Origin of the sequence: Flammeovirga aprica JL-4, from assembly GCF_012844305.1 — a bacterium.
In the GTDB taxonomy this organism is placed as follows: domain Bacteria; phylum Bacteroidota; class Bacteroidia; order Cytophagales; family Flammeovirgaceae; genus Flammeovirga; species Flammeovirga aprica.
Window position 1 is genome coordinate 1 of record NZ_JABANE010000058.1, and the last position, 57671, is coordinate 57671.

Genomic DNA, 57671 nt, shown 5'->3' on the forward strand with positions numbered 1-57671 from the left:
GAAAGGAGAGAGTATACTTGAGGCTTTTATAACGCTTGCTTCGTTGAAAATTCCTATTGCTGAGTAGTTACGAGCATTCTTCTTTTAATTTTTTAGAGATAAGTACTGTGACAGAAGAAAAGGGATGATTTTAGTTTAATATTTTTTATTCTAATCAAGGCAGATTTGCAGAGCATAGCCTTAGTTACGCGATAAAAATCTAACGAAGAGTAGGATAAAAAAGATAAGATAAAATGTACCTTTACTTTTGTCACAGTACTTAAGTACATGGAAAAAAGAAAAGGGATAATTTTAGGTTGTTATTTTTTATTCTAATCGAGGCAGATTTGCAAAGCATAGCCGAAGCTATGTGATAAAAATCTAACGAAGAGTAGGATAAAAAAGACAAGATAAAATAGCCGTTTACTTTATTCCAGGTACTGATAATCCACTTACTTGTTGATGAAAAGAATTATTACACAAATTGTATTACTATTGGGATGTCTACTTCCGGTAGTATGTAGTGCACAAGATGAATATTTTGAAAGAGGAATTCTAAATGCCTATGCAATGCCGCAAGGGCTCTCACATTATGGTGTAACTTCACTTTTAGAGGATCAAAATGGTCTGCTGTGGGTGGGTACATTTGATGGGTTGAACACTTATGATGGCTTTGAGTTTAAAACCTTTAGAAATGTTGAAGGGTTGAATTCCAATAGAATACGTTCCCTGTATAGAGATGAGAAAAATACGATTTGGGTAGGTACAGATCATGGTTTGAGCAGTTATGATTATACAACACAGCGCTTCCGAAACATTTATCTTTCCCAAACCAAAAAAGGGGTAAAAATAGGGCCTATTGTCCGTCAAGTGACAAAATTCAAGCAGTATATACTTTGTACTACTGAGGAAGAAGGACTCCTGTTTTTTGATCCTAATACCAACAAGCTCAAAAACTCAATCACTTTAAGCGAAAATGTGATTGCTTACAAAGCAGAAGTCTTAGATAAGAATAATCTGTTATTGGCGACTTCAAGAGGAATCTATAAAGTGAATTACCCCAACAGGACGAAGACAAGAGTTGAAGGAGCTAAAATTGATAAGTATCTTGATATTGCGAAATATGATGACCACCGTTTTTATTGCATAGCGAATAATGGTATTGTAATACTGGATTATAAAGAAGGAAAATTTAAGTTGAAACCAGTTTTATCAAATCAGAAATTCCAATCCATTCATATTGATTCCGCAAAAAATATATGGTTAGGTCACAAAGAATTGGGAATTTATAAAACCTCAAAAGAAGAACTAGATAGAATAGGGAAAAAAGGGGTATTGGAAAAAGAAGTTTATCCAATTTACAGGGTGAGCACTATGACTTCTAACCCCAATGGGAATTTTTGGGTGGGTTCCTTTCGTAAAGGATTATATCATTTGCCCACAAAAAAATACAATTTCAAATACACCAATTTAAAGACCAATAATGAACCAGGGGAATGGTCTAATCACGTGCTCCGTATTCAGAAGGTAACCGATACTAATGTTTTTATCAATGTGCATTTTAGAGGAATTCTGAATTTCAATACGGCAACAAATAGTTTGGAACCTTTACCTCCACATATTAAAAATCTAGAGGGGAATCCCAATACGTTGTTCTTGATTGATCATAAAGGAGGACAGTTTATAAAAAAGCAAGGAGCGAGAACAAAAGTGTCCTATTTCAGCAAAAAAATGAATAAATGGGTGCCATTGGTCAGTAAACTGAAGCCAGAGTTTTCGGATGTGAAAATGAAAAATTTAATACTGGATAAGTTTGGGTACCATTGGGTGGCATGTGCTGAGGGGTTATACCGACTGAAATTATCAGATACTGGAATCATTGAAGATATTCAGTTGATGGACGTCTATAAAGGCTTTTTAAGTAAGGAAATAAAAGATATCAGGTATGTGTATGAAGACCCCAAGTATAATTTTATTTGGGTGGGAACGAGAAGAGATGGCTTGATTAGGATCAATAATATGCCTAAGAGGAGCTTGAACAAAATGCGTAAAGTACAATTTGTACATAACCCTGAAAACAAGTACTCTATCTCTAGTAATTATGTTTCTACCATCCTTAGATTGGACAGTGGAGAATTGTGGCTTGGTACTGAACAGGGAGGCATTTGCTTGGTTGAAAATTCTCAATTGGCCTGTGTTTTCAAGTCTTATCAGGAGAAAGATGGACTGGACAACAATATTGTAAAAAGTATTCTACCGGATAAGCAAAATAGGCTTTGGATCACAACGAATAAGGGTTTGAATGCTTTTGATCTTACTACACATCAGTTTAGAAATTATTCCATAGGAGATGGAGTGCCTATTTCACCATTTGAGCCTTCAGCAGCTATTATGAAAGATGATCAACTGATTTTTTCAGGAGGAAATGGCTTGTTGTATTTTGATCCAAAACAAATTCATGATGAAGATGAAATGCCGAATTTGTTATTAGGGGATTTCAGGTTATTCAATACCAAAATCAATGTATTGGATACATTAGGTGATCATGTGATTTTATCAAAATCTCTAAATGAAACAGAGAAAATTGATTTGAATTACGATCAAAATGTGTTCTCTTTTGAAATCATATCTTTGCATTATTCTAATAAAAAAGGAAACCTAATTCGCTACAGGATGTTGCCTCAGGAAGAAGAGTGGGTAACTGCTGCTTCTGAAATGAAACTAGCGAGTTTTAATGGGTTACCTCCTGGGAAATACACGTTTGAAGTAGCCGTTTCTAACTCTAAAAAGGAATGGTCACCTTCAAAATTTATTGAAATCACAATCCATCCACCCGTATGGAAAACCCCTTTGGCTTACCTGATTTATATTCTATTAGTCGCATTGATTTTATTTGTTGTGATCCGTTTTCTATTAAGAATGAACAGAATAGAACATGATCTTCAAATAGAACAAATGGATAAAGAACGTATTGATGAACTGAATAAGACAAGGACCAGAATGTTCATGAATATTGCCCATGAGTTTAGAACGCCATTGACATTAATTTCAGGTCCTTTACAAGTACTGATTAAAATATTTGAGTCTAATAATGATGCCTATAAGCATTTAAGCCTTATTGAGAGTCAATCGAAGAAGATGTTTCAACTAGTGAATCAGGTGCAGGATTTCCAGAAGGCCGAACAGAGTTTATTGAAGCTGAAGATCACTTCTTTTGATTTTACAGCATTAGTTTCTGAAGTCAAGAAAGGGTTTGATCAAATGGCAGAACACACTGAAAGGAAGTTTGAAGTGAAGGGAGATGCAAATCAATTATTTGTATTGGCTGACCGTCAGAAACTGGAAATTGTATTGAATAACCTTCTGAATAATGCATTTAAATTTACCAAAACAGGCGACAAAATTACTTTAAGCTATGGAGTAGAGAATGATCAACTGTTCTTTACTGTTCATGACACCGGTGCAGGAATTAAATCCAAAGATTTACCTTATGTATTTGAGCGATATTATCAATCTGAAGATGTAAATACAGCCACTGTAGGGTCAGGAATTGGTTTGGCTTTTTCTAAGAGAATTGTGGAGTTGCATTATGGAACAATCAACGTGGAGAGTAAAGCTAAAGAAGCGACTACATTTAAGGTAGTTTTACCTGTTGAAATTAGCTTGAAAGATACTTTCAATGAAGAACGCTTGCAGGAAATTCTAACGTTGGAAACCGATGATGAGAAGCAGAGAACTTTACCGAAGGGAATTGAATTACCGGAAAGTCTGAAGGATGAAACGTTGAAAGAGTTAAATGTGTATTACGTTGAAGATAATAAAGACTTGAGAGATTTTGTGCATTCCTCTTTATCAGAATACTTCAACGTCACTTCATTTACCAACGGACTCCAATGCAAAGAAGCAGTAGAGAATGAGTGGCCTGATTTAATTATCAGTGATATTCTAATGCCGGAATTAAACGGCTTGGAACTTTGCAAAGGCATAAAAGCCGATATCAGAACAAGTCATATTCCTGTAATTTTATTGACTTCAAGATCTTCCGTTGATGATCAAGTGTCTGGCTTTGAAAGTGGTGCAGATGCTTATATCAGTAAGCCTTTTGACTTAAAACACCTAATTGCGACAGCACAAATGTTATTGAAAAACCGTCGTCAGTTGAGGGAACGTTTCAGAATTGATTTTCCTGTGGAGGTAGAAAAGAAAAATAATAATAAGAGCGAAAGGGTGTTTATGGAAAAGCTGTATGCTTTGATGGAAAAACACTTGGACGATGAGGAATTGGACATTAATATTTTCATTAAGGAATTGCATTTAAACCGTACGCATTTCTATCAGAAAGTAAAGTCCATCACGAATTATACACCTTATGAATTGCTGAAACTTTACCGCCTGAAAAAAGCTGCTGAGATGCTGGTGAATGAAAAGCTCACTGTTTCTGAAGTTTATCTTAGAACAGGTTTCAAAAGTAGAACGCATTTTAGTAGAATGTTCAAAGAACACTATGGCATCACGCCAGGAAAATACGGAAAGGAACATCATACTGAAGGGGAGAAAGCGGTTGTGAATTAAGAAAGTAGCATCAAAAAAGAGGTGGTCTTTGTTGTAAGAGGTAGAACTTACAAAATGGACCACCTCAACTTTTTCCTTAAATTATACCCCTTAATTTTACTTATTATTCGTAATCGATACCTGTTGAAAATCAGTAATTTGTATGCTTTGATACACTCAATTTACTACCACAGACTGTTGTTTTTATAGTTTATATCACATTTGTAATGTGAAAGAATTATTACCGGCTTCAACACTCTTCAATCTTTAGGAGTAAAGTGTTGCAGTCAATTAAATTATGGAGACTACTATAAAACAAAACAGGTTTTAATAATGAAGAAATTAATAGTGATTCTTGCTCTTCTTGTTTCTGTGTATGGATTCAGCGTGAACTCAGGACAGACAATCAAGGTGGGCAATACAAAGGATATAACGGAAGATGCCACACCTTATGTATTAAAGCAACTAAAGGAAAATAAGGGTGCTAAAACCATAGAGTTTGAAAAGGGAACGTATCATTTTTACCCTGATAAGGGACTGAATAAATTTGTATACCTTTCGAATCATAAAGATGTATTTGTAAGCTTGGCTTTTCCGGTGGAGAATTACAAAGATTTTACGATTGACGGTCAGGGATCTACTTTCATATTTCATGGTAAAATGATACCTTTTTTAGTGGATGATTCTGAGAATATTACAATTAAGAATGTGAAAATCGACTGGGCTATGTCCTTCCATAGTGAAGGTGAGATTATCGCTCATCATAAAGAAGAACATGCTTTTGATGTCCGTTTTGGAGAGGAGTACCCTTATGATATTAGAAATGAGCAAATCTATTTTATCAAAGAATACTACGAGCACGATTTAGGTCAGACGATTTTATACGATAAAGAAAGACGTGCGATCTCTTATAATAACAAGAAAACAAGCCCGATTTCTACGTATCAGAAATCTACTACACAGTACGGTACGGACCAAATAAAATACAAATACAAAGTGGATAAAGCCGATTTGACTTTACGTAAAGTTGGGACAGAAAGCCGTTTGAAAGTGAATGAAGTTGAACCGGGTGTTGTGAGGTTTTTCAATCATAAAAAAGGGTTGCCACCGATCGGGAATATTTTATCTACAAAAGGACAGCAAGGAGAAAACCGTGTGGCTCCTGGAATAAGAGTGAGCAATTCCAAGTCATTCTTTTTAGAGAATGTAACCATACATCATGCCGGAGGAATGGGTTTATTGGTTGAAAACTCTGAAGATATTTTTATTGATAAATTGACGATTTCACCGTCAGGAGATAGAATGGTGTCTACTACTGCCGATGCGACCCACTTTGTAGGATGTAGAGGACAAATCAAAATGACGAATTCCCTTTTGGAAAATCAATTGGATGACTGTATTAATATTCATGGGGCTTATCAGGAAGTGGTAGAGCAATTGGCTGACAATAAGTTAGGAATAAGAATGGGGCATCATCAACAAGAAGGTTTTGTGATTGGCAGAAAAGGTGATACGATTGGTTTTGTGAAAATTGATGAATCTTTTACTCCTTTTCACCAACTGACTATAGCTTCAATAGAAGTCATTAATCAGCGTTATCAGGTCATTACTTTTGAGGAGAAAATTCCTGCAGCAGTAGTTCAAGGTGACTATATCGAAAACCTTTCTGCTTACCCGGAAGTGATATTAACGAACAACAAATTCCAAGGAAATAGAGCCAGAGGCGTATTGTTATCGACACCTAAAAAAGCATTGGTGAAAGACAATTATTTCCACTCAGAGATGGATGCTATTTTCTTACCGGTAGAAAGTTCTAAATGGTATGAATCAGGTGCTCAATCCAATTTGATTATTGAAGGAAACACCTTTGATAATTGCAATTTTGGGGGGACAAGCCGTGGTATCATTCGTTTGGTGACAGATGAGGACAATGAGAGCATTGCTTTCCACAATATTACAATCAGAAATAACACCTTTAAGTTATTTGATAATCTCGTACTTGAAGTGAGCAATACGGATGGATTAGTATTTGAAAACAACAAGATTTTATCTACAAATACCTTCCCGCAATTATACCCTGAAAATCCTGCCTATATCATAAAATCATCGAAGAATGTGGTATTTAAGAACAATGATTTTCAAGGCAAAGCAACAAAAATGATGGAGTGTGACGAAAGTGCTGTTAACGTAGACTTTCAATAAAAATGAAGAAGTTAATAGTTCAGCTATTGGGTATGTGTTGTCTCATATCCAATAGCATCCTAGCACAAGACCGCCCTAATATTCTATTGGTCATGGCGGAAGATATCAGCAACGATTTGGCTTGCTATGGTATGCCGGCGGTAAAAACACCTACTTTTGATCAATTGGCAAAAGAAGGAATCCGCTATACCAACTGCATAGGCAGTAATTCTATTTGTTCACCAAGCAGATCAGCCTTGATGTTGGGTGTGCATCAAAATATTACCAATACGCATAACCACAGAAGTAATAGAAAAGTAGCGTTGGAAGGAGAGTATACGCCAATTACCAAACTCCTTTCAGAAGCCGGTTACACAACAATTGTGGGCAGTAGATTGGTCATGAAAAAAGGAGAAAAGATTGACTGTAATTTCAAACATCAATCTACTGGGAACTATAATGGTACAACTGATTTTGGCCTTTTTGATGCGAAGTCCACAGCTTTAAAAAGTGATGGAAAACCTTTCTTTGCTCAAGTACAATTGAAAGTAACGCACAGAGGAAATTGGTGGAATGACATCAGAGCAAAATCAGCTCATCCTGTCGACCCCGAAAAGGTAGTTTTACCGCCATTTTTAGCAGATACTCCAGAGGTCCGATTAGATTGGGCGACTTATCTTGATCAGATTGAATATGCTGATATGGAAATGAAACTCTTGATGGATCAATTAAAGGAGAATGGAGCAGCTGAAAATACGGTCATCATTTTTATGGGTGATAACGGCAGGGCCAACATCCGAGGAAAAGGATATGTGTATGATTCAGGTTTGAGAATTCCATTAATCATTCATTACCCCAAAGGTTTTAAGAAACCAAAAGTAGACGATCAGTTGTGTACGTTCACTGATATTTCAGCCACTATTCTGGATCTAGCCCATATCACTTTACCGGATTATTGTACTGGTTCGTCGCTTTTTGATAAAGAAGAAAGAGCATATGTGTATTCAGCCAGAGATATTTGGGATGAGGTGAAAGACCGCTCAAGAGCCATCACCACCAAACGTTTCAAATACATAAAAAACTATATGGCAGAGGTACCTTATGATGCCCATCAAGCCTATTTGGAATACAACCGGCCAGCTGTTCATGTGATGCGACGTTTAAATGCTGAAGGAAGATTGAATGACGCACAAGCTTATTTTTTCAATACTCAGAAAGAAGAAGAGGAGTTGTATGATTTGAAAAATGATCCTGATGAATTAGTGAATTTAGCTCAAAATCCAAAGTATAAGAAAGAATTAGAAAAGTTGAGGGGTTATCTGAAAGAGTGGCAGTCAACACATAAAGACAGAGGTTTTGATGAGGTAGAAGCGGAGGTGGCGAAAAGTGTGCCTTTCGTAAAATATTTACAAGAACATCAACCTGCTCGTTGGGCGCAGCTTGAAGAAGGAAAGCTTTTGGATTTGTCAGCAGAGCAAGATGATTTTACAAAAAAATACTATAAAAAGAAGGTGAAATAGAGTGTGTTTTTATGGTGGATTTACATTAAATTTTTCTGAAAAAAACACTTTTAATTCCATCCTAAAAAAATAATGAACAGAGATTCAAATAACGTAGACTTAGGTAAAATAATAAGTAATAATAAGATTTTTCACCCTTGAATTAATAAAGGCATTTCATGATTTGGAATGCCTTTTTTTATATGTACTGTTCACTGAACTACAACAAGAATCATTTTATATCGCGAGTGACGCCTGCAGCCTAACACTACACAAAGGGGGGAAATATTCTAGACAACTCTGAATTGCTGTTACCTTTCAAAAATATATAAATCACCATTAAAGTCAATTTGGTAAAGATGATCATTTGTGATAATAGGGGCATTTGTTCCTAAGCCATAATCCTTAAATACATGTGTCCATTCAATTGTTTTTGTATTCCTATTTATTAATACATTTGCACCATATAAAACTTTTGGGTCTTCTTTTAACTTTGCATATGCCAAAACGGCTAAATGTTGATCATTAAAAGACAAGTTTGAAAAGGATTTAAAAGAAATCACATTGGTTCCTTCTAATTGATCTCGTAAATTATATACATTAATTGTTTTTGTATTTAACTCAATTTCAACGTAAAAAGTATGAAAAATACCTACCAATAACCCTTTATTTTGATCTAATTTTAGGTTTGTAAAATCTAATGAGAAACCATCTTTATTTGTTCCTTCTGGTAAATTAGAAATTTCTTCAAAATTATAATTTATACTTCCAGTTTCAATATCAATCTCTACTAAATTTTTTTTAGATTCTAGCACATAAAGACTACCTTCATAATAACCATATAGAATATTAAAATCTCCCTCTATGTTCCACAACAATTTATAAGACTTATTGCAATAACACTTAATTTGATTTTTAAAATTAATAACAATGTAGTCATCAAGTCTTATAACATTTTGTATTCCAGCATAATGTCTTCCAAAACTATAAATCACACTTAAATCTTCAAGGTTTATTAATTCAAATTCTGATGTGAGATCCCCTACATTAAAATCAAAATAAAAAATTCCTGTTTGAGCATAAAGTGAATCCTGAACAACAGTCTTATTTAAAAATTGATCATCTATATAGGTACCTTCATTGAATCGATATATAACTTTGCTTTTGTACTTTATAAAGTAATCATTATCGCAATTATCAAATACATCATCATTTATTCTTAAGCCTATGTCATCTAAATACAATAAAGTCTCATTACTTACAGTATACATTTTAACATTATGCTTTATTTCTTTTAAAATCATTTTCTAGACAATATTTATCCACCCTTAAACATTTACATGACCACTGATGCAAGAGTTAAGCCGAAGATGTCCGTAGTGTCTCATAATTGTAAGAAGTCTCCTGAGTTCTAAACACAAAAGCATTTGATTTTTCAGAGTAACAGCAAATAGACATTTTTATTTAAAGGATGAAGGTGATTCACAATGGAAAAGATTAAGATCGTTTTATCCCCTTTTTCTTAACCATTTCAACCACCTTTACAAGAATAAGTGTTTGATTGATAAGTTATTGTAATGTGTTTTTAGCGATTGTGATAAGTTTTTGTAAAGCTTCAAAGATTGGAATAGGATAATATTAAGATAAAATTGTGAGCCGTAATTTCATCAAAAGAAATGAAGGGAAATTCCCTGAGTTTCGGTAATACTAATATCCAACAAAAATGACTAGACTTTTTATTATGGTCGCAATGTTATTCATTGCAACACAGACTTTCTCTGCAACAGGGTACGGTTATAATAACAACCGAATTGCCGTAAGTGCAGATGGAAACAATCAAGCGGACCCTAACACATGGGGAGGCACCGTAACCGCTACAGCACCTTCTGCAGACGCAGGAAAAACTTTCACCTATAACTCCAACTGGCAAAGAGGAGATGAAGACGATTGGAGTGCTACTCCCGCTGCTTTGGCAATGTTGGCCAATGCTGGACTAGAAGGCAAACTGGTCCATTACTCTTACAACAACTTCATTGGTTCACCAGCACATACTTCTGCAGTGAATGTGATGAAAGACGGTGTGAATGGAGCATTACAGCGTTTTAAAAATTTCAATGCTTCTGTATTTTATGATGTTTCCGCCAACAATACAGCGGCAATTAATCACTTGGCGGAACAAATCAAGATCTCTACGGCCAGCGACCCTTTGTATTTTGTATCTATGGGACCGACGGAATTTCTTTATCAAGCATTAGCAAAAGTAAAAGCGGACGGTAAAGAAGCATCGATCAATCACCTGTATATTGTTTCTCATAGTAACTATAATGATAATAATATCCGCAGAGCCAATCACAGAAGAATTGAGCATGTTTTACAAGATTTTCCTGTGAAAGAAGGCACTAATTTCCTGCGTATCAAAGATCAAAATCAGTCTTCTAACCTTACGCAGGGATGGAGTACTAATAATATCAATGGCTCTAATGATTATTCTCAATGGACATGGATGAGAGATCATGCTGACGCTAATGTGAATTTCCTTTGGGATAGAATGAATGTGAACAGTCATAGCAAAGCAGATATTTCTGATGCTGGTATGATTTGGTTTTTATTGTATGGTGATCAAAATGGAAATCCAAGTAAATTAAAAACGCAATTTGTAAACGGAATTGTAGAAGGGGAAGCACCTGACAGTGATTACTGCCCAGCTATTGAATCTTTTGAAAAAGATGGACTAATGGTTTTTGAAGCAGAAAGAATTCCATTGAAAGGGGCTTGGAAATTGGGTACAGATGATCAATATGCTTCAGGAGGAAAATACATTTACTATGATGGACCGAACAGTTACAACACACAAAATGCTGTGAATACACTGACGTATAGTTTTAAAATAAACAATCCTGGCACATATACTTTTAAGTGGTTTGTCCGTCAGAATGAGGAAGAAAGAGGAAAAGTAGATGGGCAACAAGGAACGGATTTAAGTAATGATGCATGGGTAAGATTCTTAGGAGATGTTGCCCACGTAGGAGGCACTCAAACATCAGAGTTCTTTAAGTTTTATGGGCGAAGTGATCCCGGTTTTTGGCTTCACGGTGTAGCAGAATTTGATCATAATCATAACTGGGTCAATGTGAAATTCCCATCAGCAGGAACCTATACGATGGAGATCTGTGGACGTTCGCATGGTTATCAGATTGATAAAATAGTGATGGCACAAAGTTCAGCGGCGGCTTTAGGTAACTACACTGAAAAGACAGAAGCTCAATCTCAGAAATATTGGTCAGAAACAGGAACACCTGATCCAAACTGTGGAAGCGGTACAACTCCAACGAATTCAGTAGCTTTTGCCAATTCACCAACTTCTATTATCACTGGAGAAAGTTTTGATGTGACGGTGGCTTATAGCTCCGCATCTCAAAATGATGTGATGGCCATTGTCAACGGACCTGATGGCACATGGCTGGCGAATGCAATACAGACAGTACAAGCAGGATCTGGAAATGTAACCTTGACGGTCAATCAGCCAACAGCATGGGAAGTTGGAGCAAACTATAATTTAAAAATTGCTATCCGTCCTGTAGGTGGTGCTTGGGATACTAATCTTGATGAAAAAGATGTGAAGTTTGAAGTCAAGTCAGCGCTTGAAAATGCTATAAGTTTAGTGAACTGTCCAGCTCCAATTACCACTGGAAATAGCCTTCCGGTAGCGATCAACTATTCATCAGCTACTCAAAATGATGTTTTAGCCATTGTAAGTGACCCAAGTGGTGTTTGGTTAGCGAACGCTATTCAAACAGTGCCTGCTGGAACAGGAACATTAAACTTAACGGTTAATCCTGAAACGGAATGGCCTGCAGGAACAGCTTATCAATTAAAAGTAGCGATCCGTCCCGTAGGTGGAGCTTGGGATTCCAATATCAAAGAAGACAACTGTACTTTTGATGTCCTTCCATCACGCCTTGTGGTGAGTATTCAAAACCAAGGAAGCCTAAGTTATATCAGTGCTTCAAATGAAGAGAAGTTGAATGTGGTTCCATCCGTTGGTGCCAATGAGCAATTTGAAATGATAGAAAATAATGACGGTACAGTCTCTTTCAAAGGCAGTAACGATTTGTATGTCAGCTCTGAAAATGGAAATAAAGAAATGACTTGTACAAGAACGGCAATAGGAGCATGGGAAAAATTCACTTTAGTAGATTTTGGTAATGATGTCTATGGCATCAAAGCTAATAATGACATGTACTTAAGAAACAGCATGTTGTGCACAAGTGAAACAGCATCATTATGGCAACAATTCAAGATCCAATCTGCTACTAGTTCCGCTAGAAAAGTGAGTACTGCTGCTCCACTTTCTACCGAAATAAATGCGAAGTTCTATCCAAACCCTAGTGATGGTTTAGTTCACATCGATTGGGGCAATGCTTCAGAAGCTGGAAGTGTAGAAGTATTCAACCTTCAAGGACAATTGATTTATCAATCTTCAACAAGTTCTATGGTTGATTTAAGCCAAGAAAGAGCGGGTATTTATATTATTCGTTTAGTGGTGGATGGTGTTTCTACAACTGGAAAATTGGTGATTCGATAGCCATAAGATGACCTAGTGACTGGAATGAAGAGTTAGTTAAGAGTTAAGAATTAAGAGTTAAGAAAATGGATCGTGTTATGGTTCGTAAAGTGATCTTTATGATGGATAAGTTGTAGGGATGTTGCACTGCAACGTCCACTGAACCACAACAAGAACCATTTTTTCTTCATTCTTAACTCTTAACTCTTAACTCATCATTCTTCATTAAAAAGTCAGTTTACTTTTGGCCTTGTACTTATCCAAGCATTGTATTTCTACAACGTTTCAATTTGAAAACAAAGCGTTGTGGGGATACGATGCTTTTCTATTTATAACACTACGAACTATTCATTTTTAATTCATAACCCTTCATTATATTATTTTTCTTACCCAAAATGTTAAAAAACGTATGTAGTACGTATATAATTCTTAAATTAGCTGATATTAAGCAACTAAGTACATGAAAAAAAGATAGTCTAAAATAGACTTTTACTTTCTTCCAGATACTTATCTTATTACTGAATACATATTGTGCATTTACTGGACTCAATCTTAAAACTATGAATTATTCAATGACTTAAAAGACAGGTTAATAACGTATTATACACCCTGGAATCTCTGGAAACAGCAAATGTTTTCATGCCTTTTTAAACGTAAACTATGATTATGATAAAACAATCCTATTTCGCAATAAGGAGTCTTTACCTTACTGCTCTCTTTTTCGTGCCTTTTATCTCTTTTGGGCAATACAATTTTATTGAAATTATTGGTGAAGCCTCCCCTAATGGAGATTGGAATAATGGTGTCTTGATGACACAAGATTCTACCAATCAAGACCTATGGATGCTTACAGGTGTTATGCTTTCTGAAGGAGGTATAAAATTTAGAGCCGATAGCACTTGGGACAATAATTGGGGAGGAAATCTTTTTCCTAATGGAACCGCTGTAGCAGGTGGAGATAACATTAATGTCACTGTGAGTGGCACGTATGATATTACTTTAGATTTATCTACGAATACTTACTCTTTTAACAATCTAGCGAGTGAGAAAAATGGTGTTTCTATTGCAGAATATGGAGCACTTGTAGATATCTATAATAAGTTGGGAGGAGACTTCTGGAAAAATACCAACAATTGGATGACAGATGCGGATGTATCAGAATGGTATGGCGTATCGGTGATAGATAGAAAAGTGGTGGCTATCAATTTGAGTAATAATGGACTTTGGGGAACAATTCCTCCTTCCATAGCTCATTTGCAGTACATTACGTCACTTGATTTAAGTGTAAATGGTATTTCAGGGATGGATGCCCCGGAAATGGAGATGCCACTTTTGGAAGAACTGTCTTTACACAGAAATTACATTCAAGCATTACCGGATAGTTTGAACCGTATGTCAGCGTTGTCAACTTTGAGACTTACTAATAATACATTGTTACCTGATGTAGAATACGTGCTGAACAGAATGAGTTCACTGACGGCTTTGTATATCGATAACAATGATTTAGGTGATACTGTGGCTTATAATAAACTCATGGATTCTCAGTTGTTATCCATTAAAAATACGCTGACAAATCTTACTACTTTTGAATACACCAACCAAAAATATTCTTACTGTTGTGGTGATTATACAGAAGACGGAGATTCTACCACTTTATTTGTTCCTTATTTTGATGATCCAAAATACTCCTCTTTTCAGTGGTATTTAGATGGTCAGGAAATTACTGGAGCCAATGCATACTCCCTGAAAATTAAAATTTCCGAAAATTTGGGCAGTGCATATACTGTCACCGCTGTGAATGAGAATCTTCCGGGCCTTAGTTTAATGTCAAGCCTAATAACGCAGGTTGGTGCAGTGAGGAGAATGGAAATCAACACCACTCCTGCAGGTACAGAGCTGGATGATATTTATATTCATCTGACATCAGAAGTAAATAGTTTTTCGGATAAATATAAATTGACTTATGATGCTGATAAGGATGTCTATTATGCGGAGATAGAACAGAATAAAGGAGCATTAGGCTATTATTTCAGTTTAAAAGGGAGTGATCGTTTTAGAGAAACAGAAGTTGGTCAGGATGTGGTGAGACAATATGATCCATCAGGTCTTACGGCTTCAGATACTTTGCAGATCATAATTTCAAATTGGGCTGAAGTTCCAGTTCCTAATAACACCTGCAATAACGCTGAGGCAGTGACTTTGGGAAATCATGAATCAGATGGAAGCCCTAATTGGTATAAGTATACGGCTACAGAAAACATCAATATCTTCATTTCATCAGACCATGATGCTATGGGCTTAGAGGTTTACAATGCAGACTGTAATGATCTTACTTTACTTTCAACCAATCATTCCATCAGCCTAAATTCTGGAGAAGAAATATTGATAAGTTGGAAGCATAATGAAGATAAAGATGTTCCTTTCCAGTGGAGTATTTCTGAGAGTGAGTTTATCATAATTTCTCAGTTTGAAAACTGGAATATGGACTATGCAGTATTAATGCAAGAGGTATCTCCTAAAGTGTATGAGGCGACCACAAGGTTGAATCATAGCGATAATTTTTATCTGGATTGGGATGGTACTAATCTTTATAAAACGTATAATACTTCGGGGAAATCAGGAGATTTCAAAATACATTATAACTCAATGACTGATTCTTTGGCTTATGAACTTGTAAAAGAAAAAATCATTGCACCGCACCTTATTTACAGCACTGATCCTAATAACCCAGATAGTTCGTATTGGACTGCAGATGAGGAAATAATGATGGTCTTAGATTTAGAGGACACTTATTTTGAAAGCGATAATCAAGACAATGCCTACCTCTTTTTCTGGCAGAAGGATATAGGGCTTGCAGGAGGAGACAGCCTGAACGGCCCTTGGTTTGAATCAGCTGAAAGAAATAAACTTACGCATATAGAAGGGAGTAAATATTCATTTACATTCAATCCGTCAGCACACTTGAACCTGACTGCGGAAGAGATAGAAACAACAGGATTGAACTTCTTAGTAAAAACGAAAGATGGAGGGTTGAAAACAGTAGACTCTAAGGAAGCCTTTTTCCCTACTCGCTTGATGAATGAAAAGCATTTGACGCTAAAAGTAAATATGAATCTAGCCATTGAAAAAGGGCTTTTTGATCCATCCATTGATACTTTAGACGTGGCAGGTTCATTTAATAATTGGGGTACAAATAATCCTCCTACTTTGCTTTGGGACGAAGATCAAGATGGTATTTATACCGTTGATGTCAAGGTGTTTGATCTCTTTGATTTTGGTGGGAAAGAAATGATTCTATTCAAAACTAGAATCAACCAATCATGGAGTCTTGGAAGACATGAATATCGCAATCGTTTTATGGATAGAAGACATGAACTTCCTGATTTTAAAAATACGATTGAATATTGGTTTGATGATGAAAATGGTGATTATCCAGCTTCTAATTTTTCTATTGATTTAAAGAAACAAATTCATTTAAAAGAGTTTGATCTAGCGTCTGGTACTGTATGGTTGAACATCTATAAAGATTCGGTATTCTTGACTAAATATGAACTTGTAGCTTTAGATACGCAAAGTGTTTTCACTTTCAATTCACATTTGATGAATGAAGGAGAAATGTACGATTATAACTTCTCCTTTAAATCAGATGCAGATACATTGGAAGTTGTAGAAAAGGACATCAGAAAATACACTGTAAAAGCATCTGACAATAACCTGATGCACGTCTTTAATGATATTCCTAATGCTACAGTAGAGTTGAAAGTGAACATGAATTTAGCCATAAGCAAAGGAATATTTGACCCTTCAATGGACACTTTAGATGTAGCAGGTTCTTTTAATAACTGGGGAAATAGTGGTTATACAACTTATCTATGGGATGAAGATCAAGATGGTATTTACACCGTGAAAATTCATTATCTTGAACTGGGAGATTCTATAGAATTAAAAACAAGAATCAATCAATCGTGGCAACTGGGAGAGCATGAATTAAGGCATCGACCAAACAGAAAGTATTTTGTCAATGATCTCATGACTATGATTGAGTTTTGGTATGATAACGAGAATGGCGATTATCCAACCACGACTTTTGCTGTAAATCTTGAAAGAGAAATTCACCTGAAGCAGTTTGATCCATCATCGGGTACAGTTTGGCTGAACCTCTACAAAGGACTGGAACTGTATAATAAATATGAAGTGAAGGGTATTGATTCATTAAGCGTATATGCTTTCCATTCAAATCAAATGGATGAAGGGCAGAATTACGATTATAATTTCTCATACCAGTCGATGGGTGATTCCGTACCAACCGTTGAAAATATCTTTAGAACGTACACTGTCAAAGCGGACAGCAATAGCAGAACTCATGCTTTCAATGATAAGCCGATTGCCACTGTAACTGTAAATGTCAATATGAATTGGGCTATTGAACAAGAATTATTTGACCCACTGACAGATACGCTTGACTTGGTAGGGAATTTCAATAATTGGGGTACTGATGGTGTTGAAATTCTGGAAGATGCGGATGAAGATGGTATTTATTCTACAGTGTTATATGAATTAGATACGCTGGAATGTAAAGTTAGAATCAATCAATCGTGGGAATATGGGAGTCATGAATTGGCTAATAATGCGAACAGAAAATACCCGATTCTTCAGAACCAAGAAACGATTAATTTCTGGTACGATAATGAAGTAGGAACTCACCCTACAACAACTGTTGCGATTAATATGGCCAAGGAATTAAATGATGGCAATTTCACAACAGAGGTGCTCTATATAGATGTAATGAAAAGTGATTCTACTTTAATGAAACGTTATAGAGCGGAAACTTCAGAAGGAAACAATCTGTACACTATCTCTTCAAAATTACTGAATGATGGATTCCCGTTCTTATACAAAGCGGTCTATTATGAAACGGTTGAAGTAGACAGTACGGTCAGTGTAAATGAGATCTCTGAAAATGAATTCTCAAGTTTTACAGTAGGAGAGGAGAACAGAACTATTGAAAGATGGTTTAATGATGAGGTGCTGGTAACCACAATCACGCTTCAAGTGGATATGTCTGCAAAAATTGCTCAAGGCTTCTTTGACCCAACTAAAGATTCTGTAGACGTGGCAGGTACTTTTAATAGTTGGTCAAATGACAATGGAGAGTATAATCTATCTACTGAAGATAATAAGATTTACAGCATTACATTTGAAGTAGATAGCATACAAGAATACAACTTTAAGTTTAGAATCAATGGCAGCTGGAACGACCTCTTGCATGAGTTCCCTGGAAACGGTGCTTTAAACAGAGCGATAACACCAGAACTAGGGATAGAAAATATTTTCGTGTATTATTTCAATGATGAAAATATTGAAAACCCAGAAGTGCTTTTGAAAGTAAATATGGAACATCAAGTCGCATTAGAAAACTTTGATCCGACAGTAGAAGGTGTTGAAGTCCGAATCAAATTCTATGAGGGTGACGGTTTTTCTACTTACCCATTGATTTTGAATGAAGACGGTTTATATGGATTGCCTTTCAATAAATTAGGAACAGGAGAAACGTATACCTATAAATTTATGTACCAATACCCGAACGGTGAAGGTGGGTGGACTGTTTTTGAAGAAGACAATGACCGAACATTCTTAGTGGCAACAGGTCAGCAGACCACATCTGTATGGTATAATGATCAAGTGCCTGAAGAAAGAATTCTGGCAGTATGGAATGTCAATATGCAACAAATCATCAATACTGGCGGATTCAATATTTCATCGGATCAACTGACCATGAAAGGCAGTTTTAATAACTGGACCGAAGAAGTGACATTAACGCCGATTGCGAATGGTGGAAGTGCTTATACCACAAGCATTTCATTGCCAGCAGGTACGGTATACTACAAGTTATTTATTAATGGTGTAGAAGAGGTTTTCTTGGGACAAGATGCCAGCAACAACCGTTCTTTTGAACTTTCTGCAGACAACACTTTGATCAGTGTAGTGTATCAGTTTGAAGAAACCACAAAAGTAGAAGAGGAGAAAGTAGTGGCTGTTGAAACCGAAGAAGGAACTGTTGAAGTGGTGATTGAAATAGATGAAGTGATTGATGCTTTAGGGGAAGATATCACTATAGTGGCAATGCTAGCAGACGGCAGTCCGCTTCCGGAATGGATAGTTTTCGATCCTGAAACATTGACTTTCACCATTGATCCATCAAAAATTCCTTCTGGTCAAAGAGATAATGCATCTGTAGAAGACCTCGATATTGTGATTTTAGCCAATAATGAAGAAGGAGAAAGCTTGGCCATAGAAGTGAACTTGCCAGTTGATGAATACATAAGTAACATTACTTCTTTGGAAGACGTACTATTGCAAGGCGTTTCAATTTATCCAACTTTGATAGAACAGCAATTGAATGTAAAGTTTGATGCACCTTTCAAGGCTATTAATTATAACGTCATGGACCTTCAAGGAAAAACTATTCTTCAAGGTACTGAAAGTGGAGATTTTGAAATTGATTTCATTAATATGCAATCAGGCTTATATCTCATTCAGTTACAAAATGCGGATAAGGTTTCTACATTTAAAGTGATCAAAAAATAAGGACAAATTACGAATGAAGAAAATGGATAATATTATAGGCCGTTAAGTGGTTTTTTAAGCTGGATCGGTGGACGCTGTAATACAACGTCTCTGCAGACACTTTCAAATTATTTTGATACCGTGTAGGGATGTTGCACTGCAACGTCCACTGAACCACAATAATCATAACACGAACCATTTTTCTTTATTCTTAACTCTTCATTCATCATTAAAAAAGGCTAGCCCATTTTACCAGGCTAGCCTTAAAAGTTTGTCAAAACACTGTGATCTACTACAGCGTTTCTGGATTGAAAGTATGAGAGTTAGCGACGATTATATTTTTAAACTTCAGCAGGTGCTTCCGTTAATTTATTCTTGATTTTGTCTTCGAATGCTGAAAGTGCAGCCTTAGAACCTTCGCCCATTGCAATTACAATTTGCTTGTAAGGAACGATAGACACATCGCCTGCGGCATAAACACCAGCAATAGAAGTACGGTTATGAGCATCAATGATGACTTCACCCATACGGTTTGTTTCTACAATTTCTTTGAATGCATCACTGTTGGCTTTCAAACCGATCTGTACAAACACACCATCTGTAGTGATAGACTGAACATTTCCAGTTTCTCTGTCATTGTATTGGATACCTGTTACTTTACTACCATCACCATCTACGCTCAATGTCTCAGCGTTAGTAACTACTGATACGTTTGGAAGGTCGTTTACTTTATCTTGTAACACTTGATCACCTTTTAAAGTGTCCATGTATTCCAATACTGTAACTTCTGAAGCGATTGCCGCCAAGTCGATCGCCGCCTCTAAACCAGAGTTGCCACCACCTACAACAACAACTTTTTTACCTTTGAAATAAGGAGCATCACAGTGCGTACAGAAGGCTACACCAGAACCGATGTATTCCGTTTCACCAGGAACACCCAATTTTCTCCAGCTTGCACCTGTAGCGATGATCAAAGCAGGAGCTGTGAATTTCTCACCCATAGAAGTAGTGATTTTCTTCACACCATCTACCACCTGAACGTCTTCTACCATACGGTTTTCCAAGATGTCGATAGGGTAATCTTTCAAGTGACTGTATAAGTTAGCAGTCAATTCAGCACCTGTTGTTTTTGTAATTGAAATCATGTTTTCAATACCCACAGTTTCCTTCACCTGACCACCGATCACACCGGCAATCACCGCAACTTTAAAACCTTTACGAGCAGAGTAAACCGCTGAAGAAACACCGGCAGGGCCACCTCCAACTACAATTACATCATATTCTTTCTCTACTGCCTCAGAAGCATCAAAGCTACTGCCAGCAATATTCTCTATTTTACCTAATAACTCTCCTAATGAAGCTCTACCTACGTGCAATTGCTCACCGTTTGCAGTGACTGTTGGTACCGCTTGGATTCCTAAGCTTTCCACTTCCTCTTTATTGATACCGCCATCGATAATATGGTGCTCAATATTAGGATTATAGATCGCCATTACGTTCAGTGCTTGAACAACTTCAGGGCAGTTGGTACAAGTCAATGAGATATAACTTTTTACAACTACTTTTTCGTTGATTCCTTTGATTTTGGCAGTAATCCCTTCATCAGGTAAGTTTTTACCAATTCCTTCCATATTCAGAACAGCCATCAAAAGTGTAGTGAACTCATGACCGGTTGGCACTGCTCTAAAAATGATATTATCTACAGTTTCACCATTTTTACTGATTGTAAAAGAAAGACCTTCACCTTCTTTCACCTCCAAGGCAACTTTATCTGAACAAGAAGCTACATCTTCTAATAAATCTACTAAAGATTGTTTGCTAGGATGATTCGCTTCAACTTCTACATTGAAAGTATATTTGTTGTTTAGATTATTGAAAAGTCCTACTACTTGGTTTTTTAACGCTTGTTCTAACATGGATTATTTGGTTTTTATATTTTTTGAGTACTAATTCAAAAATATTTTGTAGTTAATTATGTCTTAGTACTTATGTCCTTTTATCATTATTGATGCAACAAATGTAAGACGACTTTTAGGATAAGTAAAATTGATTGTTCCTATGATGGTATAAGTAAATCTTATGAGGACAGATGAATGTTTAGTAATGACGCCCAATAGAACTTTTCAAGAACTTATTTTCAATGGAGCTCAACAAACTTGAAGATTACAGTTATCAAATGACAAATTTACCCACTTTTTATTCCTTTTTTTATCTCAATTTCACACGGGTTATAGAATCGAGTAAGTATCAATATTATTTGAGAACATAGTTTTTAAATGTAAATCATAAATTGCGAGGTAAAGGTTATGTATAGCCACGAATATCACAATTGATGCAGATTTAATTGATAATCTATTGCTGAATATTAATAGTACTAATGAATGCAAGATTTAAGCAAAGTTGCAAGAAATGAAATAAGTAAAATTGTACTGTGATTATTTTTTAAAGACATTAAGTCAATCGAAGTATGAAAAAGTTATTATTAATAAGTTCTCTTATTTTAGTCTCTTTTCTAGCAATTGGTCAAGAAAAAGAGAAGGGTATGGATGAGCTTTGGGGTGAAGATGAAAAAGCGAATTATACAGATAAAGATTATCAATGGTATAAAGAGGCAAAATTTGCCATGTTTATTCATTGGGGTTTATATTCTGAACTAGCAGGTGAGCACAACGGCAAACACTATTATGGTATTAACGAGTGGATTATGCGCAGAGCGGCCATCAAAACTGGAGAGTACCGTAAATTGGCAGAGACTTTTAATCCAGTTAAATGGGATGCTGATGAAGTGGCTCAATTGGCAGTAGATGCTGGTATGAAGTACGTGGTTTTAACTGCGAAGCACCATGATGGATTTGCATTGTTTGATTCAAAAGCGAGTGACTATAACATCTCAAATACACCTTATAAAAAGGATATTGTAAAGCAGTTGGCTAAAGCGTGTAAGAAAAAAGGAATCCGTTTTGGTTTCTATTATTCTCAAATGCAAGATTGGAATGAGAAAGATGGTTTTGGCAACACTTGGGAGTTCGATGCTAAAGAAGCCAATGTACAAAAATACATGGAGGAGAAAGCACTTCCGCAAGTAAAAGAGTTGGTGACGAACTATGGTGACATCGGATGTATCTTCTTCGACACTCCAGGTCCAATCAAACATGAGCAAGTTTTAGAGTTGAAAGCGTTAGTGGATAAATATCAACCGAACTGTTTAATCAATAGTAGAATTGGTAGAGGTTTGGGTGACTTCAAAACGTTAGGTGATAATGAGATTCCTTCCGAGCCTGTAGATGGTTTATGGGAAACTTGTGATACACACAATAACACTTGGGCTTACAGTAATTTTGATTTCAATTGGAAAACACCAAAAGAAATTTCACACCGTTTGATCGATGTGATTTCAAAAGGCGGTAACTACTTGTTCAATATTGGTCCTAAAGGTGATGGTTCTGTTCCTGAGGTATCAGCTATGATTTTAAGAGAAACAGGAAAGTGGATTGCAAAATACAAAGAGGCAATTTATGGAACTGAAGCATTGTACTTAGGCGGTCAAACACAATTTGCTGCTACTCAAAAAGGAAACAAGATGTACTTGTTTATCAAAGAGTGGCCAAAGGACAACAAGATCTATTTACCAAAATTCCAGTCGAAAGTAAAGAATGCGTACTTCTTGGATGATAAATCAGCAGTTACAGCTACAGATTTAACTTCATCTACTGTAGTGACGTTCCCATTGAGAATGCCAGACCCTGTAGCTTCAGTGATTGTGGTAGAATTTGACAGTAAACCAAAATTAAATTCTGATAAAGTATTCAACACAGGTTTAGTAACAAAATTATTACCTCACGAGGCAAAACTGACTGCTTGTACTTCTGACAAAATCAGATGGATGGAGATCTTCGGTGACTGGCATGCAGTTCCATCGATCCAAAATTGGTCGCAAAAAGGAAGCAAGGCAGAGTGGGAAGTGAATATTCCACAAAAAGGAATGTATATCGTAACATTAAATTACGCTTGTAATGAAGATGCTGATATGCAGGAAGGTATCTTGAATATCGACGGTAAAGAATACTATTTTGTTCCTACTTATAGTGGAGACAAAAAACAAATTAAAAACAAGTTTGAAAACAGAACAATCCGTGTTTTCAAAGACAGAAAAATTGGTGTAGTAAATTTTGATAAAACAGGAAAACAAACCATTTCTGTAACATTAAACACAGACGATGCTTCAGGATGGATCAATTTGGCGTCCATTTCTTTTGAGCCAATTATCCCTGTAGATTCAGACAATATTTAGTTTGAGTTAAGAGTTAAGAGGTGGTATGATTTAATAGGTCAAGAACTAAACTTCCTTCATCCCTCTTAACTCTTACTTCTTCCCTTTTCCCTCAACGTTCTTACCTACACTTAATCAGATTTGAAATGAAAAGAATTATAGCTTTATTTTACCTATTACTCTGCATTACTTCTCTTTCCTTTGGGCAGTTGCCGAAAGAGTTATGGGAATATGCGGGGACGAATACCTACATGTATCATGAAAATGATATTTTTGGTAATACCCATTTTGATATACAGACCGACCATCATTTTTTAGCCTTCAATTACAAAGATTTTAAGTTAGAACAGTTAAGACTCATTGATCAAAAAGAAGTTGGAAAGGACTATCTTGATAAAGTGCAAGAACAACCTTTCGATATTTTATCACTTTACGTGCTGCATAAAGGCCAAAAGTACAAGGTAGTCCGTATGGAAAGTGATAAAAAATATGCTGGTGAATTGATTGAAAGCGGTCAGTTTTATCAGAGAAGAAACTTTCCGGATTTATTATTAGAGAATGGTCCTGATGTGAAATTATCATTTGAAATTGCATCTTGGACGGATGCATTAGGTTTTAGATTGGTATTTGAAGAAGGGGCTGTGAAAGAAGAGGAGTGTGAATTACTGATTGAATTAAATCTTCCAAAGGAGCAATATTCAGTAAAAAATAAAAAAGGAAACTTCATTGCGAAAGCAAAAAATGGAAAGGCTTGGAACATCTTAAGTAATGAAAATGCAGATGAAATTACAGTCGAAAAAGGTGTAGTGACTGCAAAAGCATCTTTCACAGAAAAAGATGTGAATCTAACAATGCACATCGTACAACCTACTTACCATGAAGAAGGGTTCGAAATTACAGCCAAAGACCTTATCCGACCTAACAGACCTGTAGTTGTGACTAAAAGTGCTGAACAGCAAGCTACTGTTATTTCATTAAATAATACTATGAAGCCAAAATTCGGTATGGAAAGAGTGGCGTTGCAATTGGAAAACAAAACTGACAAGCCACAATTACAGCGTTTGATTTTTGAGCGTTTAGAAAATGTGACTGACATCACAGGTATTTCTGTGCTTTTAAGAGACAAAGAGGGCAACCCTACAGGAATTCCGGTACAGATTTCTAAAAACTGGCACAATCAGAAAACATTCAAATATCACGGTCCATGGTTAAGAGCGTATACAGTGGTTTGTTTGCCACCAAATACAAAAGTGGAGTTAGAAATGTCTAGAGTGTCAGGTTTCTGGGGATCATTGCCGGCGGTTTCTCATAATCAGTTGTCACTGACAGGATGGGGAAGAAAATTAATTGGTAATCATCAGCTTTGGGATCAGACCGCCATGGGTGCTTTTGGTGAAAGTATTTGTTACGAGCCAGATTGCGGACAGGCCAATACTCTAATTACCGATGTTAGACCATTTTTGATTAAAAGTGATGATGACAATAAAATTGGTCCTAGAAAATGGAATTGGACGCCTAATGTGGGTGGTGGTGATTTTATGCGAGTTTACAACAAAGAAGGAAAGAAATTAAAGATCAAAAGAATCAAATCACATTACACGCGTAATTGTCCAAATCTTACAGAGGTCACTTACACAGGATATACGAGCAAGGACGAAGCTTCTTACAGTTTGACTTCAAATATCATGAGGAACGATGATTATTTGAGGGTGATCTTTACAATGGAAGTGGAGGTAAACGAAACTTTGGATTTTGAGCGCTTGGCTTTGGCACAATTTGGTGCGGAAACGTATTCATACTCTGTGGAAAGAAAAATTGCTTGGGGTAATGCAGAGGGTATGATCAAAGAAATGAACAATATCCATAAAGAACGTCAATACACTAATCGAGATATTGTGATTGAAGGTGACAACCCTTGGTTCAGTATGCATCAGGCCAAAAATATGGAGAGTGATAAATATGCTGTTTGGGGCAATAAAGGAATCGTATTGAAAGATTGGTCTGCTACTGTAGGTGGAAAGAAAATCAAGCCTCATTTCTCCACTTATTCATCAAGTAAAACAAGAGCAAAAGAGCCTGTTACGTTGGTGGAGGTCAATTTACCTTCAGAAATCAAGCAATTAAACAAAGGCGATAAGATCAAAATGGTGATTCAGCTTTGTGTTTTCCCACAGGAAGCGAAGAGTTATTATGGATCAAATGAGGTATTTAGAAAAGCGTTGTTTGCTGGTGAAGATACTTGGAAATTGATGCACAGAGAAGCGGATCAGAATAGAGTAAAAGTGAAAGTGAAGAAAGGAAAATTGGTTAGAAATTACCCGATGAAGATAGAGGCGAAGAACAATGAAGTAGTCGCAGATATTTCAGGAGGTTTAGCTTATGTTCCTGTAACTGTCTCAAATCTTACAAGCTACAAAGACTTTAATATTACCTTCAAACATGAAGGAAAAGAAATAAAATTCGATCAGGAGAGGTTTGGAAATGACTACTATCAAGTAGATTATAATGCCGAATCAAAAACATGGGAAGCCACTTTCTCTGTACCTGTTGATGAATTGTTGCCGAATTAAATTTAGTTGATAAGGGAAGCATGATCATTAGTATTTGCTTCAACATTTATATTTAATTGAGTAATATGAGCACGAGTGAGATGATTGTTTCACTTGTGCTTTTTTTATTTTTGTGTCAAAAAAATTGACCATGTTGTGGGTCGTAAAATGGTTTTTATGATGGTTCAGTGGACGTTGTAATGCAACATCCCTACAACGGTCTCCATCATAAATGATATTCTACCATAAATTCACTGAACCACAACACGAACCATAATTCTTCATTCTTCATTCATAAAACTCTTGTGTATTAAGTTATGAGCAGTGTTAAAATTTTTTTTTTAAGATTTAAAAAATTACGTTTTCATTTTGTCATTGGAAATTTAAAAGCAAATTTCAATGATGGAAATGCAATTATTTGAAATATTTGTAGCACGATACACCTCTTTCAAAAAAGTTCACGCTTTTTTTAATTATATATTTCGAAGAAGACTTTGCCCAAAAAATTCTCACAAAAAGTAAAATAGCTCTTTTTTGATAGTTTAAGCCTTATTTTCAGATTGTAAGATGAGGACAAACTTTTGAAAGATGTATAATTTACCATTAATATTTGTTTTAGGATATTGCTTTTGAAATCAGAATGAAATGATAAGTAAAAAACTACTAGACAGTCATTTTTACTATTGGAATTAATACTTAATAATATGAACAAGACAAATACTTTTTATTTTTTTATGCTGTTCTTGCTTTTGCCCTTTCTTTCTAAAGCGAACAATCTACTGATAGAGAATGTCTCTATACCTTCCAAAAATTCATCTACTAAAACAGCTACTATACAGTTTGATATTTCTTGGGAGAATTCTTGGAGGGTGACAAGTGCACAGAATAATTGGGATGCAGTTTGGGTCTTTGTTAAGTTTAAAAATACAACCACAGATTATTGGCAACACGCTACACTAAGCTATGGCAGTAGTCATAGTTCAACAAGTAATTTGGCTACAATCGATAGTGATGATGATACAGGTACAGGGTTTTCAAAAGGAGCCTTTATTTACAGTGCTTCAACAAAATCACAAGGCAATGCCTCTTATCAAGTACAACTAGAATGGCAATACGGTCAGGATTCACAGGGAGATGATGATACTTTTGAAATAAAAGTTTACGGTATAGAGATGGTGTATGTGCCTAGTGGAGCATTTTATTTAGGTACTGGAGGCTCAGATCCTAAAACATTTTATATGTACAATAATGATAATGTAAATGATAGAAGCGTGCCTTACTTTGTAGAATCAGAAGGAGCTATTACTGTAGGTACCACCAATGGGAATCTATATTATGATACTGATGAGAACTCAGGAACTTTTAGAGAAGGAGATATACCTGCAGATTTTCCTAAAGGATTTAGTGCTTTTTACTGTATGAAATATGAAATTACGCAAGGACAATATGCAGACTTCTTAAATATGTTGAGAACTACTCAAGTTAGTGTCAACCATATTAGTAAATCTGAGACTTATGGTAATAATTTGGAAACAGATGGATCTACCTATTCATCATCAACTTCTTTCTATCCTCAAGTACAGCTTAGTCACCGTAAGATATTGAATTATTTAGAGTGGGCATGTTTAAGGCCAATGACAGAGATGGAGTATGAAAAAGCGTGTAGGGGAACTCAGACACCTGTTGCACTCGAATATGCATGGGGATCTACGGATATTAATGATGGATCGGAATATACTATTGATAATGGGCAAACAGATAGTGAAGTAGTTGCGTCTTCTAGTTATTCTGCTTCTTCAGGTAATATTGTAATGAGTGCTACTGCACCAGACTCGGGTACTGGCAACCACAAACCTCTAAGAGTAGGAATCTTTGCAACTTCTGGAGCAAGCAGAGTTTCTTCAGGAGCTACTTATTATGGTATCATGAATATGTCTGGAAATGTGACAGAACTTGTAGTGACAGTATCAGTAGAACCCGGTAGAAGCTTTGATGGTTCACATGGATCAGGTGCTTTAGATAATGTAGGTAACTACACCAATACAGGATGGCCTAATACTGCTGTTGATGCCTCTGCCACTGATTATGGTTATGGTTCAAGAGGTGGAGCTTACGTTTTCCCTAGTAGTTTCGGTTATGTGTCGACTAGAAATTATGTTGCTTACCGTTATCATGATTCATCAAATGTGAGGGAATGTGGAGGTAGAGGAGTAAGAACAGCCCCAAGTAACTAACATATTCTTAAAGCGATGACTATGAGAATATATAAGATTATCATACAGTGTTTGAGTATAGTTCTAATTGCTAACTGCAATATGGCAATTGGTTTTGCTCAAAATATATATGCAGGAGGAAGCGGAGAAGGAGATTCTTTTTCAGGTCTGAGTGAGGGAGCTTCACCTGATGTAAATGTTTTTTTAGGAGGCAATGGAGAAGGAATTAGCAGTGAAAGTCTATCCTCAGTCGTACAAACAGATCCAGAAGTGATTTATACAGGAGGAATCTCATTGGGGTATTCAGAAGGCGTTCTTTCAGCATCACTTCCCGTAACAGAAAATTTTATTTTCGATGGAGGAGATGCTAGAGGAGATGCAAGTGCTTCTATCATGGTAGACGACTTTGCTGATTTGCCTGTAGAACTAAGAAGTTTTGACGTTTTCAATGTAGACGGAGAAGCATTAGTGAAATGGGAAACACTTTGGGAAATCAACAACGACTATTTCGTAGTTGAAAAGTCAAGGAATAGAAGAAATTGGGAAGAGGTAGAGCAAGTGAAAGGATATGGTAATTCAAATTATTTACTTTCTTACGAGGTAAAAGATGAAAACCCTTTAAGTGGCCTATCTTATTACCGTTTGAAACAAGTTGACTTTGATGGAACAGCTACTTATTCTGAAATAAAAGCATTTTCAACCGACAAAACTGTGGAGTTGGAGTTGGTGGCATATCCAAACCCGTTGCAAGATCAGCTAACTATTCTTGTGCGTCAGGCTTATCATAACAGGATGCAGCTTTTTACTATTACAGGGCAGAGAGTTGATTTCAGAATTGTTGAAAGTGAGGAGGAACGTATCAAAATTGCTTTACCCAACTTGGAAAAAGGAATGTATGTATTGAGAGTAGCTTCAGTGGGTGCTTTGGTATTAATGAAATAAGACAATACACATAATCAATATGTGTGATTACATACCTTAATTGGAAGGCTGTTTTTAATCTTTTAGACAGTCTTCCCATTTTTATTACTTATGAAAAACAAACAATTTTACCTTATTCTTGTAGCAGTGATTATTACAATTATCACAGCTTACAATACACTAGAAACTAAAACTTCCATTATTGAAAATAACCTTATCAAGGTAGTTTTTAATACAGATGAAGGACATTATGATATTATCGACAAGGCAAAAGATAAACGAATAGTGGAAAAAGCCTATGTGGAAGTAAACCATTTTATTTCTACCACTTACACCACTCACAAAACGACATTGAAGGCCTTGAAAGATGAGTTAGGTGAAGGACAAAAACTAACAGTGACGAGTTCAAGAAAAGACTACCCTGATTTGATTTTAGAAATATCACTGTATAATAATAAAAGTTATGTGGTGTTGAATACAGGAGTTGTCAATCATTCGGATCAAAAAATCAGAATCAATAAAATGTCTCCTTTACAAAAAGGGGTTGCCTATAACAAAACCAAGTTTGAATCTTATTTTGCCATTGACGGTTACAGTGGAGGATCATTAGGATGGGAGTGGCCGGGTCACGGTCATACCACAGCTGTTCATACTCAAAGTCTATCATGTGAGAACAACTTAATGCTGACTTTTGGTGAAACAATTGAAGAAAAAAATACCCTCGTTATGGGTGGTCTTACGTATAAAGAATTCGCTAAAAAAGCAGAAGCCATCAAATACGTGGATCATATTTCCTTATCACTTTGGTGTCAGGATGGTGTAGGAAAAGTAGTGGATACTCATTCCACGTATATTCCAAATGAGAAATTCTATTTGGATTTTAATCTGAAGAATCCCTTTGAGGCACTTGAAAAATATGCGAATACAGTAAAAGTAGCACAACAAGTAAAGCTAAACCATTATACATTTCCCACATTATGTCTTTGGTACACACACACAAACAATACCAATGATGGTGTGAAACAGTTAGATACAGCGGTTGAAAAAGGACTATTGAATTACGCTTCAATGGGTATCAGAATTGTACCTGACAACTACAAAGAAAACAATATCAATGGCTGGTTTGATGATGAGCACTGGCAGAAATATGGTTTTTATACGGCTCCTTATGAGACTTCTGAAAAGTTTGCTAAAGCAATTATCGATAGAGGAGGGATTCCGTTCCAATATTTCCAATCCACCAAAACATCTACAGATTACAGTGAGAAGTACCCCGAACAATGTTTATTTAATGACGGTAGCAAAAAGACAGGAAACTTAGGGCCGGATTGGAATATAATCGGAAACGGTAATTATGATTTGACTGATAAGGATTTTGAAAAACATATAAAATCTTCTTATGCCCACTTGAAGAAAGCAGGTTTTCAGGGCCTTATGGTAGATTACCCTCATTTGTCATGGCATGAAGACGGTGGTTTTGATGATGAATATACTACAACGGCCGGTTTTCACAGAAAGTATTTCGAATTGGCTTACAATGGATTAGGTAAAGAAAATTCTTATGTACATGAAAGAATGCGTGATTCTGATGTGACATTGGGCGTAGTATCTTCTAAGAGAACAGAAGGAGATACATGGTCAATTACACCTTCTATGATCAAGCATACAGCTTTAAGATGGTATAAAAACCGTGTATTGGTCAATTGGGATATGGATGCAAAAGATTATACAAAGGTGAAAACAAAAAATAGAGACGGCATCAGAACCATGTTTACCATGACCTATGTGGCAAGTGGAAGACTCCTTTTAGGGCACAGTTTATATGAAATGCCAGACAGTGTAGTGTATGATCTTTCAAGAACATTACCGTATCAATCAATACCTCAAACAGCAAGACCATTGGATGCTTTTGATCTGCAGAAATTCTGTCCACAGGTCTATGACTATAAAGTAGATAAAGACTGGCATCAGTTGACTTTCTTCAATGATAATCCTCGAAGACCTACAACAATCAGTGTGGATTTTCTGCAAAATGCATCTTTCAGTGGACTGGATTTAGAAGAAGAGAAGCAGTACTATATTTATGATTTCTGGAATGATCAATACATCGGAAAACAAAAAGGAGATTCAGAATTGAAACAAGTCTTAAGACCAGGAGAATCAAGAATGATGAGTATTCACGCTGAAGAAGATCATCCACAATTTATCTCCACCAACCGTCATATTATGCAGGGAATGCTAGATGTAAAAGCATGTGCATGGAATGCTAACGAGAATAGCCTTTCGGGAATTTCAGCCGTGGTGGCAAATGATCCTTATGAGTTGGTGATTGCTAAAAACAGTCATAAAGGATTAGCAATAGAAGTATCTGAAGGAACGGCAAAGTGGGTGGATATCAATAAAGAAATTGCAAAAGTGGTGATCAATTCACCATCCAATGCAGAAATAAAATGGAAAGTAAAGTTTCATGAAAACCCTCGCAATATGAAGTGACAAAAACCAATGTAAAGAGAGTGAAAACTACTTATTAGCTTTTGCTCTTTATTCATGTTGAATACGGTTGTTTGAGTTAAGAATGAAGAATGAAGAATTAAGTTGGTTCGTGGTATTGAACTCTTATTGTTCACCTATAAGACAAGTCATTTTTCTTAATGAAGTACCCTCCTTTGACATTCCCTCCTAATTCTTAATTCTTAACTCAAATACAGTATTCAGACTAGAGACATGAACCCTAAAACCTAAGAAATTACATCTCATTAAATCTAGTCACTTAACACATTGTAGTGTTTTAATTTTTATGTTTGGCTTAACTAATTTTAAGATCTGTTTTTTATCAACTTAAGTTGGGTAATTGAAAATAGAGTCTTACTCTCCAAAGTATTTGTTTGTAAAGTGATAAAACATTAGCCTGTCAAAGTTTATTGTTAACGCAATGTTTAAAAACATTATATAATTATGTATAAACTTTGTAAATGCATAGTTTTGCTAACAATTGATATATAAGGACAAATAAATTAATAGTAGAGTTACCTAATTTTGAGCTAAACGATTAGCAGAATCTATTCAAGTATTAAAAGTATGGTGAAAGAGAATAAACTACTTACTAATTTTTTACTACCATTAATTTTAACATTTTTTTTATCTGGTTTCGCAAACGCTCAAGATATTAGAATTAATGGTATTGTTTATGACACAAAAGGAGTAAGTATTCCAGGTGCGTCAGTTGCTGTCGTAAATTCAGATGAACTAAAAGGTTCGATTACTGATATGGACGGTAAGTTCTCCCTGACTGATATGAAACAAGGAGACATAGTTTTGATATCCTTTATCGGGTATGAAGACTTTAAGTTGACTATTAAAGCAGGAATGAAAGAAGAGGTGAAAATTTACCTCAAAGAAAAAGTAAGTGAATTGGACGAAGTCATAGTCATTGGTTATGGCGAAGTGAAAAAAGAGGACCTTACAGGTGTGGTGAGTAGAGTAGGAGAGAAAGATTTGGAGGGAAACACAACAGCTTCTTTTGAAAATTCATTGCAAGGTAGAATGACGGGTGTAAGGGTAGTATCCAACAGTGGTCAACCTGGAGCGTCATCTTCTATCAATGTTCGTGGTGTCAACTCATTGGGTGGTAATTCACAGCCGTTATATGTTATTGATGGTGTGCCAATCATGTCAAGTGATAATATGGGTTTTGCTCAGAATGGCGGTAGTGGTCAAAGTGCCATGGCCGATATCAACCCTGCTGATATTAAATCCATTGAAGTTTTAAAAGACGCCTCTTCAACAGCCATTTATGGTGCGATGGGTTCCAATGGTGTAATCCTTATCACAACAAAACAAGGTGAACTTGGAGATATCAAAACTTCAGTCAATGCGAAATACAGCTATCAGGAACTTCCTCCATATATGTATATAGATGTTTTGAATTCACAGGAGTTCTTACAGATGAGAGCAGAGTCGGGTAGAATGTCTTCTGAAGATTCTGCAAAATATTTAAACAACCCTGATATCCCCACTAATGATTGGCAAGATAAAGTATACAGATCTGGAGATATTATGGATATCAATGCTTCCGTTTCGGGTGGTACTAAAAAGTTTAACTTCATGGCATCAGCCAATCGTTACCAAGCGAATGGTATTATCCCAAAGTCAGGGTATGAAAGAACCACTTTCAGAGCCAATATGAGATCTCAGCTGTCGAAAAAAGTAAACCTTTCCTCTTCTGTTTACTTTGCCAACTCAGATGCAGAACAAGTGAACTCAGGTACAGGTTTTGATGCCTCAAAAGGACAAGGTTCTGTAGTTATGCAGGCATTAAGAGCACAGCCGACCATGGATGATGATGGGTTTAACATTATTGAAAATGGTAATACGGTAGAGCTGAGAGTAACGCCAACAGAATTGGTGTCCATGAATACACAGCAAAACATTACAAACGTATTGGTAGGTAACTTAGCCCTTGATTACAATATCATCAATGGAATGACCTTTACATCCAGATTTGGTATGAACAATGTCAATAGAGAGAACAACTTTTATAGAGCTACTCAGAAAAATCCTATTGACGATATCAACGGATGGGCGAAAAGACGTTTCAGTACTGGTAAATCATGGAACTGGGACAATCAATTACGCTATGGTAAGAAGTTTGGTAAAATCAATACCAATACTTTTATCATGTCATCATTGAGAAGTTCAGAAGATGTATGGTCTCAGCAGGAAGCTCAAAACTTCCCATCAGATGCATTGCTTTTCTACAACATGGCGGCAGGGAGTACACAGCTTCCCAACGCAAGTGGTTTTGGCAAACGTACTATGGCAAGTTTTACAGCTAGAACGATCATGGATTATAGCAACAAGTATTTCCTAACAGCTTCTTATCGTATGGACGGTGCTTCACAGTTCTCCAAAGGAAATAAGTGGGCCGCTTTCCCAGCCGTTTCAGCATCATGGAAAATTAATAATGAGAACTTCCTGAAAAATGTAAAAGACATTAATCTCTTAAAACTAAGAGCAAGTTATGGTACAAACGGTAATCCAGCCAATATGATTGGTCAGTCCTTAGCTATTTACTCTTCACATTATGCAGTGTATGGAGAGGACAAAGGAAGATATCCAGCCTTAAGAGAAGCGTTCTTTACCAATGATGAATTAGGATGGGAATTGACAAAAGAGATCAACTTTGGTTTGGATGTAGATTTATTCAAGTCGCGTATATCATTAAACGCTGATTACTATATCAAAAATACAGATGATTTATTGGTAAGCACCAACGTGCCGGGTTATACAGGTTTCACAACTGGTTTATTGAACATTGGTTCTATTCAGAATAAAGGTCTGGAGATCGCTTTGAATACTACAAACGTTGAAGCAGGTGATTTCACTTGGTCATCAAGTATTATGTTTACCAATGCCAAAACCTATATCACGAGTTTAAGAACAGATACTTTGAGTGTGGGGTATAACAACCCTTGGGTAACAGGCGGTCACACACAGCGATTGATTAAAGGGCAGGAATTAGGTACTTTCTGGGGATATCAATCAGATGGAATCTATCAGTATGAAGATTTCAAAGAGTTTAGAGGAATGACGACAGAAGAAGCGGCGCGTAAGTATCGTCAAGATTTAAAGGATGCCAATTATCAGGTAGGTCGATTAGATGGAATGTATACTCCTTGGAAAGAAAATGAAGTAGGTCAAGCAAGATATCCTGGTCAAAGAAAATACAAGGATCTGGATGGTGATGGTAAATTGACTACGAATGATAAAACCATTATTGGTAATGCACAGCCTGATTTTGTATGGTCAATGGAGAACCGATTTGAATACAGAAACTTTGCATTAACCATCTTTATTATGGGTGAGCAAGGTAGAAAAATGGCCAACTTGACCATGTGGCAAATTGGATTTTTAAATGGTAGCCAAAACGTTACAAAAGAGATTTATGACAATAGATGGACGCCTGAAAATCCAAATAACCATACGCATATGGCGCTGACTGGAAACAATCAAATCACAATACCTTTCAGTGATGCATTGATTGAGGATGCGTCGTTTATCCGATTGAAAAGAATAGACTTGATGTATAGGTTCAACTTCCCTAAAATCAGCGGTAATGTAACCCTTTCAGCTAGCGATATTTATACATGGACAAACTACAGTGGTTATAACCCTGATGTATCGCTTGGAGGTCATAATGCATTGCAAATGGGACATGATTATGGTATTTATCCTTTGCCAGTGACTTATACTGTCGGACTAAACCTAACAATAAAATAACTCATGAGAAAAGATACTTTACAATATATCAAAAGCTTAGTTCTAGGGTTAATCACGCTAGGATTAGTAGGCTGTGAAAGTTTTTTAGAGGAAGACCCAAGGGGATACATCACTAAAGATGATATTCCTACTACCTACCAAGGTGCCATTATGCTAGCATCTGCTCCTTATGAAAATTGGGTGAGTGGAGGCAACCTTTATGGCAGATGGTTTATGATGTGGGAAACAGGTACAGATGATCAGTCTGCACAGACGTTCCTTTCTCCACCAATGGATACGTATTTATTGCATAATGCCAACCCTGATGAACAGTTTTATTATTCAGGAATTTGGGCGCCATTATGGAAAGGCGTGGCAGATTGTAATAATGCATTAGATGTGATTCAGCAAATGCCGTCTATAGATGATAAAGATAATGTGATTGACTGGGATGAGGACGATCAGACTATTTCGGATGATACAAAGGACGTTATTTTTAACAGTAGAATTACAAAAAGCCAACAAGAAGCAGTCATTGCAGAAGTGAAGGTATTGAGAGCATTATATTACTATCATTTAGTAAGAATGTTTGGAGATCTTCCTTTGGTAACGGTACCAATGAACAAGCTGAGTAACTTAGGTTCCATTGAGCGATCTGATGTAATGGACATTTATAATGAAGTTATTATTAGAGATCTGGAAGAGGCCATTCCTCACTTGTATCATTTCCATTCGTCTTCTTTCAAAGGAAGATTTACTAAAGCTTCTGCTTATGTATTATTAGCCGATGTTTACCTCACATTAGCAGGCAAAAGATATTCATCTCAAGGAGTACCTTTATCAGGAGACTCAAAGTATTACCCATTGGCAATGAGCATGGCAGACAGTGCTATCAACAACCAAGGTGGATTTGAACTTTGTACCACTCCATCTGCAGAATATCCTAATCCTTATGGGCAACCATGGAGACAGTCTTTCTCAAAAGAGTCTTTGATTGAGTTTGGCAACCTTTCAGGATTTGGTATTGGAGGACAAGGAGAAGGTCTGATGGTAGTACAAGAAGCAATGATGGGTGGAGGAAGCCAATTTTGGGGTGTAAATGTAAAGCAATTTCACGGCTCTGCATCAGGTTATTATTTACCGACTCCAGATTTATTCAGAGCTTTTGAAGAAGGAGATTTAAGAAAAGAATTCGGAATGCTCGTAAAATCAGCCGATGCTGAAGGAGATACCTGTTATAGTATTCCATTATACCATAAACTGTTGGATCCGGTGATCTACAGAGGAGAAACAGGCTTCCAGCGTGCAGACGGTAATATCAATATTGTGTTGTATAGAATTGCAGATGCAAAGTTGATTTATGCAGAAGCGTCAAACGAGGTCAACGGTCCTACAGCACGAGCAATTGATGAAATTAATCAATTGAGAAACAGAGCAGGATTGGAAGACTTGCCAGCTTCAATGACAAAAGATGAATTTCGTGAGAGAATCTGGCAGGAAAGAAGAGTGGAATTACATGGGGAAGGCAAAAGAAAATTTGACCTGGTTCGTACTGATCGTTTGAAAATACTATCAGATTCAAGAGATCTTTATTATTCATCGAGTGACAATCCAGAGTGGAAAAGTAATAGTGGAAAAGATAATATTCTAGTCAACTATATCTGTTTGCCTTACCCTCAGCATGAAGCTATATGGCCTATTCCAAGACCAGAAATGGCCCTTCACCCGAACTGGAAACAAAACTATGGTTACTAAAAACGAAGAAGGAATAATGAAAAAACTAAATATAATAAGCATTGTATTACTCCTCTTTATGGTAGCTTGTCAGGAGGAGAAAGTGGAGGAAATCAGAGAAGTAAACGGCATCAGTGTCAGCCCATGGGAAACACCCACTTCTTTTGAGATCAATGAGAAATTACAATTTGTAGCGTACAACAAACCTGATTTTGAAGAAGCAACTGAAGTTGTTTGGTCAGTAGACTCCCCAAGTGGGGCTGTGGTTGTAGATGAGAAAACAGGTTTTGTAACCGGTGTCAAAAAAGGTTGGGGTAAAGTAATAGCTACTTCTACAGTGACTAACCTTTCAGATACATCTTATGTGGTGGTAGGTGAAGATAGTGCCACTATTGATTTTATACGATTTGATACACCCATCGTTGATGCAGTTGTAGGGCGTGAAGTAAAGGTAGAAGCGCTTACAACTCCTTACAACGTAAGTGATCTTGGTTTGATCCAATATCGTCCTGATGATTTAGACAAAGCAAGTGTGGATAAAAATGGCGTGGTGAGGCCGAAAGTAGTAGGCGTAACTAACATTTTTGCTGAAGTGATCAGAACAGATGACAGAGAGGTGATCACTGCTTCAATCCGTGTAAATGTGATGCCTGTAGTAGCAATTGAGGAAATCATTTTTGCAGAGACTGAATTATTAAAATCAAGAACAGAGGAATTCGAATTAGACTTTACGTTCTTACCAGAAAACTCTAATGATACTTTATTCAATTACTTCGTATCGGATACCACTGTATTAACAGTAAATCCTGAAAATGGAAAAGTGGTGGGTAAAGGTGTAGGCGAAGCTTTTGTTTACGTTTCCAATGATAGATTTTTATCAAAAGCTGTGAAGGTAAAAGTGATTGAGCCAGTACTTGCAGAAGGGGTGAAGCTTCACAATCCGCTTACAAAACCATTGCAGTTTGCAGGTCAAACAGTACAGATAGAAACGATTTTCACTCCTGAAGACACCTTCAACAAGAAAGGAACATGGACTTCATCAGATGAGTCGGTCGTTACAGTTGATGAAAATGGATTGACCACTGCCACAGGAGACGGAGAAGCAACGATTACTTTTGTTTCTGAAGACGGCGGTTTTACCGATGCTGTAACAGTAGCAGTAAATACAATTTTCTACTACTTCACACCAGATCCAGATGATGTAATACCAAATATCACTTACTCAACAAGAGATATTGACTTAGTACCAATAGATGGTCAAGATCATTTAGGCAATACCACCAAATTATATCAAGTAACAAAAACTCGTGATGGATGGTCATTGATAGATATCCGTACCACAAAACCTATTAATACTGATTATTCAGTAGAGTTTAAAATATGGGTGAAGATACCAAAGCAAGATGTTGAATTAGAACAATACGATATGAGTTTATCGCTTTATTCAGCAGATAAGTCCAAAAGGTTCTTTAAACAACAGCCTGTTACAGAGGTGACCTTTGACGAATGGACTGAATACACTTTCAATTTCGACGATCAAGATCTTGAAGGCGTTGATCTTCAAGTCATAGAATTTGTATTTGCTCACGGCTTTTTCGAAGAAGCCATAGGCATCCAATACCTGATAGAAGGATTAAAAGGCCCTCATTTAAGAGATTAATAATAAAGGAAGAATGAAGAGGGATGAGGTAAGGCGGTCCAAGAACCATTATGCTTACCTCATACCTCATTCCTCTTACCTCAAAATATGGGTTTAAATTTTTTAGACAAGATGAAATTACAACTGCATTTTTTACTGATCAGCTTAGTCATCGTGATGATGAGTGGTACATCTTATGGCCAAATTCAAGTATTTGGTGAAAAAGGAATTGTAGAAGAACCTAAAGCTTGGGGTGGCAAAATGGAAGAACTAACTTCTTTCAATGGAAAAGAAGAGGTGCTTTTTATACAGCGAAATACATCACCTTATGGTGGGTTTATTTTTGATATGGATTTAAAGCTAGACTTCTCAACTTCTAACGTCATAACTTTTTCAGCCTACAATCCAAAGCCAGCCAAAAAACTTGAAGCCTATACAATTCTGGCAGGGGTAAGGAAGAAGGGAGAAGATGGGCAACTGCAAGTTTTAAAGAAGATTCCAGTAAAATCATTTGATCAATGGGAAGAATATAGCATAGAAATCAATCCTGTAGAAGGTGTCGATTACAAATCGGTCATCATTATTCTTCAACCAGATAGCCATAATAAAGAAGCCAATGGTATGACAATGTATGTGACTGATGTAAAGGCCCCTGCTGTGGTGGCTGACGAAATCCTCACTTACCTCTCAACTGATGAAAGTGGTAAAGTCATTCAGATGGATATCCTGTCATCAGGAGATTTAAAAAATAAACTGAAAAAGACTGCTTTCAAGGTGATTAAAAATGGTTATAAAGAATTGTCAATCAGAAAACTGGAGACGTATGATCGTCAGGTGATACTTAACATGGATAAACCCATTCATCCGAATGACGATATAAGACTTTCTTTTGATAAAGACCGCTTGGAAGATACAGATGGAAAGGTTTTGAAACCGTTCAAGCACAAGTTGGTAAAAAATAATGTGCCGATTGATTTTGAACTCTATTCTGATCTTAATTTCACTCATAAACATGTCTTAGATAACTTCCATGGCTACAGGTCTTCCTTTCAAAAAGGAGTAACAGTTCCTGGAAATGTGGAGGATATGGCAATGAAGGTAGAATTGAAAGAAGATTACTGGGGAGCCTTGATGTTCAACATGAAAAATGAGTTGGATATTACAAAGGAGAAGGTTTTTAAAGTGAAAGTTTTTGTCCCTCAGCCTCCAGAAGAAGTTGAAAATATAAAGGTAGAATTATGCCTTAGGGTAAATCAAAAACTGAAAAAACAATTGAAGAAAAAAGTCTTTATCACCACTTTCAATGAGTGGGTGGAGGTGAGTTTTGATTTTAAAGATGAAGAACCTCAAACCAGAAACTTCAATTCAATTTGTTTGGCTTTTGATCCGTCCTCTTCCACTAAAAAAGGAACTAAACTTTATATAAAGGATTTTATGGGGCCAAGAAAAAGAAATTTGTGAATGAAGAATGTCCTTTTTGATGGATACCGTTGTATTGCAACGTCCTCACAAACCACAACAAGGACCATTTTTCCTCAAACCGTTAATTTCTATTCAAAACGAATATCAAGTATGAGTTACACCTCATCAAGAGTACTGTAAACATACTTTAAACTAGAAAAGGGAATCAGTTCCTGTTCAAGTTTTAAAATCTATTTTTTAGAAAACGTAAAAAGACACAAAAGATGAAAGATTTTTTTACTTATATCAAAATACTCAGCTTTACACTCTGTGTAATAATGGGGATACAAGTACAGGCACAAGCCCAGTACCCGTATCTGCAGACTTCAAATAAAAGCATAGGATCTCTGACCGCAATTACGGGTGGAGGTTTATATGACGGGGCAGGAGATCCTAAGGGAACACTTTGTCATAATCTATATCAATTTACAAGAAACGATCAGGTAAACGCCACTTTAGGGATAGCACTAGACGGTACGATCGACTTATCATCATCTCAGGAGGTTACATTAAATATGTTGGTGAGAATACCTGATGAAACATTGGAGGCAACGACATTAATGTGTGCTTTGCGTAAAGATGGTGATGAAGCCACTCAAGTAACGGCCACTACAACAATTGAAAAATTTGACGAGTGGGTGGATTATACTTTCGACTTTTCAGCAGTAGATCCATCAGCACAATTCAACCAAGTGATTTTCTATCTTATCCCTGATACTCAAAACCAGGAAGCAGATAAAGTACAATTTTTAATTAATGAGGTAAAAGGACCTAAAGTAATTCAGGATTATATTTCTACTACTGCTAAAACTTCTGCAGATGGTAAAATCGTAACAATTGATTTTAATGGTCACGAAGCCATTGATCAGTTTTTTAATCCTTTATTTAAGGTGTTCAATGAGGCAGGGACAGAGTTGTCCGTAAGTCAAACATTAATCAACGGTACTAGCATCGATTTATACCTTACTGCTCCAGTAGCATACGGTGAAAATGTGACCTACAGTTATGTGAGCGGTACAATTTCAGATGTAAATGGACTTGCATTAAACAGTTTTGAAGGAAAGGAAGTAATCAATAACTCCACTTATATTTCAGGTGCTGAATTATTGTACAGTTTTGGAGAGCAGTCTTTATTTACGAATGTCAACCCTGTGAATATGTCTTTGGACAAAAATGCTCAAGACCCTGTAAACGCATCAGTGAAAGCAGGAAAGTTTGTAAGGAATGAAACACACTGGGCTAATATTGAATGGGATTTACCAAAGTCATATTCATTTGATTTTACAGCAACAAAAACTTTTTCAATTGATGTGTATTTGGAAGATATTGGTGAAATAGATCAAAATAAAGATATTACACTTGGCTTTAAAAGATATGATGAAAATGGTGAATACATCAACGAGTTCAGAGTTGCCAACCAATCGGTAACATGCTATGGAAAGTGGAACACTTATACTTTTGATCTTTCGGATCAAACTGCAGAAACATTAGAGGCCATCAGGAATGTACAGCTTTATGTTGCTCCTGCTGATGTAGAATACAAGGGAACGGGTGTTACGGGTTATGTAAATAATCTTAGAGGTCCAAAAATTATTGCCGATCAGATTGTAAGTACAATTGCCACAAATGAAGAAGCTAATACAATTTACGTAGATATTCATTCCTTCGGTGCCCTTCAAACAGTAGAAACAACAGGTTTTACAGTGAAGAGCGATGGTGTAGATCAAGTTATCTCAACGGTTTCTAACACAGAAAAGCAAATTGTTTTAGCCTTAGAAACACCTTTAGATTTCTCAAAAACAGTAACAGTATCTTATGATGACACACAAGGAACTATTAATGATGAAGATGGCTTAACATTAGCCTCATTTGCTGATATTGTTTTAGAGCTTCCACAAGAAGAAGTAGAACTTCCCGAATACAAAATGGGAGTCACTTACTACTATGATGGAACAGAAAACCCTCACTTTACGGTACAGGATAGGAACAATACTTTTGAAGTGGTAGACAATCCTTATTTGACAGATGAAGTGACAGATCCTAAAGTCACAAAAGTTACAAGATTGAATGCACACAGAGGTATCACTGCATATGATATTACAGCAAGCAACGGTGTGATTTATGGCAATAGAAATTTAAAGTTCAAGTTTAAAGTATATCAAGTTTCAACAGACCCGGCATTAGAGCAGAATGTAATTCAGTTAAGGTTGTTTGGTCAAATGGAGGGCAATGATTCTAAGCATTTCATTACGAAGAGAATCAATGTCACTACAATGGATCAATGGGTGGAATATGAATTTGATTTCACTGGCGTAGAATTCAATGACGGTGTATCTACCCTTAAAGTAGCTGACGCAACGTATAATCAATATGAACTTACATTTGGTGAAGATATTCCTCAAGGTGGAGGTGCAGGTGCTGTAGATGAGGCATTCTATTATGTAACTAACTTTGAAGGGCCAGAAGTAGTGGTTCCAACAGATGCATCATTAGTAGCACTTTATGCTGGAGGCAAACTGATGAAAGATTTCACTTCTGATATGCTAGCATTTGAAGTGCCAATTCCTTATGGTGAAACTCAAATACCAGAAATTGAAGCTATCGCTACTCACAAAGACGCTGTAATTTCTATTGATCAGGCTACACTTCCGACAGAAACGACAACAATCACTGTCACTGCCCCTGATGCAACAACAACCGCTACTTATGAGGTGACTTATAAAGAAGGAGATCCATCAACTGTGACTGCAATAAATGGGATAACAGTCAATGGTTACCCATTAGGAAATTTCGATCCAGCTCAAAAGGAGTACACTTTCACTTACCCTTATGGCACTTCGGCTATACCAAAAGTGGAAGCAGACAAAACAGATGAGCATTCAACAGTGGTCATTACCCCTCCAACTGAATTGCCAGGTGATGCAAAAATTGAAATTACAGCACAGGATGGAGTAACAAAAGAAGAATATACTTTAAAATTTGCTTGGTCCACTCCATCGAATATCAACTTTCTGAGTGAATTGACAGTTGACGGTTTGAACGAAAACTTTGACAAAGAATTACTAGATTATACCGTAAACTTACCTTTTGGTACTGTAGCTATTCCTCATGTAACCGCTGACACTGAAGATGAATCATCAACGATGATCATTAACCAAGCACAGGAGTTACCAGGAGAAGCAACAATTATCGTCACCGCTCAGAGTGGTGAGGCTAGAACTTACACCGTAAAATTCATTATCGATGCCCCTTCTACAGATGCTTCATTCAAAAGCATTACAGTCAACGGCTTAACGTTTGAAGACTACGAAGAAGGAAAAGAAGGTTATACTATTGGACTTCGTTTTGGTACGGTAGACATCCCAACCATCGAAGTAGAAAAGTCATCAGACCTAGCCACTTTAAACATCACTCACGCACCGACATTGGATGATATAACTAAAATTGAAATCATCGCTCAAGACGGTATTCATAAAACAGTGATCAATTTCTCCTTTGAGATTCTGCCAAAACAATCTGAAGACGCAAGCTTGCAGTGGATTGCTTTAGACGGTGTAAACCTAGAGAATTTCGACCCCGAGGTATTCGAGTACGATGTAGTATTGGAATTAGGCACCACAGAAGTACCCGTATTCTCAGCACAAGTAAATGATGAAAAGGCTACTATGGAAATCGAAACCGCTTCTTCTGTCTATGGCAAAACCGTTATCTCAGTACAAGCCGAAGACCCATACGTTCCAGCGGCAGTATACACAGTCAACCTAACGGTCCGCCTACCCTCAACAAACACTAATATCGCTTCCCTGACCATTGACGGAGAACTGTTTGATGCCTTCAAAAATGATTCAACAGATTATATACTAGAAGGCTATACCTCCGTTCCAAAACTAGAAGTAACATTAGAAGATGATAGAGGCACTGTCAATATATTACAAGCAGAAAGACTAGGCGCACCAGCCATCATCACCGTAACCGCAGAAGATGGAATTTCATCAGAAACTTTCACCTTCTTAGTAATGAAAGTAGAAACACCTACAGCAGTAGTACCTGATATTTTCTCAGGGATCACATTACAAAAATTAGGAAATAACACACTGAACATCACATCAGAAAAATTCCTTTCAAACTGCACAGTAGTGATCAACGATATTCAAGGAAAAGTAGTTTACCAAGGAACAATGAACGGCACACAAAAGTCAATTCAGTACCTACCAAATACTTTCCTTATTATCAGAATTATAAACCAAGAAGGACAGTGGTTTAAGAAAATCAAACTCTAAAAAATCCCTAACTTGTAAATAAAGTACCCCACATGTTCGGAAGAGCATGTGGGGTTTCTGTTTTTAGTAAGTAATCAGTATCAGTACTGTTAAACCTGCGGATAAACACATTTTTTAATGCCGTAACGTTTTTTTTGTAAGATTTATTAGAATAATTAAAGCTAGAGCTTGAATATTTAAATTAACTATTTAATTTACAGGGAGAAAACTAATTAATTAATGGATAAACGCTATGGTGTATTAATAAAATATAATGTGACATGGTGGTGTTTATTAAATGTTTTAGCCAATAAAGTACTCAATAATGATAATTGATGTAATTACTATTCTTTCTACATTCATTGCAACTCTGATTGGGATAATTGGAAATACTTGGGATAGCAAGAAAGAAGGATTATCAAAGCTCACAGTTACTGGTAGAATAGCAGTAGTAATAGCAATAATAGCAATAATCCTTGCTGGTATTCAAATAAAAGAAAAAAACAGGAAAGCAATATCTACACAGCAACTCCAGTCAATAGCTTTAAATGAGATTAACTCAGAGTTATATGAATTAATTTTCACTTTATATATCTTAGCGGATGCTGCAGACACTTCTAACAGACCTGATATTCTCTTTAATGAGTTTAACTTAAATAGAAACGCTAAGAGTATTAATGTTTTCATTGACTCATGTATAGTTCAAAATGAATGTCTTGATACTTTACATCTTACATTCTATCCAGAAAATGTAGGATTAAAATATCAAAATTATCAAATGTGGCAATTAATGGAGAAAACTTATCTAGAAACTAGAAACAATTCTTATCAAATAATTAGTATTTACAAAGAATATATTCCGCTTGAAATATTAGTTGGTTTGAATGATTTATTTTCTGATGACTTCTATAAACTTATCACATTAAATATCCCACTATTTGCAAGAAGTATTGAGGGGGTAAGAGGTAAAAGAACATACAATCCAATGACTACTGAACATATAAAGCTTCTATTAACTGATCGTTCAAATTATGATACTTTTATTGATAAATACAATACTGTGGTAAAGTGTATAAAAAATAACACCTTAAATACAAAACAAAGATGAAAAAGATAATTTTGTTAATGCTTCTTGCGAACTTAACAACAATACATGCTCAAGACTTAGTTTTTAAAAAACATTCAATCGCACACCAGCTTCTTGAATTAGAGGAAAAAGCGTTTGAACATCAAAATATTGACTATAAAAACATGTACTCCATTATTGATTCAGTAATAAAAATTAGCTCAATAAAAATTACGGCAATTTTGAATAACGATTCATTGATTGATGAGAAGACGGCTATTAAAATTTTTGAGGCAATAGACGAGACTCTAATAGAACTAGATTTCATAACTTTTATTAGAATTGAAAGACTAAATCAAGCATTATTGAAAACAATAATACCTAAAGAATCACTTAAATTTTACAAACAGAAAGACAGAAGAGTTGGTAATCAGACCTACTATTATTTTACCATTTTTGATGGTGGTGCAATTTGTATGACGGAAAAAAGATTAAATCATTTTCAATCTTCAAATTCTAACAGTTACTACAGAATCGATTGCGATTTAGGAGCTTATCTTTATTTGGCAGTGGCAGAGGTAAATGATTTGCCAATTTATTTAGTTGAAGTTCCTGGTCATAATTTTCTTAGGTTCCAGCTTAATTCGAATGAATACGTTAACTGGGATAATAATGTGGCCAATACATTTTCAAATGATGATTATAAAAATGGTATGTCCCCAACTGTAAGTGAAGAATTCCTTGATATGGAAGCCAGTCTAAATCATTACTTGGAAAATATGAATAATGATGAAGTTATTGGATATCATCTAGAAAATGTTGCCAGATACTCAATTGAAAACTCAGAATTAGCTCAAGCTGAAAAGCAATTGATTAAATCAATTCAACTTAGACCATATTCTGCTTCAGCTAGGAATGAGCTTGCTTGGATGTACTTAACTGAAAAAGAATTTCGCAATAAAGAATATGCTAAGATGGCCTTAAGTTTAGCGACTGAGACTGATTCTATCAACCCTTCAAATCCAGATTACAAAGATACTTATGCTTGTGCTTGTGCAGCTAATAAAGACTATAAAAAAGCAATCGAATTAGAAAAGCAGGGTTATAATGATGAGAAACGAATCAACGCATATAAAAAAAGAAAAAACTGCTACTCACTTGAAAAAATAAAAGAGGCACAGTAATTAGGGCTTCGTTTGGTCTTCACACCTAAAAATTAAGCCCTAGTTGAACAAAGGCGGTGAAAGTTTTCATACACTCATTTGTATAGAAATAGGGAAAGACTTTTCGATTACTCGGGAAGTCTTTTTTCGTTGAGTCCTTTTTTAAATACCACTTCATTTTTCTCTAAAAGAGCCTACTTTGTATTATCAACATTTCAATTGCTTCAAAAGCAAATGTCTGTTAGACTTGGAAAAGTATGCCCACTTGAAAACACTTTCGAAAGTTAGTTGAAGAAATCTATCGGTAAGCCATATGAGGGAAAACTTCACGTAGTACGGTTTGATGAAGGGGGACCGATAGTTTACTGAAATTGATTACTTTTGTAATTATTAATTTGAGTGTGCTATCAGGCTCTACTATACTCCTTCAATTAAAAATGTCAAACAATAGATTCGTATTCACCATTTTGTTTTTGATAGGTTTTTTCCTATTTCCAGACATTGTCTATGGTCAAATCAAGAAGAAGCATATAAATAAGATCCCTAAAAGGTTCTCAGATGAATACATTATTACTCAGGAAGTTTCTGTAGGTCAAAGATTAAGCTACAAGGTGTTTAAGAATGGTGTTTTCCAATCAGCAAGCAATTTAGAAGTCGAAAACTATATGAACACAATACTTTTAGGAACGGCAACGGAATTATTTGATCATTTGAAAAATACGGACCCAAACTTCGAACCTACAGTTGTTAAAGCAAATGGGATGACTTCAACTACTTTTTATATTAGTTACTCATATTCCAAAGGCGAGATATTCATTATACGTTCTATGAGTTCTGGGAAACTCATATTGGATCCATTAGCTGCTGAAAATCCAAAAAATTATTCTTTACTTTTTGCTTTTAATTTTGAAAATGAAAAGGATAAAAATCAAATTGAAAATTTTATCAAGGACTACACTTCCAAAAACAATATTGAATTTATTGTCACAACAAAATAAATGTAGGAGCATAATACATACTAAAACGGCATTTAAACACAGTTTAGCATTTACGTAATCAATAAAGAGATATGAGAATAAAATCATTAATTATACTTTTATTACTAGCAATTATAGGCCAATCATGTGATGATATACCTTCTCTACCAATTGAAAGTCATGAAACTATTTATATAGATGTCAACCAAGGAGAAGTTATTGAGTATGATACATCAATTGACAACTTTTTAGGAGCGGTTGCAATCACAGATTCCACAAAACATCACATATTAAGCAGGTTATTTTCAGATTCTACAGGCTTCAACATTTATCATAGATACCAATCTCTTAAAAACTATCAAGGTACTGATACATTGAAATTAAGGAGTGAACGAATTAATGATATATCAGATGAAGTAATTAGTATCAAGAACATTACAATAGTTTTAACGGTAAAGTAAAATGAACATAATATTTAGCGGATTTACAATAGAAAATTGGCCAAATAATTTAGCATTGTTCAACTTTTAAAAACATACCCACTTATGAAAGCTCAATGAAGAATTCTATCGGTAAGCCGTTGGAGTGAAAACTTCACGTACGGTTTGATGAGGGAGTTCTGATAGTTTTCTCAAAATGATTACATTTATAGTTATAATATTGAGAGAGCTATCAGGTTCTACTCTACTAAACCATAAAACTATACTTTAATGCAAACATCAAAAAAACTATTATTTTTAGCATTACTTTTTTCATTTTTTTCTCTGAATTCATTTTCAAAAAAATCAAAAGATCCCAACTTATCTAAGATCCATGTAAATGATATTCAAAACTTTTATCTAGCATTTGACGAAGCATTGAAAGATACTCTAAATGCGACAAAAATTTTTAAAGAATTCTATTTTGATAAAGGTTCAAAGGGCCTGAAAGATTTTTATAAAACAAAAATTAAAAGTGTAGATAAATTCACGAAGTTCGTTCTTAAACACCAAGAATTTTATTTATCTATAAAATCAGACCTTACCAACCTGGATGATCTCGAAGAAAAGATAAGAACCTATTTTTTAGATTTCAAAGCAATATATCCTAATGCTACTTTTCCAGATATTTATTTTGTAATTGGAAAATTTAGCTCAAACGGAACAGTATCCAAAAATGGAATAATAATAGGAACTGAGATTCTTTGTAGGACACCAGAGTCAAATACAAAAAATTGGAATAAAGATATTTTAAGAATAAGCATGTTAAGAAAGCATATTCCTGTGACTGTAATTCATGAATTAATTCATTTTAATCAGAATCATATGAAAAAGGGAAATACAATTTTAGTAAGTAGCATGCGTGAAGGATCTGCTGAATTTATTGCTGAATTAATTTGTGGAGAAACCGATGGAAATTATTCATCTTTTATTGGGAAAGAAAAAGAAATTTGGAATGATTTCAAAATTCATAAGGATGATAAAAGTACTTGGAGTTCTTGGAATTCATGGGTAAGACAAAGTGAAACAAGGCCTAGAAATGCAGGGTATTGGACTAGTTATTTAATTTGTAAATCATATTATGAACAAAATGAATTTGATAAGCAAAAGGTAGTAGATGATATTTTGAATATTAAAAATTATGAAGATTTTTATGTTAGAAGTAAAATAGAGGAGTACATTAAAGTCAACTACTCTAAATAAATTACGTCTTAAAACACTAGTAATCTCCATTCATCGGTAGACACACCCGCTTTTTGTAGTTTATCCATTACTTATAACTTTCTAAGCATAGAGAAATATATTTGATTAGAAAAATTGGTATTAAAGAGAATTCAATTTGTGGAATATATGAACAAAAAAATAATACGTATTATAAATGCAGAAGATAAATGACTTCAGGGCTTTAGTAAAACCTTTGTTCGATGATTTCGGATACAATCTGATTCCAGCTAATGACCTTGAATTAGAAACATTTAAAGCAACATTAATAAAATATAATATTCCTGTAAAAGTTATAAGTGAGCTGGGAAATTTTTATAGAGTAAGTAATGGAATTCCTTGTCTCGACATAGATTTTCATGATTGCTTAAGTGAATGCATTTTTGATTTTTGGGAAGAAGAAAAATCATTATGGCTTGGACAGCGTGATTCAGATACACTAAGATGGATTGATAACAAATTTTGTATAGGTACTTCGAGTGAAATAAGTTATTCTAAAGATTATGAATTTCAGAGTTTATATGAAATGTTAGACAAAGTGATAAACGAATTTAAAGAGTAAAAAAACTCTTACAACGATAGCTAAAACTCCAAGTATAGGGTGACGCACTCTCGCTCGTAGTTTAGCATTTCCGTTGTAGGCGATTTAAGCAAACAACACAATAAACAAACAATTATGACGAAAGTAATTTTTCAAATAACTATTTTTTTGACACTCTTTCAACCTTGTAAAGGGCAAACAAATAATAGTGTTTCGCAAAAGACGAATTTCATTGACAGCATTCAGAATGCACAACAGCTTACAGAGCTGATTTCAAAGATTGACGACAGATACAAAGAATTTGAGGTAAATGATAAATTGGAGTTTAGTGACAAAAAATGTCAAAACCTGAGTGACAGTTTGAAAGTACAATCTTGGAAGAAAGTAGACTTTGACAACAACGGATTAACAGATATTATGGTTATCGGAAATTGGTATGACTATTCTGTTATTTGCATCTTAGACAAAGGCGGAAAATATGAAATCAAACCAATAACAAGACGGGTTTTTCAAGATTGCACTTTCCCTGTAGTTGATAACGGAAAGGTTAAATACTATTATTGGAGTGATATCGAACAAGGAAAGTGGAATGAACCACGAGAATTGAAACAAATCACATTGGTATATAAGTTTGGAGACTTCATTGAAGAGAATCAAACACCTGCAAACCACAAAATTGAAAAAATTGAATATTCAACTACAAGTTGTTATGGAAGTTGTCCTGTTTTTAGAATAACGATTAATTCTGACAAATCTGCAATTTGGAAAGCAGAAATGTATAACGAAATAAACAATAAAGAAGTAAAAGGTAGTTTCAATTCTGTTCTAAAAGAAGATAAATATAACGACATTGTGAACTTACTTAACTACATTGATTTTGAAAATTTACAAGACAATTACGCAGTTAATTGGACAGATGACCAAACATCAACATTGGAAATTACTTACGACAATGGAAAGGTGAAATCAATTCGAGACTATGGTTTAATAGGAACATTTGGACTTGATAGAGTTTATCAATTACTATTTGAATTAAGAGAAAGTCAAAAGTGGAAGAAATAAAAATGCCTAAAAAAATTGCTATCCTCCATCCACTGATCGACACGTTTGTCGGCCGTAGTTTTAGTCATTACTTTGTGTGGTATTTATATGGGAAGATAGTTTACCTAAATTGATTACATTTATAATTATTAATTTGAGTAGACGATAAGGCTTTAATCTACGACGTAATACAAAAAAACATTGAGAAACGGCATAAAATCATTTTTGATAATAATATTGGCATTACAATATAGTTGTAAGCAACCTGAAGGTTTGAAATTTAAGGTTTCGACTAACTATCTGGATGGAAAGAGTCATTTAACAAAAACGAAAATGATTGCAAATCCAAATTCAGAAATCAATGTTTATTTTTTCAAAAAGCATTTTGCTCAATTTTATGGTTTGCCAAATAAGTTGACCAATGAAAAGCTTAAAAACCAAGAGATAACCGAATGGAAATTTGAAGACAGGCCAAAAGAATTATCTGAAAATTGGTCAGAAACGTTTAAGTATGATCCGAACGGAAACTTAATTGAGTATAAATATTCTGGTTGTACGTTTTGCTCTCAATTCCCTTGGGGTTACAAATTGTTTTACAATAAAAATAATGATATCGTTGAACAGCAAATTTACTACTTGAGACAAAAAAATATTTCTGAAGGAAACGGACTGAAACTTAAATTCGAACTACAAGAGGTAATGGATAGAAAAGTTATGTTGACTTACGATAAAAATCGGAACATTGTTAAACTCAAAAAAGTCGGAACAAATGGACTTGAAGAGTTAATAGAACTTGTAGAATAAAAAATACAAAAACACTCTACAATAATTAAGGATCAGTTAAGTCTTCAGAATCCAAAAATAAGCATTAGTTGAAAAAGACGGTAGAAGTTTTCATGCCCCTAGTTGAATGAAAATTTATAAGGATTTACAGAATTGAACGAAATTAAATAAAGTGAATTGGCTTAAAAGGCAAAAAGAAAAACCAGTTTTGATGTTCCTTCTATTTTCAACCTCTTGCCAAGGTTCACTTTGAGGAATAATGAAATAATTTGGAGTAATTTAAAACAGAAAACAAAGCTTAAAAGATAGAATGCCTCAAAAAATAGCAACGGAGTTAGAAGTTATTGGTCATTCACCTCATCAAACCATGAATATTAAAAAAGGAGAAAAAGTATTAAAAAGAAAGGTCAATACACCTTTATTTGTCAGTTGCATTACTGCTTTTATTTTCACGCTAATTATTTTTGAGAATACAGAGAATATGAGTTTTGTTTTAATGTTTATATCGGCTTCTTTAATTTTTATTTATTTTCTAAAAAAAGAATTAAGGAAACGGTATTTTTGGAAAGTACTTCAACAACAACAAGAGCCTTTTCTTTTTTATAAGAAGCACTTATACACTAAGGGAGATTCATTAGATATAATGTATCATGATACATTGAAAAAGGAACAAAAAGAATTTTTAAAAAAGTATAATCAGGTTAAAAATAAATTAGCTTTTGAAGATCCATCTGTTTCTGATAACTTGATTATATATGCGAGGAAATCTCCTCTAATTTTCGCTACTATTTTCTTTTCATTCCTGTTGATACCATTACTCATTTATCAAGAAATCTACTTTGGTATCTTCTCTTTTCTAAACTTGATTATCATTATTTATTTGGTGATAAAAAGGAAAAAAAGTTATATGAAAATGACAACCAAAGAGCTGCAAGTTCATAATACACACCTAATAGCTTGGGATGATATCTATGAACTGAAAATTGGCGAAAAAGGAAATGGTAGAAATTTTCAATCATATTTGAATGTGACATTACTTAATGGTGATGCTGAAACGATTAATATCTCAAAGTATAGCATTAGTCCATATGAATTGGGGTGGATAGTGAACGTTTATAAGGGTAAGAGTAAATTAAAAAAAGCAATCTAAGTAAGTTTCATATATCCGTTCATTTTTAGAGTAAAGGAAACTCTATCTTTTATTAGAAAATGCACTAATGTATTTTAGTCCTTTGATTTAAGTGATTAAGTCTTTGGGGAGCTATATTTACTGTCAGAATGCAAACGTCTAAAATTTCATGAATATGACAGAGATCGGTGAAGAGAAAAAGAAATCATATACTTTTGAAATATTATTCATAGGAATTCCAACAATAATATTCTTCGCTTTTCTTTTTGGCTTACGTAATGAACGTATTACCAAAATAGAAATAAAAGAAAATGGGCTTGAAACAATTGGAAGAGTTGTAAAAAATGGAATAAGTTTATCTTGTGAAAGTATCGTAGATGGAGAATATATAAAGTTATCCTTTGCTCATAAAAGCGAGAGTGATGATCATATTTCTAAAAAAGAATTTTATGTAGTGAAATATAATCCAGAAGATTTTTCTGAAAGGGTAGTTGATTATTCACAACCAATAGTACCTCAATCAATAGACTCTTTATACAAAGAGGCACAAGCTAAAATAATAAAAACAATAAAAGATGAAGGCAGTTTTTTCTTACCAGGCACCACATATTTTGCGAAATATGAATATGAAATAAATGGGAGGAAATACTTACGTTCACAACAGATATCAAAGTTAAAGTATGAGAACTTAAACTCAGGAAATAATAGAGAGCTATACTATCCAACCGTAAAGTATTTCAAGACTAAACCTAGAATAAGCCATATATTTTACATTGACGATTCAAAATTTCAAGATAAATCGATAATGAACGTAAGGTAATTTATACGTGTGAACATCAGCCTAATTAAATGTATTTTATTGAAGATTTTTTTAAACTTAGCTTAAACTATAAATGACAAAAAAACAGCAATTAATCCTTAGCATTATTGCATTTACCCCGTTGATCATCTTATTAATTGTTTCTGAATATCAGAACCATAAACTGTGGAAAAATATGGTTTACGCAGATTTATGTTATAATGTGGAGTTTAGTGGAAAAGTAGCGAAAGTAGATTTTGAAAATGGAGTTCGAAGACAGATTGTAACTTATGAAAATGGTGAAACACAGCGTTTTTCATCTTACGATATTCGTTTTGAAGAAGATTTTTATATCGGAGACTCTATTGTAAAACTGCCAGGAACATATGAACTCAGAATTTATCCAAATTCGGAAAAATACAAATCTTTAGAGGGGAAGTATATTACGATCGATTTTTGTAAAGATACAATGGTTTACTATAACCAGTACCATTGACAGTATTTTAATATGAAATACACTAACTTTGCTTCAATTAAAATTTACTCATCGTTAAAGCAAACGTTTATGGGTTTGTTATCACTTTATCACGAAATTTAAAATGAAAAGTTGGGTTCTCATAGTACTTCTATTTTTTTCTGTAAAAGGGTTTGGTCAATTAAAGGAAGTAAAATTGGTAGATGAAAATGTGTATGAAAAAAGTGGAGCTACCAACTTGAGAAAAGTGCAAAATATTGAGAAAGCAAAAGAACTTGCAATATTTGACATCAACCAAGGAGAACCATTTATTCTACTTCAAGGAAGTATTGCTCCATCTGTAAGCATGTCTGATTTTGAGTATGAAGAAACATTCGGAGTTAATTATTTTAGACAAGGGTGTTCAGGAATTGATCTTAAAATAGCAGAAGCTTATAATTTCGAAATTTTTAATTTCCTAACATCAAGATTCAAAAATAGTTGGATAAGGGAAATTAGGATGGATGCAGTCGGATTAAAAAAGTGGAAAGAAAATTAATTGGAATGGTTTAATAGTAGAGCTGTATTCAATTACAATTAGTATATAGTAGTAAAGTATTTTTGATAAACTGAACCAGTATGAAAGTCTACATTTTTGGAAATGGAAATATTAAATACTCTGATTTTGAAGAGTTATATCTTAAATCAATAAAAAGATTAGCGGAAGCAAATGCCGAATTTATAGTATGTGATTTTCGAGGAGTTGATACTTTGGTGATGGAATTTTTAAAGTCTGAATCTCAAAACGTAAATGTCATCCATATTGGAGAAAAACCAAGGTATTTACCGGATAAGTACAGAACGAAAGTAAGTCAATGGAAAATTAAGGGAGGGTTTGAAGATGATAAATCAAGAGATCATTATGCAATTAATTTGTGTACTCATTTTATTGCAACCGATTTTAATTCAAACGAGAAAAGAAAAAGTGGTACACAACAAAACATTGAATTGTGTACATCCTTAGGTAAAATTAGAGTAGAATAAGCAGTGGTGCTACAAGCTGATTTATGCATCACCAAAAAATAAACAATCAAAAAATGAAATTAAGCAACGCCTTTAGTGGCGCATTAAGAACATTCGCCTACTTTATGGCAAGCGGTTCACATTATTATATCTGCCATTTAGATTATTTAGAATTATATGGAGAAGAACCTTCTGTAATTGAACAAGTATTTGCCATTTATGCGAATGTTATCGAGTTAGATGAAGATGGAGAAGTATTAAACGGAAGATATGCCCAAGAGAGAGCATGTCAGTATATAAGACATTATATGGAGAAAGATTATGTGGTTGAACCTCCTTATGAAGAATGGGAATTAAGCCTTTGGTATCCACCTTCTTTAGAAGATAAAATAGGTCCTAATCATAATGGTTAATTGAATGGAATTTGAAGTACTATTAAAGTAGAGAAGTGATGTTTTTGAAGTATTATTTATACTAAAAAGGCTATCATCTATTCAATCATTACCTAAAACTTCGGTATATCGTTTGACATACCTACAGGAAGAGTTAGTTTTTAACTTAAACGAATTATTGTTATTCATTGAGATGATAAATAAAAGAAATATATTGTTCGGGTTACTAATTATCAGTATTGTTTCCTGCATAGGATATCAATCAACAAATAAGCCTATTTATATAGGAAACTTCAAGGAGAAACAATATGATTTTTTTGAGTCAATTCGACATGAACATCTGATAGATTACTATTACAAATTACCTTTTGAATTAAAATTTGGAGGAATAAAGCCCTTCCCCTATGATTCCATTGGAATGAAAGATTACTCTTGGTTAAGAAATCCGGAGAACTTGAAAATAGCTTTTAATGCATTTTCAACCGTCGGATTAGATAAATTTATCTCTAAAGAAAAGTATTTTGAGAGGAATAACGATTGGTGTTGCAATACCGATTGGGAAAACAAATCATTGCATGAGATTGTCACCGGATTTATCAATTCAGACACCACAACTAATGGAAGTAATTATTATTCAAAGTTTTGGAAACGTAGGAAGCTTGAAAATACTCATATAACAACATATGAGATCTTTACACAGATTGATAGATTCTACAATCAAAATGACCATGATTTGATCTACAAAAATCAGGATACTATCTTGCTTGGACTTCTTGATTTTGACTCAAAGTTGGCTTTGTCAGATTCTATTAAATATCAGGATACAGCCATTGAATGTTTTAATTTTCTTAAATCTGTGGAACTTGAATATTCCGCTTACAAACTGATTTGCAATAACCCTCGACTTAATCTCGATAAGAACCTTAGAGATAGTTTAATCATGACAATGAATTATGATACATTGACCGTTGGCACATGGGAGAAGTTAGACGACAATAGAAATGGTTGGATAACGAGTGGGTATTATCGAGATACCAATAGGTATTATGGGCCTTAAAAAATACACTAAGTATCAGCGTTATAAAGTGCATTAAGATGCTTGATTCTATGAACAGTAAACTCCAATATGTAAAATTGAAGAATATATATATAATAATTGTCTTGAGCCTTTGGTCGTGTTCTAAAAAAGGTGAATCAATTCAAAAAGAGAAATCTGTAGGTGATATAATTATTATTTCAGATCATAGTAACGGAATTGATGAATTAGAAGAAGTGGATTATACAATATTAAGTTGTGATTCAACAGAAATTAATGGGAAGAAATATATGGGTTATCGTCAATCCACTGAAAGTTACTTTTATGTTGTAAATGAAAATATGGATACCATATATAAACATGATAAATGGGTAGATTCAATTGAGTTTATAGATTTCAATAATGATGGAGAAAGTGATATACTTTTTAACTATGTGACAAACATACCTATGGTAAAGGATGTTGCACTTTTTAATTCTAAAACCAACAAGTTTACTTTAGTTGAGAATTTTTCAAAATTTCCTGACCCAAAACAAGTATCAAAAACTGGATATTATTATTCATATCAGAGAGCTGGATGTGCTGATCATAATTGGGTGAGTGATTTATTTATCATAAAAGATTATCAAGTACTGACATATGGAAGAATACATGGTATTGGTTGTGAAACTGTTGATCATAAAACAGGTGTATTTATTTATAAATTGGTTGATGGGGAATCACAACTAATAGATTCAATACCTTTGGATCATGGATATAATGATGAGAAATGTGATTTTATCGAAAAGTATTGGACTAATAACTACAAAAAATTTATATAGAAACATGATACTATTATCAATAGAGGTTGGGTTGATTGAAAATACTTAACTTTCAAGCTGTATTTTGATTACCTTTTACTCAATTTTGTTTAATATCTTTC

At 35.0% G+C, this 57671-nt stretch carries 33 protein-coding genes; 31 read left to right on the top strand and 2 right to left on the bottom strand.

Annotation, left to right across the window (positions count from 1 at the left end):
- The first annotated feature begins 441 nt into the window (after positions 1-441).
- The 3 genes from HHU12_RS19665 (at position 442) to HHU12_RS19675 (ending at position 8231) form a co-directional block, all read left to right on the top strand.
- Positions 442-4551 (top strand): hybrid sensor histidine kinase/response regulator transcription factor, encoded by a 4110-nt coding sequence (locus HHU12_RS19665; protein ID WP_169658446.1) that lies wholly within the window; start codon positions 442-444, stop codon positions 4549-4551.
- Between the two features lie 312 nt (positions 4552-4863).
- Positions 4864-6732: a right-handed parallel beta-helix repeat-containing protein gene (locus tag HHU12_RS19670; RefSeq protein WP_169658447.1), complete on the top strand. Its 1869-nt coding sequence runs from the start codon at positions 4864-4866 to the stop codon at positions 6730-6732.
- Positions 6733-6734: 2 nt separating this feature from the next.
- A complete protein-coding gene (locus tag HHU12_RS19675) occupies positions 6735-8231 on the top strand; it encodes a sulfatase family protein (protein WP_169658448.1) in 1497 nt (498 codons plus the stop codon).
- Positions 8232-8521: 290 nt separating this feature from the next.
- Here HHU12_RS19675 and HHU12_RS19680 read toward each other — a convergent pair whose 3' ends face one another.
- On the bottom strand, positions 8522-9514 hold the full coding sequence (locus HHU12_RS19680; protein WP_169658449.1) for a hypothetical protein: 993 nt from the start codon (positions 9512-9514) through the stop codon (positions 8522-8524).
- 419 nt (positions 9515-9933) lie between these two features.
- Between HHU12_RS19680 and HHU12_RS19685 the strand changes: the two genes are divergently transcribed.
- Together HHU12_RS19685 and HHU12_RS19690 are read left to right on the top strand one after the other, a co-directional pair.
- On the top strand, positions 9934-12795 hold the full coding sequence (locus HHU12_RS19685; RefSeq protein WP_169658450.1) for a T9SS type A sorting domain-containing protein: 2862 nt from the start codon (positions 9934-9936) through the stop codon (positions 12793-12795).
- A 645-nt stretch (positions 12796-13440) separates the two neighbouring features.
- Positions 13441-19362 (top strand): T9SS type A sorting domain-containing protein, encoded by a 5922-nt coding sequence (locus HHU12_RS19690; RefSeq protein WP_169658451.1) that lies wholly within the window; start codon positions 13441-13443, stop codon positions 19360-19362.
- 320 nt (positions 19363-19682) lie between these two features.
- On the opposite strand, the gene ahpF is transcribed toward HHU12_RS19690, so the two are convergent.
- Positions 19683-21257 (bottom strand): alkyl hydroperoxide reductase subunit F, encoded by a 1575-nt coding sequence (gene ahpF / locus HHU12_RS19695; RefSeq protein ID WP_169658452.1) that lies wholly within the window; start codon positions 21255-21257, stop codon positions 19683-19685.
- A 551-nt stretch (positions 21258-21808) separates the two neighbouring features.
- Between ahpF and HHU12_RS19700 the strand changes: the two genes are divergently transcribed.
- The 26 genes from HHU12_RS19700 (at position 21809) to HHU12_RS19825 (ending at position 57570) form a co-directional block, all read left to right on the top strand.
- On the top strand, positions 21809-23632 hold the full coding sequence (locus tag HHU12_RS19700; RefSeq protein WP_169658453.1) for an alpha-L-fucosidase: 1824 nt from the start codon (positions 21809-21811) through the stop codon (positions 23630-23632).
- A 125-nt stretch (positions 23633-23757) separates the two neighbouring features.
- The gene (locus HHU12_RS19705) at positions 23758-26181 is read left to right on the top strand and encodes a hypothetical protein (protein ID WP_169658454.1); all 2424 of its coding nucleotides are present in this window, start codon (positions 23758-23760) and stop codon (positions 26179-26181) included.
- Between the two features lie 683 nt (positions 26182-26864).
- The gene (locus tag HHU12_RS19710) at positions 26865-28394 is read left to right on the top strand and encodes an SUMF1/EgtB/PvdO family nonheme iron enzyme (RefSeq protein ID WP_169658455.1); all 1530 of its coding nucleotides are present in this window, start codon (positions 26865-26867) and stop codon (positions 28392-28394) included.
- Positions 28395-28415: 21 nt separating this feature from the next.
- On the top strand, positions 28416-29315 hold the full coding sequence (locus tag HHU12_RS19715; RefSeq protein WP_169658456.1) for a T9SS type A sorting domain-containing protein: 900 nt from the start codon (positions 28416-28418) through the stop codon (positions 29313-29315).
- A 90-nt stretch (positions 29316-29405) separates the two neighbouring features.
- Entirely contained in the window at positions 29406-31787 is a 2382-nt protein-coding gene (locus tag HHU12_RS19720; protein ID WP_169658457.1) for a hypothetical protein, read from the top strand.
- A gap of 585 nt (positions 31788-32372) precedes the next feature.
- Entirely contained in the window at positions 32373-35573 is a 3201-nt protein-coding gene (locus HHU12_RS19725; RefSeq protein ID WP_169658458.1) for a SusC/RagA family TonB-linked outer membrane protein, read from the top strand.
- Positions 35574-35576: 3 nt separating this feature from the next.
- Positions 35577-37307 carry a RagB/SusD family nutrient uptake outer membrane protein gene (locus tag HHU12_RS19730; protein ID WP_169658459.1) on the top strand — a complete coding sequence of 577 codons (1731 nt, stop codon included), beginning with the start codon at positions 35577-35579 and terminating at the stop codon, positions 37305-37307.
- Between the two features lie 16 nt (positions 37308-37323).
- Positions 37324-38946, top strand: a complete 1623-nt coding sequence (locus HHU12_RS19735; RefSeq protein ID WP_169658460.1) for an Ig-like domain-containing protein — start codon at positions 37324-37326, stop codon at positions 38944-38946.
- Between the two features lie 111 nt (positions 38947-39057).
- Positions 39058-40386, top strand: a complete 1329-nt coding sequence (locus HHU12_RS19740; protein ID WP_169658461.1) for a hypothetical protein — start codon at positions 39058-39060, stop codon at positions 40384-40386.
- Between the two features lie 224 nt (positions 40387-40610).
- Positions 40611-44666 (top strand): SwmB domain-containing protein, encoded by a 4056-nt coding sequence (locus tag HHU12_RS19745; RefSeq protein WP_169658462.1) that lies wholly within the window; start codon positions 40611-40613, stop codon positions 44664-44666.
- 304 nt (positions 44667-44970) lie between these two features.
- Positions 44971-45753: a hypothetical protein gene (locus HHU12_RS19750; RefSeq protein WP_169658463.1), complete on the top strand. Its 783-nt coding sequence runs from the start codon at positions 44971-44973 to the stop codon at positions 45751-45753.
- Positions 45750-46895: a hypothetical protein gene (locus tag HHU12_RS19755; protein WP_169658464.1), complete on the top strand. Its 1146-nt coding sequence runs from the start codon at positions 45750-45752 to the stop codon at positions 46893-46895. Before HHU12_RS19750 ends, HHU12_RS19755 begins: the two co-directional genes overlap by 4 nt.
- A 416-nt stretch (positions 46896-47311) precedes the next feature.
- The gene (locus tag HHU12_RS19760; protein ID WP_169658465.1) at positions 47312-47872 is read left to right on the top strand and encodes a hypothetical protein; all 561 of its coding nucleotides are present in this window, start codon (positions 47312-47314) and stop codon (positions 47870-47872) included.
- Positions 47873-47943: 71 nt separating this feature from the next.
- On the top strand, positions 47944-48312 hold the full coding sequence (locus HHU12_RS19765) for a hypothetical protein (RefSeq protein WP_169658466.1): 369 nt from the start codon (positions 47944-47946) through the stop codon (positions 48310-48312).
- A gap of 249 nt (positions 48313-48561) precedes the next feature.
- A complete protein-coding gene (locus HHU12_RS19770) occupies positions 48562-49533 on the top strand; it encodes a gliding motility protein GldB-related protein (RefSeq protein ID WP_169658467.1) in 972 nt (323 codons plus the stop codon).
- Positions 49534-49708: 175 nt separating this feature from the next.
- On the top strand, positions 49709-50113 hold the full coding sequence (locus HHU12_RS19775; protein ID WP_169658468.1) for a hypothetical protein: 405 nt from the start codon (positions 49709-49711) through the stop codon (positions 50111-50113).
- A 147-nt stretch (positions 50114-50260) separates the two neighbouring features.
- Positions 50261-51154 (top strand): DUF6438 domain-containing protein, encoded by an 894-nt coding sequence (locus HHU12_RS19780; RefSeq protein ID WP_169658469.1) that lies wholly within the window; start codon positions 50261-50263, stop codon positions 51152-51154.
- Positions 51155-51334: 180 nt separating this feature from the next.
- On the top strand, positions 51335-51937 hold the full coding sequence (locus tag HHU12_RS19785) for a hypothetical protein (protein WP_169658470.1): 603 nt from the start codon (positions 51335-51337) through the stop codon (positions 51935-51937).
- Between the two features lie 346 nt (positions 51938-52283).
- Entirely contained in the window at positions 52284-53066 is a 783-nt protein-coding gene (locus tag HHU12_RS19790; protein WP_169658471.1) for a hypothetical protein, read from the top strand.
- A 154-nt stretch (positions 53067-53220) separates the two neighbouring features.
- On the top strand, positions 53221-53865 hold the full coding sequence (locus HHU12_RS19795; protein ID WP_169658472.1) for a hypothetical protein: 645 nt from the start codon (positions 53221-53223) through the stop codon (positions 53863-53865).
- 73 nt (positions 53866-53938) lie between these two features.
- The gene (locus HHU12_RS19800; RefSeq protein WP_169658473.1) at positions 53939-54340 is read left to right on the top strand and encodes a hypothetical protein; all 402 of its coding nucleotides are present in this window, start codon (positions 53939-53941) and stop codon (positions 54338-54340) included.
- A gap of 103 nt (positions 54341-54443) precedes the next feature.
- A complete protein-coding gene (locus HHU12_RS19805; RefSeq protein ID WP_169658474.1) occupies positions 54444-54857 on the top strand; it encodes an FEKKY domain-containing protein in 414 nt (137 codons plus the stop codon).
- Positions 54858-54937: 80 nt separating this feature from the next.
- Positions 54938-55342, top strand: coding sequence for a hypothetical protein (locus HHU12_RS19810; RefSeq protein ID WP_169658475.1), 405 nt, complete (start codon positions 54938-54940; stop codon positions 55340-55342).
- Between the two features lie 53 nt (positions 55343-55395).
- A complete protein-coding gene (locus tag HHU12_RS19815; protein ID WP_169658476.1) occupies positions 55396-55734 on the top strand; it encodes a DUF7677 family protein in 339 nt (112 codons plus the stop codon).
- Between the two features lie 193 nt (positions 55735-55927).
- The gene (locus HHU12_RS19820; protein ID WP_205959935.1) at positions 55928-56770 is read left to right on the top strand and encodes a hypothetical protein; all 843 of its coding nucleotides are present in this window, start codon (positions 55928-55930) and stop codon (positions 56768-56770) included.
- Positions 56771-56820: 50 nt separating this feature from the next.
- Positions 56821-57570 (top strand): hypothetical protein, encoded by a 750-nt coding sequence (locus HHU12_RS19825; RefSeq protein WP_169658478.1) that lies wholly within the window; start codon positions 56821-56823, stop codon positions 57568-57570.
- Positions 57571-57671 lie beyond the last annotated feature (101 nt).

Bases quoted from the DNA above. Each gene is read 5' to 3' on its own strand.
- HHU12_RS19665 (WP_169658446.1), top strand. From the start codon at position 442: ATGAAAAGAATTATTACACAAATTGTATTACTATTGGGATGTCTACTT.
- HHU12_RS19670 (WP_169658447.1), top strand. From the start codon at position 4,864: ATGAAGAAATTAATAGTGATTCTTGCTCTTCTTGTTTCTGTGTATGGA.
- HHU12_RS19675 (WP_169658448.1), top strand. From the start codon at position 6,735: ATGAAGAAGTTAATAGTTCAGCTATTGGGTATGTGTTGTCTCATATCC.
- HHU12_RS19680 (WP_169658449.1), bottom strand. From the start codon at position 9,514: ATGATTTTAAAAGAAATAAAGCATAATGTTAAAATGTATACTGTAAGT.
- HHU12_RS19685 (WP_169658450.1), top strand. From the start codon at position 9,934: ATGACTAGACTTTTTATTATGGTCGCAATGTTATTCATTGCAACACAG.
- HHU12_RS19690 (WP_169658451.1), top strand. From the start codon at position 13,441: ATGATAAAACAATCCTATTTCGCAATAAGGAGTCTTTACCTTACTGCT.
- ahpF (WP_169658452.1), bottom strand. From the start codon at position 21,257: ATGTTAGAACAAGCGTTAAAAAACCAAGTAGTAGGACTTTTCAATAAT.
- HHU12_RS19700 (WP_169658453.1), top strand. From the start codon at position 21,809: ATGAAAAAGTTATTATTAATAAGTTCTCTTATTTTAGTCTCTTTTCTA.
- HHU12_RS19705 (WP_169658454.1), top strand. From the start codon at position 23,758: ATGAAAAGAATTATAGCTTTATTTTACCTATTACTCTGCATTACTTCT.
- HHU12_RS19710 (WP_169658455.1), top strand. From the start codon at position 26,865: ATGAACAAGACAAATACTTTTTATTTTTTTATGCTGTTCTTGCTTTTG.
- HHU12_RS19715 (WP_169658456.1), top strand. From the start codon at position 28,416: ATGAGAATATATAAGATTATCATACAGTGTTTGAGTATAGTTCTAATT.
- HHU12_RS19720 (WP_169658457.1), top strand. From the start codon at position 29,406: ATGAAAAACAAACAATTTTACCTTATTCTTGTAGCAGTGATTATTACA.
- HHU12_RS19725 (WP_169658458.1), top strand. From the start codon at position 32,373: ATGGTGAAAGAGAATAAACTACTTACTAATTTTTTACTACCATTAATT.
- HHU12_RS19730 (WP_169658459.1), top strand. From the start codon at position 35,577: ATGAGAAAAGATACTTTACAATATATCAAAAGCTTAGTTCTAGGGTTA.
- HHU12_RS19735 (WP_169658460.1), top strand. From the start codon at position 37,324: ATGAAAAAACTAAATATAATAAGCATTGTATTACTCCTCTTTATGGTA.
- HHU12_RS19740 (WP_169658461.1), top strand. From the start codon at position 39,058: ATGAAATTACAACTGCATTTTTTACTGATCAGCTTAGTCATCGTGATG.
- HHU12_RS19745 (WP_169658462.1), top strand. From the start codon at position 40,611: ATGAAAGATTTTTTTACTTATATCAAAATACTCAGCTTTACACTCTGT.
- HHU12_RS19750 (WP_169658463.1), top strand. From the start codon at position 44,971: ATGATAATTGATGTAATTACTATTCTTTCTACATTCATTGCAACTCTG.
- HHU12_RS19755 (WP_169658464.1), top strand. From the start codon at position 45,750: ATGAAAAAGATAATTTTGTTAATGCTTCTTGCGAACTTAACAACAATA.
- HHU12_RS19760 (WP_169658465.1), top strand. From the start codon at position 47,312: ATGTCAAACAATAGATTCGTATTCACCATTTTGTTTTTGATAGGTTTT.
- HHU12_RS19765 (WP_169658466.1), top strand. From the start codon at position 47,944: ATGAGAATAAAATCATTAATTATACTTTTATTACTAGCAATTATAGGC.
- HHU12_RS19770 (WP_169658467.1), top strand. From the start codon at position 48,562: ATGCAAACATCAAAAAAACTATTATTTTTAGCATTACTTTTTTCATTT.
- HHU12_RS19775 (WP_169658468.1), top strand. From the start codon at position 49,709: ATGCAGAAGATAAATGACTTCAGGGCTTTAGTAAAACCTTTGTTCGAT.
- HHU12_RS19790 (WP_169658471.1), top strand. From the start codon at position 52,284: ATGAATATTAAAAAAGGAGAAAAAGTATTAAAAAGAAAGGTCAATACA.
- HHU12_RS19795 (WP_169658472.1), top strand. From the start codon at position 53,221: ATGACAGAGATCGGTGAAGAGAAAAAGAAATCATATACTTTTGAAATA.
- HHU12_RS19800 (WP_169658473.1), top strand. From the start codon at position 53,939: ATGACAAAAAAACAGCAATTAATCCTTAGCATTATTGCATTTACCCCG.
- HHU12_RS19805 (WP_169658474.1), top strand. From the start codon at position 54,444: ATGAAAAGTTGGGTTCTCATAGTACTTCTATTTTTTTCTGTAAAAGGG.
- HHU12_RS19810 (WP_169658475.1), top strand. From the start codon at position 54,938: ATGAAAGTCTACATTTTTGGAAATGGAAATATTAAATACTCTGATTTT.
- HHU12_RS19815 (WP_169658476.1), top strand. From the start codon at position 55,396: ATGAAATTAAGCAACGCCTTTAGTGGCGCATTAAGAACATTCGCCTAC.
- HHU12_RS19825 (WP_169658478.1), top strand. From the start codon at position 56,821: ATGAACAGTAAACTCCAATATGTAAAATTGAAGAATATATATATAATA.